Raw genomic sequence first — 57,025 nt, 5'->3', positions numbered from 1 at the left:
ACGGGTGAAGTGATCACCTTCTGATCACTTCACAAACCTCGTCGAAGGAAGTTCTGAGATGCGCGCGGACCGCCTGATACAGGCCCTGTTGCTCCTGCAGGGGAGGGAGCGGATCACGGCCGCGGAGCTGGCGGCCGAACTGGAGGTCTCCGTGCCGACGGCCCGGCGCGATCTCGAGGCGCTCGCGATGGCCGGCGTCCCGATCTACCCGAGCCGCGGACGCGGAGGCGGTTGGCGGCTGATCGGCGGGGCGCGCACGGATCTGACCGGTCTCACCGAGAGCGAGGTGACGTCGTTGTTGATCGGTCTCACGCAGGGCGGGGCTGCGGAGCCGGAGCGGATCGCAGCGGTGCGCAAGCTCGTGCAGGCTGCGCCCGCGCCGTTCCGAGAGGGGGCCCGGCGGGTGGCGGATGCCACCGTGCGGGATCTGCCGTGGGGCGAGGCGGTGGACGCGTCCGAGGCGAGAGCCGTGGCCGAGCTGCAGCGCGCGATCGCGCGTCGTCGGCAGGCTCGCGTGACGTACGCCGGCTCGTACGGAGAGCGCGAGATCGTCCTCGTCCCGCTCGTCGTCGGCAGTCGCGGCGCCCGGTGGTATCTCCTCGGCGCGCCGACGGCGGAGGGGACGGAGATCGCCGACATCCAGCGGCTGCGCACCTATCGGGTCGATCGGATCCGCGCCCAGGAGGTGCTGTCCGCGGCCGGTGCGGGGCCCGCGGATTTCGACGCGCAGGCGGAGTGGTCCCGCATGGTCGACCGCGTCGAGCAGCTGCGCGGCGCCGTGCGCGCGTGGGTCCGGGTGCAGCCGTGGGCCGTTCGCACGCTGACGGATCGGTTCGGTACTCAGGCGCGGGTGCCGCACGCGCAGCCCGATGCCGACGGGCGCAGCCTCGTGGAGGTGAGCGCGCACCGCGTGTCCGCGCTCGCCGAGCAGCTCGCCGGGTGGACCGGTGTCGCGGAGGTCGTGGCGCCCGCCGAGGTCCGCGCCGCGTTGCGGGATCTGGGGGAGCAGATCCTCGCGACCTATTCCGCTCGAGGCGGGCCGGCCGTCCTCGAGTGACGGTGCTTCGCTTCCGCGCCCGTGCCTCCGTCTCTCCGACGGACGTGATCGGACCAACGGTCCGGGATCAGGTAGACTTGTGTGGTTTGCGGCGCGTTCCGGCGCGCCCGCGGACGTCACCGCGATCCGGAGATGCCGGATCGGCGGGAGAGGGGTGCCGCACGGCATCCGCTCGAGAAAGGAATCACGATGGCACCGAAGAAGAAGGTGACCGGCCTGATCAAGCTCCAGATCAACGCCGGCGCCGCCAACCCGGCGCCGCCGATCGGCCCCGCGCTCGGTCAGCATGGCGTCAACATCATGGAGTTCTGCAAGGCGTACAACGCCGCGACCGAGTCGCAGCGCGGCAACGTCATCCCCGTGGAGATCACCGTCTACGAGGACCGCAGCTTCACCTTCGTCCTGAAGACCCCGCCGGCGGCGGAGCTCATCAAGAAGGCCGCCGGCCTCCAGAAGGGCTCGGCCACGCCGCACACGGTCAAGGTCGGCAAGATCTCGGCCGAGCAGGTCCGTCAGATCGCCGAGCAGAAGCAGGCCGACCTGAACGCGAACGACATCGACGCCGCGTCGAAGATCATCGCCGGCACCGCCCGTTCCATGGGCATCACGGTCGAGGGCTGAGGGAGATAACGATGGCTACCAAGTCCAAGGCTTACCGCAACGCCGCCGCGAAGATCGAGGCGGACCGCTTCTACACCCCGAGCGAGGCCGTCGCCCTCGCCAAGGAGACCGGCTCGGCGAAGTTCGACTCGACCGTCGAGGTCGCCCTGAAGCTCTCGGTCGACCCGCGCAAGGCGGACCAGATGGTGCGCGGCACCGTCATCCTCCCGCACGGCACCGGCAAGACCGCCCGCGTCATCGTCTTCGCCACCGGCCCCGCGGCCGAGGCGGCGATCGCTGCGGGCGCCGATGAGGTCGGCGGCGCCGAGCTCATCGAGAAGGTCGCCGGCGGCTGGACCGCGTTCGACGCGGCCGTCTCCACCCCCGAGCTCATGGGCCAGGTCGGCCGTCTCGGCAAGGTGCTCGGCCCCCGCGGCCTGATGCCGAACCCGAAGACCGGCACCGTGACCCCGAACCCGGCCAAGGCGGTCGAGGACATCAAGGGCGGAAAGATCGAGTTCCGCGTCGACAAGCACGCCAACGTGCACTTCGTCGTGGGCAAGGCGTCCTTCTCGGCCGAGCAGCTCGACGAGAACATGAAGGCGGCCCTCGAGGAGATCGTCCGCCTCAAGCCGTCCAGCTCGAAGGGTCGTTACATCCAGAAGGGTGCGGTGTCGACCACGTTCGGCCCCGGCATCCCGCTGGACGTCAACGCCATCTGAGCGAAGACCTGAGCCCGTCGGCTCGCACGAAGGCCCCCACTGGTGGGGGCCTTCGTCGTCTGCGGACGGCCTCGCGAGCCCGCGCACCACGTGCGCGAGAACAGGCGAACACGCGAGAACAGGCACTCGCGTGGCAGTGCCGCCTGAGTCTGCGCGTCTGCCTGATCTCGCGGGGTCCGCGCACCCCACGCGCGAGAACTGGCGCTTGCGCGAGAACAGGCGAACACGCGAGAACAGGCGAACGCGCGGCAGTGCAGCCTGATTCCGCGCGTCTGCCTGATCCGGCAACGCCCCGCGCCGCGCGAAAGTGATCACTCGGTGCGGAGGATCTCGAAGCCCCTGACGCCGATCGGCGTCTCCTCGGCGGTGACGAGGTCGTCGACAGCGGCGCCTGGCGGGCCGTGCCGCATCCACGCGAGCAGCGACGCCACGGCGGTCGGGGATCCTTCGAGGGCCGCCTCGACGGTGCCGTCTCGCCGGTTGCGGACCCAGCCGGACACTCCGCGATCCTCGGCGGCGTGGCGGGTGGCGTAGCGGTAGCCCACGCCCTGGACGTGCCCTCGGACGGACACGTGCACGCGTCGGGCATCCATCTCGGGTCCCCGGTCAGGCGCGGACACGCGCATACAGCGCGTCGACCGCGGCGGTGAACGTCCCGACGTAGTCGATGCGGTCCGGAAGGGTCGACCACTGGTCTCGGATGCCCTCGTTGAGGGCGAGGAGCTCGAGGATCACCTGCTGCGGATCCGTGCCCTCGGCGATCTCGCCGTCCTCGATCCGGCGTGCGACGAAAGGGACGAGCGCGTCGAGCGCCGCCTCGAGCGTGCGCTGTGCGCGGCCCTCCACCGGATGCCCCTCGATCCGCGATGCGCCGGTGAGCATCACTCGGAAACGCAGCAGGTCGGGCTCGTCGGCGGCGGCGCGGACTGCGGCGATGAAGCCGTCGAACAGCTCGCGGACGGATGCCGCCGGGAGCCGCACGGACTGGTACACCTCTTCCCGGCGCTCGACGACCGCCATGAAGAGGTCCTGCTTGGTCGAGAAGTGGTGGAGGACCCCGGCGTCGGTCACGCCGGCGGCACGGGCGATGTCGGCGATCCGCGTGGTCTCGTACCCCTTGCGGCCGAACTCGCGGGTGGCGGCTGCGAGGATCGCGGCGCGCCGGGCATCCCCGCGTGCAACGCGCTTGTCGGTCTCGGCGACGGTGTCGGAAGTGGTCACGCTACGACCATACGAGGCCGTCCCCGAATCGGAAGAGCGGATCGGCCGTGTCGAACGGGACGTCCTCGCGCGAGGCCTCGACGGCGGCCATCGACCGGGGGAGGTCGAACGGCAGACGCCCGGTCACCGGGGCCGCTCCGGACACCGCTTCCAGGAGGACGTCGTCGTCGACGCCGAAGGACCCGATCAGCGAGACGGGGAGCGCGGCGAGCGGAGTGAGCACGGCCGGGCGTTCCAGGAACACGTCGATCACCGTCGGAATCGTCGCGGCGAGCGCGGCGATGCGGGCGACCTCCTCGGACGGGAACTCCAGGCTGCCGCCGTGGAATCCCTGTTCCAGCATCCCCTCACGAGGCTCATACGGCGCCGTGAGACGCAGGATCGCGAGGTCCGCGGCCCCGGGGTCGTCGACAGGGCTCGCGAAGCGGGCGAGGATCCCCGGATCCACGCCCTCCGCATAGACACGCACGTCGTGACTCAGCGTGACGGGTGCGCCCTGGATGGCCACCAGCGAGGTGCGCTGCACCGTCCGTGCGAGCTCCCGGTGAGCCGGCGTCGCGATCCGCTCGCGGACCGGCTCAGGCTCGGTGTCCTCGACCCCGGGCGCGCGGCGAAGGAGCCCGAGGCGGTCCTTCTCGCGCAGCACCCGGCGCACGGACTCGTCCAGTCGCCCCACCGTCACGAGGCCGCGCTCGACGGCGGTCAGGAGGGGAGCGGGGTCGTCCTCGCCTCCGAACTGGTCGACGCCCGCGTCGAGGAGCCGCGCGACCCGCTCGACGGGATCGGCGTGCAGCATGCCCCACGCGCGGACCGGGAATGAGAGCCCGAGCCGGGGCAGGCGCATGCCGTGCACGATGTTGAAGTCCGTCACGACGACGCCGTCGAAGCCCAGGCGCTCGCGCAGCAGCCCCGTGACGATGCGGCGCTCGAAGGCGAAGCCGACCTCGTCGTAGTCGAGCCCGAGCGGTGCGGCGTACCCGGGCATGACGCGCACGACGCCGGAGCGCAGCGCGGCGGCGAACGGCGCGAGGTGGTCCTCGAACCGGCCGCCCGGATAGACAGTGTGTGCGCCGCGCTCGAAGTGCGCGTCCTCCCCTCGCGCCTGTGGGCCGCCGCCGGGGAAGTGCTTCGCGGTCGCGGCGATCCCCGCCTCCTGCAGGCCGGCGACGTAGGCCGCGACCATCTCGGCGGCGAGAGCGGGGTCCTCGCCGAAGGTGCCTGCGACCCGCGCCCACCGCGGTTCTGTGGCCAGGTCCGCCATGGGGTGGAGGGCGATGTGCAGGCCGGCGGCGCGCAGCTCGGTGCCGATCATCTTCGCGGTCCGCCGCGCCAGGTCCGGATCGCGCGTGGCGGCGAGGCCGATCGGCTCCGGCAGGGTGGTGAATCCTCCGCCGCTCTGGGCGACCTGCGCGTTGCGGGTGCGCCCGTGGACGGGATCTGCGGCGAGGGAGACCGGGACGCCGAGCCGCGTCGCGGCGGCCGTCCGACGGATACGGGCGGACCATACGGCCAGCTCCTCGACAGGGGCCGGGTTCATCAGGGTGAGGTGCGTGATGTGCCGCTCCCGGATGAGCTCCGTTGTCGGGGCGAACCCGAACGGCGACTCCTCGTCGGCGCCCTCCCAGAGCGATCCGTCCGCACCCGTGACGACGCGCGCCACGAGGAGGCTCCCGACCTTCTCCTCCAGGGTCATCGCGGCCAGGAGTGCATCGGCGGTGCGGGGGGCGAGCGTGGGGGAGGGCTCCATGGGGCTCCTTCGAGGTCGGTGCGACGCCTCCCAGTAGACCACAAACCTAGTCACGACTAAGTAAATTTTCCGCGAACGATTGCGGGGTGATGGGGGCGAGGGATATTGTCGGCTCAATTCACTTAGTCGTCACTAGGTTTTTACTCCCGCGATGGCAATGGCTGGTCCAATGAGGGACCGGACAGGATTGAGGAAGGATCCCCATGGCCACCCCCACCGCCCGCACCGCACCCGTCGTGCGCGTGCCGATGCTCCGCGTCTACCTGCTGGCGCTCATCGAGCTCGCCACCCTCGGCGCTCTCGTCACCCCCCTGGTCGTCTCGCTGTCGCTCAAGGTCCTGGAGCTGGTTCCGCAGACGCAGAAGGAAGGGGCGCTGGGGCTGGTCACGGCGTCGGGCGCGCTCGCGGCCCTGCTCGCCAACCCGATCTTCGGGCATCTGTCCGATCGCACCCGCAGCCGGTTCGGGCGCCGGCGGCCCTGGCTGATCGGCGGCGCGCTCGGCGGCCTCGGGGCGGCGGTGATCCTCGCAACGGCCCCGAACCTGCCCGTCCTCGTCCTCGGGTGGGTGCTCTCCCAGGCCGCCTACAACGCGACGCTGGCCGCGTTGTCCGGCCTCCTCGCCGACCAGGTGCCTGAGGAGCAGCGATCGCAGGCGTCGGGGATCTTCGGGGCCTTCGGCTTCCTCGGCATGGTGCCGGCGATGCTCGTGGCGACCCTGTTCGCCGCGCATCTGCCGCTCGTGATCCTCGCGATGCCGGTGTTCGCCGTCGCCTCCGTGACCATCCTGTGCCTGGTCCTCCCGGATCCGCCCGTCGAGCGAGCGGAGAGCCGGCACGGGTCGCTCCTCCAGGTGTTCGCCGCGTTCGCCTTCCACCCGGGGAAGGCGAAGACCTTCACCCTGGTCTGGATCCAGCGCGCGACGATGCAGCTGGGGTACACCGTGGTGTCGACGTTCGGGCTCTTCTACCTCATGGTGCGGCTCGGCATGGACCAGACCGCGGCCGCGTCGCTGACGTCGATGGCGACCCTGGCGGGGGCGGCGCTGAACTTCGTGGCCGCATTCGCGTGCGGCTACCTCGCCTCCCGCCGCGGGAACTACACCCCGTTCATCGTGGGAGCCGCGGTGCTGATGGCCGTGTCTCTCGTCCTCAAGGCGTTCACCGACAGCACTTCGGTGTTCTGGGTCAGCACACTGTTGGCCGGGTTCGCCCTCGGCGCCTACTACGCGGTCGACCTCGCGCTCGCGATGCGCACGCTGCCGCGCGGGGAAGAGGGCAAGTTCCTCGGCATCTTCAACGTCGCGAAGACCCTTCCGCAGTCGCTCGCTCCGGCACTGGCGCCATTCCTCGTCATGATCGGAGGAGCGGACCCCGTCTCCGGGGGCGACAAGAACTACGCGGCGCTCTACCTCGTGGCGGCCCTGCTCGTCCTCGCCTCGCTGCTCACCTTGCCCGGTCTGCGCGGCGTTCTGCGCCGGAAAGACCACGAGCGGGTGTCCGTGCCCGAGTCGGCGACCCGCGCCGGGTGAGCGCTCGCCCGCGGCAACGGCCTCAGAGCAGCTGCTCGATCCGGTAGGGCACCATCTCCCGCATCACCAGGCCGGTCGTCGTCCGCTTGACGCCGTCGATGTCGAGGATCCGGCCGGCGACCCGGTAGAGGTCGTCCGCGTCGCGCGCGACGACGCGGATCATGAGGTCCGTGATGCCGGACAGCCCGAGGACCTCGATCACCTCGGGGACGTCGGCGAGCGCCGCGCCGACCTGGTCGAGCTTGCGCTGAGTGACCCGCGTGAGCACGTAGGCGCTCAGGGGGTATCCGAGGACGGCCGGGTCGATCCGGCGCTGGAAGGAGCGCAGCGTGCCGTCCTCGTCATAGCGGGTCAGGCGTGCACGGACCGTGTTGCGGGCGAGACCCGTCGCCTCGGCGAGCGCCACGATGGTGGCGCCCGGCGTGCGGATGAGCTGCCGCAGTAGTCCGCGATCGGTCCGGTCGGCGACTCTCTTCTCTGCCACGGTGCTCATGTCCTCCTGTCGTAGTGAGGGCTGATCTGCGCGTTCTGATCAGTTTTCCTGGTGTCTATTGTCCATCACGACCCTTGATGCTCCAATGAGGTCAGATTCTGCTTATGTTCCTGCTCCTGCGGAGGACGCGCACCAGGCGTCGACGCCAGGGCCCCAGAAGGGCCGGGAGCACCCGGTGCGGGCGAAGACGCCCGTGCCTCCTTCCCGAGGACCCGCGCACATGTCCCTCTCCGTCGTCCCTCTCGCTCCCTCCGTCCCGCCCGTGGATCTCGACGTGCTCGCCCGAGTCGAGCAGCGCGTGCTGTGGCTCGCGACGTCGATGATCCATCACGCGAACCGCGTCCGACCGAATCCGTCGGGCCTGAAGGTGGGCGGGCACCAGGCGTCCAGCGCCTCCATCGCCACGATCATGACCGCTCTCTGGTTCGACCAGCTGCGTCCTGAGGACCGGGTGTCGGTCAAGCCTCACGCGTCGCCCGTGCTGCACGCGATCCACTACCTGCTCGGCGAGCTCACCGACGAGCAGATGACGACCCTCCGCGCCTTCGATGGCATCCAGAGCTACCCGAGCAGAGCCAAGGACCCCGGCACCGTGGACTACTCGACAGGATCCGTCGGGATCGGGGCGACGGCCCCGATCTGGGGAGCGGTGGCTCGCCGCTACGCCGCAACGATCTCGGGCGCCTCTGCGCGAGGGCGCCAGTACTCCCTGGTCGGCGACGCCGAGCTGGACGAGGGGGCGGTCTGGGAGGCGCTGCTGGATCCCCACGTCCCGGATCTCGGGGAGCTCGTGTGGATCGTCGACCTGAACCGGCAGTCCCTCGACCGCGTCGTGCCCAACATCGCGGCGGGAAAGCTCGAGCGGATGTTCTCCGCGGCGGGATGGCAGGTGCTGACCGTGCCGTTCGGGCAGCGGCTCGACGCGCTCTTCTCCCGGCAGGGCGGTGCGGAGCTGCGCGCCCGGATCCTGGACATGCCGAACGCCGAGTACCAGCGCCTGCTGCGCTGCCCCGCCGCCGAGCTGCGACACCGGCTGCCCGGCGCAGGGCAGACGGCCCCCGCCATTCGCGCCCTGCTGGACGGCGTCGGCGACGACGAACTGGTCGAGACGATCCGCAACCTCGGCGGTCACGACCTGGCGGCGCTGCGCACGGCGTTCGCGCAGATCGACGACGAGCGCCCGACCGTCATCATCGCGTACACGATCAAGGGCAACGGCCTGCCGACGGCGGGTCATCCCCAGAACCACTCGTCGCTGCTCACCGACGAGCAGTACACCCGCTTCGCGGCGGAGTGCGGCATGGACTCCGCGGCTCCCTGGGCACGGTTCGGCCCGGACACCGCGGCCGGACGACTGTGCACGGAGACGGCGGCACGGCTCACGCGGACCCCGGTGCCGGAGGCGGCCCCGCCGCGCGTCCCCGCCGACTTCGGCCGCACGCCGTCCGGGACCGGCACCACGCAGGCCGCACTCGGGCGGGTGCTGCTGGATCTCACGCGTTCGGCGCCGGACGTGGCGCGCCGGGTGGTGACGGCCAGCCCCGACGTCAGCTCCAGCACGAACCTGGCCGGGTGGCTCAATAAGGTCGGGGTGTGGTCGACGGACGACAGGCAGGACTGGTTCGACGACGACCCGGAGACGATCATGCACTGGCGCGAGCGACCGAGCGGCCAGCACATCGAGCTGGGCATCGCCGAGGTCAACCTCGTGAGCCTGCTCGGCGAGCTGGGCGCCACGTGGAGCCGCTGGGGCGAGCCGCTGTTCCCGATCGGCGTGCTCTACGATCCGTTCGTCGAACGTGCGCTGGAGCCGTGGTCCTACGGGATCTACGCCGGCGGGCAGTCGATCCTCATCGGTACGCCGTCCGGGGTGTCTCTGGCGCCGGAGGGCGGAGCGCATCAGTCCGTCAAGACGCCGTCGATCGGTCTCGAGCAGCCGGGATGCCTCGCGTTCGAGCCGGCGTTCGTCCAAGAGGTCGAGTGGACGCTGCTGGCCGCGATGGCGCAGATGGGACGGAAGGGAGGGCGCTCGGCGTACCTGCGGCTGTCGACGAAGCCGGTCGATCAGGCGCTGGCGGCGATTCCCTCCGACCCGGCGGCGCGCGAACGGCGCCGCCGGCAGGTCGTCGCCGGCGGGTACCGGTGGCGGACCGCCGCGCGTCCGGCGGCGACGCTCGTGGCCATGGGGGCGATGGTCCCCGAGGCGATCGAGGCGTCGGAGCGTCTGTCCCGCCTCGGCCGCGACGTCGACGTCGTCTGCGTGACGAGCCCGGGTCTGCTCTTCGAGGCCGTCCAGTCACGCGGCGGACAGGACGCCGCAGCGGAGAACTGGATCCTCGATCAGGTGCTGCCGGCCGACCGCGCCGCGCCCATGGTCACCGTCCTCGACGGACACCCGCACGCGCTGGCCTTCCTCGCGGGCGTGCACGGGGTGCCGGCCCGGCACCTCGGGGTCAGCCGTTTCGGGCAGTCGGGCGACCTCGCCGACGTGTACCGGCATCACGGCATCGACGCCGACAGCATGGTCCGTGCCGTCCTCGACCTCACGGACTGAGGCGGTGGCCCAGGCGTGGGCCCGGACCACCGCCGGACCGGTCAGAGCGTCGGCACTCCGGCCGCTCCGCGGACGAACGCGGACACGGCGTCGAGGTCCTTCTCGAACCGTCCGCCCCCGAGGGAACGGTTGGTGCGGGTGAGGGAGTCGACGCCCCACGGGCGTACGACGGCGATCGCCTCCGCGACGTTGTCGGCCGACAGGCCGCCGGCGAGGATCACGGGGACGCTCACGCTCGCGACGATCTCGGCGCTTCGGGACCAGTCGTGGGTGACTCCGGCCGCTCCGACCCCCTGCACGTCCGTCGTGTACGAGTCGAGGATGAGATAGTCGGCCACCTCGGCGTATGCGCGCGCCATGGCGAGATCGCCGTCGGCGCCGACGGCGATCGCCTGCATGATCTCCATGCCTGCGGGCAGAAGCGTGCGCAGCCGTCGCACATCATCCGGGCCCACGGCTCCGATCTCGCCGCACAGGTGCAGGATGTCAGGTTGCACGGCATGGGCCATCCGGGCGATCTCGTCCACGTCGACCTCCACGCTCAGGGCGACCGAACGCGCCCGCCCGCGGAGCGCGGCGACGGTCTCGGCGGCGACGGCCTCGGTGATCTGCCCGGGCAGTCCGACGGAGGTCGGGGTGAGGCCGACGTGGTCGACGCCGAGCCCGGCCAGCGCGACGGCCTCGTCGGCGGACTGCGCGGTGTAGATCTGGACGATCATGGTGACTCCTCGATGCTGGGGTGGGGAGGTTAGAAGGAGCTCTCGACGATCGCCTGGGCGGCGCGCTGATCCCGGGCGAGCACGTCGGCCAGATGCCGGTGACTGTACGCGACGCAGAGGGCGTCGAGCAGCGTGAGCTGGCAGAGCCGCGCGGCGATCGGCTCATTGCGCGTCTCATGCGAGACGCTCTGGAGGACGACGTCGGCAGCCTTCGCCAGATGCGAGTCGCGGTTCCCGGTGACCGCGAGCACCTTGGCGCCGGCGCGGCGGGCGCCCTCGGCCATGCTCACCACGGACCGTGTCTCGCCGGAGTAGGAGATCGCGACGGCGAGGTCCCCCGGTCCGAGCAGGGCCGCGTGGATGTTCTGCACCTGGGCGTCCTGCGGGGCATCGCAGCTGATCCCGAGCCGGCGGCAGCGCTGGTAGAACGACTGCCCGACGACGCCCGACGTGCCGACGCCGCCGACCAGCACGCCGCGCGCCCCGTCGAGCAGATCGAGGGCGGAGGCGAATCCGTCCGCGTCGATCACGTTCGCGGTGTCCTGCAGGGAGAGGGACGCGTGGGCGAAGACCTTCCGCGCGATCGTCATCGGGTCGTCGCCGTCCGCGATGTCGTCGTGGATGAGCTGCATCGGGGTCGCGAGATCACGAGCGAGAGCGAGCTTCAGGTCCGTGAAGCCCGCGAAGCCCGCATTGCGGCACATGCGCAGCACGGTCGTGTCGCTGACGTCGCACGCCTGCGCGACGTCCAGCATCGAGGCTTCCAGCAAGTGCTCCGGGCGGGTGAGGATCCAGTCCGCGACGCGTCGCTCCGTGGCGGACAGGCTCGGCAGGGCTGCACGCAGGAGCGTCATCGCTCCGGCCTTCTCATGGGGTGCCATGCGTCCTATCCTCGCCTCCGCCGTTCCGCGGCAGAAAAGTGGTGCTACCACATCAATTCAGATGAGCATATAGTGATACCACTTTCACCGACAGTGCCGTCCGAAGGAGTTCCCGTGAACAGTCATCTCCGCACCACCGCTGTGGCGGCGCTCGCCGTCGGCGCGCTCGTGGCGTTGTCCGGCTGCGTGGGCGCCGGATCCGCATCCTCCGCGGGCGGCGGCGGGGACGCCCTGACGATCTGGCACGCCTACGCCGGCCAGGAGGACAAGGTCGAGTTCATGACCTGGGCGATGGACGGCTTCAAGAAGGAGCACCCCGACGCGACGATCAAGGAGGTCTCCGCCGAACAGTCCTCCTACAAGACCAAGCTGCAGACCGCGATGTCGACGGGCGACGTCCCCGACGTCTTCTACACGCTGCCCGGGGGCTTCCTCGACGCCTTCGTGAAGAGCGGACAGGTCGCGAAGCTCGACGACGAGCTCGCGAAGGACGGCTGGGGCGAGGGATTCCTGCCGTCGGCGATGGAGTCCGTCACCTTCGACGGCTCGACCTATGCGGTCCCGATCGACATCGACGCCGCGGTGGTCTGGTACAACAAGGCCCTGTTCGAGGAGAAGGGATGGAAGACTCCGACGACCTGGGACGAGTTCCTGAGCCTGAGCGAGCGGATCGCGGCCGACGGCGTGGTTCCGGTCGCCCTCGGCAACAAGGACAGCTGGCCGGCCACGTTCTGGTTCCAGTACGGGCAGATGCGCACGAAGGGCAGCGGGCAGGTCACCGACTTCCTGAACGGCGGCGACATCGCCTTCGACCCGAAGGGCGCGGAACCGCTGCAGACCCTCGCCGAGCGGAAGTACCTCCCCACCGGCGCGAACGGGATGTCGGACCAGGAGGCCAACCTGCTGTTCCTCAACGGCCAGGCGGCGATGGTGCTCAACGGCACGTGGCAGATCGGCATGTCGGCCGATGCGCCGGACGGGTTCGAGCTCGGGTACTTCCCGTTCCCGAGCATCACCGGGGGCGCCGGTGACCAGACCGACACCCTGGCCGGCGTCGCCGCCGCGTTCGCGATGTCCGACGAGGCGGCGGACAACCCGCTGGCCGCCGACTTCCTCCGCTACATCACCAGCCCCGAGGTCATGAAGAAGTACGTCGAGCTGCGCAAGACGATGGTGACGCTGCAGGGCGCGACGACCCCGGATGTGGCGGGCCCGATCCTGTCCGGCGTCGTCTCCGACATCATCGAGCCGGCTGGTCACCTCGACGCGTTCTACGACACCGCCCTGCCGCCCAAGGCCACCACCCTCTACTACTCGACGCTGCAGGGCCTCATCGAGGGATCCGTCGACGCGCAGCAGGCCGTCGCCGCGATCGACGAGGCCGTGGCCGCGGGGGAGTGAGCGGATGGGCAGGGACGATCGAGCGGCCGGAGCGCTCGCGCTGAGCGCGCCGGCGGGCTCCCGTCGCGGCGGGCTGCACCGGGCCAAACGACGGGAGTCGCTGATCGCGGTCGCGTTCCTCGTCCCCGCACTGGGATTCCTCGCGGTGTTCGTCGCCTACCCGCTGGCGAACGCCGGGATGCTCTCGTTCTTCGTGTGGGACGGCTTCTCTCCCCGCGAGTGGGCCGGGCTGGACAACTTCGCCCGCCTCCTCGGGGACGGGATCTTCTGGACCTCCCTGCGCAACAACGTCCTCATCGCGCTCGCGGCGATCGTCTTCCAGGTGGGCCTGGGAATGGTGATCGCGTACTGGCTCGTGCGGGTGATCCCGCGGTTCAAGCGGGCCGCGATGTTCCTCTACGTCATCCCGGTCGTCATCAGCGAGATCTGCATCGGCCTGCTCTGGCAGTTCGTCTACAACCCGTACTTCGGCCTGCTCAACGGGTTCCTTCGCGTCATCGGCCTCGGCGACCTCGCGCAGGGATGGCTGGGAGACAAGAACCTGGCGATGCCCGCCGTGCTGGTGGTCATGAACCTGACGTATCTGGGCCTCTACATCCTGCTGTTCGTCGCGGCCTTCCAGGACGTGGACGAGTCGGTGTACGAGGCGGCGTCGCTGGACGGGGCCGGGCACTTCCGCACGTTCTTCGGCATCAGCGTCCCGATGATCCGGTCCAACGTGCAGGCGACCGTGCTCCTGGCGGTCGTCACCTCGTTCAAGACGTTCTCCCTCGTCTTCGTCATGACCCGGGGTGGGCCCAGCAACGCCACGGACGTGGTCTCGACCTACCTCTTCAAGACCGGGTTCGGGAACTTCGAGGCCGGATACGCCTCGGCGATCGGCATCGCCCAGCTGCTCATCACGGTCGTCGTCGGCGTTTTCGTGCTCGCTGTGTCGCGGCCCCGGACGCCGGGCAGCCGGGTGCGGACGACGAAGGAGGTCATGCGATGAGCCAGGCGACCATGGCCGTCGTGGTCCCCGACGAGCCGCGAGACACACGCAGGCAGGAGCGGCGGCGCGAGCGTGAACGCCTGCCGCGTACGCGGCTCGGGTGGGGCACGGTCACCGTCCTGGTGCTCCTGGGCGTCCACCTCCTCGTCGTGCTGTTCCCGTTCGTCTGGATGCTGTACAGCTCCTTCAAGACGAACCAGGAGTTCCAGGGGTCGGTCTGGTCGCTGCCCTCCGCCCTGCAATGGGACAACTACGCCACCGCGCTGGCGGACGGGTCCCTCGCCCTGTACGCCGGGAACTCGCTCCTCGTGACGCTGGCCTCCGTGCTCGTCACGGTCGCGATCGCCACCGCCGCGGGCTACGCCTTCGTCGTGTACCGCACCCGGTGGATGCCGGCGGTGGAGCTGATCATGCTCGTCGCGATGGCGATCCCCGCCTACATCGCGCTGGTCCCGCTGGTCGCGATCATCCGTGAGATGGGGATGCTGGACACCCTGCCGGGCGTGATCCTGCCCACGGTCGCCTTCAACCTGCCGATCTCCGTGCTCATCATGCGGGGGTTCTTCGCGACGGTGCCGCGCGATCTGATCGAGGCGGCCCGCATCGACGGCGCGTCCGAGCTGACGGTGTTCGCCCGCGTGATGGTGCCGATCGCGAAGCCTGCGATGTTCACGACAGGCATCGTCAACGTCATCTGGGTGTGGAACGACTTCCTCTTCCCGCTCGTGATCCTCAACAGCCCGGAGCGCAAGACGCTGCCGCTCGGTCTCACCGACTTCGTCGGGGAGCGCACCACGAACTACCCCGTGCTGCTCGCCGCCATCCTCCTCGCCGCGCTCGGCTCCTTCCTCGTATACCTGGTGTTCCAGCGCCATGTCATCGGAGGGCTGACGAGCGGCGCGCTCAAGCAATGACCTCCCGGCGCACGCCGGAGCCCCGCACGTCGAACAGAAAGGACGCTCCGTGGACAATCCGCACGAGCTGAGCCTCGCCAGCCGAGCCGTGTTCTACTCGCCCGAGGAGAGCACGCAGTCGATCAGCTACCCGATCTTCATGTCGGCCAACTACCAGTACGACGGTGACGCCTACGACCGGGTGGTCGACGGCGCGCGCCGCAGCGTCAACATCTACAGCCGGTGCGGCAACCCCAACGAGTACAAGCTCGACGACCAGATGGCGCTCATCTCGGGCGCGACGGACGCGCTCGCCGTGGCCTCGGGCATGGCGGCGGTCTCGCACGCCGTCCTGGGGCTGCTGAAGGTGGGCGATCACGTCGTCGTCGACCTCACCACCTACAGCTCCACGCACGAGTTCTTCGACCACCGGATCCAGGACTTCGGGATCGAGGTCACCTTCGTCGACTCCTCTGACGTGGACGCCGTCCGGGCGGCGATCCGCCCGGAGACGAAGGCCGTGTACGTGGAGACCATCGCGAACCCGACCATGAAGGTCGCTCCCCTCGGGGAGATCGCCGCCCTCGCGCACGAGCGCGGGATCGTCGTGATCTGCGACAACACCTTCGCCAGCCCCGTCGTCTGCCGCCCGCACGAGCACGGTGTCGACATCGTGCTGGAGAGCGCGACGAAGTTCATCGGCGGGCACAACGACGCGGTGGGCGGGATCATCAGCATCCGTTCCGAGATCCTCCCCGAGGACTGGCTGGAGCAGATCCGCTGGAACACGCTCACGAAGCTGGGCGGAGCGCTGTCGCCGTTCAACGCCTGGCTGCTGCTTCGGGGCATCCAGACGCTGCCCCTGCGGGTGGAGCGGATGACGGAGAACGCGGGCCGGCTGGTGGAGTGGCTCGACGCGCACCCGAAGGTGCGGCGGGTGTACTACCCGGGCCACCCGTCGCACCCCCAGTACGCGGCGGCGCGCGAGCAGCTGGACTCGCCCGGGGCGATGCTCGCGTTCAGCGTGGGCACCGAGGAGGAGGCGGCGCAGGTGTGCAAGAGCCTGCGGCTCGCGTCGTTCGCGGCCAGTCTCGGCGGCGTGCGCACGGTCACGCAGCTCCCTGCGACAATGGCCTTCCTCGACATCCCCGAGGAGGAGAGGCAGCAGATGGGCGTGACCCAGGGCATGATCCGCGTGTCCGTCGGCATCGAGAGGATCGACGACCTCATCGCCGACTTCGCCCAGGCGCTCGGGGACTGATGCCCGACACGGACGCGCGGGTCGTGCGCACCGAGGTCGTGCTGCTCGGCGACCTCAACGTCGATCTCCACCTGGACATCCCGGCGTACCCCGCGCCGGGCGGCGACGGGGTGGCGACGCGTCAGCGGACCGGGTTCGGCGGATCCGCCGCCAACACGGCGGTCATGCTCACGAGGCTCGGCGTGCGCGCGGCTCTCGTGGCGTGCGTGGGAGACGACGATCGGGGCGCCGAGGCGATCTCGGGTCTTGCCGCGGAAGGCGTGGACACCGGCTTCGTCCGGCGCAGCGGCACGGAGGCCACCTCGCTCAACGTCATCACGGTGACGCCCGACGGGGAGCGCACCATGTTCGCCTACCGCGGGGCGAGCGCCGAGCTGCGCTCAGCCGACGTGCCGACGGACCTCGCCGGCGCGGCGCACCTGCACGTGTCCGGGTACGCCCTCCTGGCGGAGCCGCAGCGGTCCGCCGCGCAGGAGGCGGCGCGGCGTGCGCGCGCGGCGGGGATGACGGTCTCGCTGGACGTGCCCGTGGACCCGGTGTCCGCGGTGCCGGCCGTGCTGCGCGACTTCCTCCGCCTGGTGGATGTCGTCGTCGTCGGAGCTGCGGACGCGCGGCGGCTGACGACGGAGAGCGACGACGAGGCCGCGGCGCGGGCGATCCTTGTGTGCGGGCCCTCGGTCGTGGCTCTGACCGGGGGCTCGGCGGGTTCGCTCCTGTGCACCGCCTCGGGCGCGGTGCGGGCACCGGTCCCGACGGTCCGCCCCGTGGACACGACCGGCGCCGGAGACTCGTTCTGCGCGGGGCTGATCGCCGGACTGCTCAGAGGCGCGACGGACCCGATGGTCGTCGGTGCCCTGGCGAACACCTGCGGCGCCGCGGCCGTGGCCGTGCCCGGAGCGGGCGCCGGGCTGCCGGGGATCGACGGCATCCGTGCGGCGCTCGAGGACCTCCCCGCACCGGTCCGTGATGCCGTGGGCGCGGTGCTCAGCCCTCGAACAGGGGGAGCACGAGGCTGATGCCCAGGGCGATCATCACGACGGCGATCCCGGCATCCAGGAGGCGCCAGGCCCGCGGTGTGCGCAGCCACCGGCCGAGGTAGCGCGCGCCGAACCCCAGAGCCGTGAACCACAGGGCGCTGGCGGTGATCGCTCCGAGGGCGAACAGCCAGCGCTGGCTTCCGTGCGTCGCGGCGACGGAGCCCAGCATCAGGACCGTGTCGAGGTACACGTGGGGATTGAGCCAGGTGAGCGCGAGAACGGTGAGGACGGTGGTCCGCAGCCCGGTGCCGCGCGTCAGGGTCGCGGTTCCCCCCGCGGCTCCGCTCGGGCTCACGCCCTGCGGCGTGGGCCTCTCCGTCGCGGGCGTGGTGAGGGACTCGCCTCCCCGCCACGCCCGCCGCGCGGCGAGCAGCCCGTAGACGACGAGGAACGCCGCGCCGGCGACGCGGGCGATCGCGACCAGCCACGGCGCGGCCTGGACGAGGAAGCCGAGCCCGGCCACCCCGGCCGCGATGAGCACCGCGTCGGAGAGGGCGCAGATCAGGACGACGGGGAGGACGTGCTCGCGCCGCAGCCCCTGGCGCAGGACGAAGACGTTCTGGGCGCCGATGGCGACGATGAGGGAGAGACCGAGTCCGAGGCCGGCGAGCACGGTGAGCATGTCCCGAGGGTAGGTGGCGGTGCGTCCGTAGATCCAGCGAAGATTCCTTAACGATCATTAGCATGACTTCATGCAACTGGATCCGATCCTGGCCGAGACCGTGGCCGCCGTTCTCGACGAGGGGACGTTCGATGCCGCCGCTCGGCGACTGCACGTGACGCCGTCCGCCGTGAGCCAGCGGGTCAAGACCCTGGAGGAGGATCTCGGCCGGGTGCTGCTGGTCCGGTCCAAGCCCGTGCGCGCCACGGAGGCCGGTGAGGCGGTCGCCCGCTTCGGGCGGCAGATCTCGCTGCTCGAGCGGGACACGATCGCGGGCTTCGGCCTCGCTGCGGACGGCGGCGAGACGGACGTCCGGATCCGCGTCCCGCTCGCCGTCAACGCCGACTCCATGGCGACCTGGTTCCTGCCGCCGCTGGCGCGCATCGCGCAGCTCCACCGCGTCGAGTTCGACCTGCACCGCGACGACCAGAGCTTCACCGCCCGGCTGCTGGAAAGCGGCACCGTGATGGCCGCGGTGACCTCGGAGTCCGTGCCCGTCGGCGGGTGCACGGTGGCCGGGCTGGGAAGCCTGCGCTACGTGCCCGTGGCGACCCGGGAATACCGGGACCGGTGGTTCTCCCGAGGCCTCACCTCGGACGCACTCGCGACCGCGCCGTTCGTCGACTTCGACCGGAGGGACTCCCTCCAGCACGACTGGCTGCGAGCACGCGACGTGGACCCCTGGAGCGTGCCGCGACACTACGTGCCCGCGTCGCACGACTTCGCCGTCGCGGTCCGCCTCGGCCTCGGCTGGGGCCTGTTGCCGGTCGTCCAGGCCGAGCCGGCGCTCGTCTCCGGCGAGCTCGTCCGGCTCGACGACAGCGAGACGGCCGTGCCCCTGTTCTGGCAGCAATGGAACCTGCGCTCGCCGCTGCTCGACGCGATCGCCGGTGAGGTCCGCGACCACGCCTCCCTCCTGCTGAGGTGACGCGCGTCCGCCCGCGCGTCCCGTGGTCCCGGGGCCTGGTCAGCCCGCTCTCGGGGCCATAGGGTCGTGGCATGGCCTCCGAGCGCATCACGCTGACCGTCCCCGGCCCGAAGGGCGACCGCACCCTGGACCTCTCGAGCCCGAACCGCGCCGTCTGGCCCGACGCGGACGGCGGCCCGATCACGAAGGCCGAGCTCGCGGACTACGTCCAGGCGGTCGCCGAGCCGTTCCTCGCCGCGAACGGGAACCGCCCGGTCTCCCTGGAGCGGTTCCGCGACGGGATCGGCGGCGAGAGCTTCTTCTCGAAGAACCCGCCCAAGGGGACGCCGGACTTCGTCGAGAGCGTCATGTGCACGTACAACAGCGGACGCAAGCATCCGCAGATCGTGCTCACGGAGGCCGCCGCGATCGTCTGGGCGGTCCAGATGAACACCGTCGTGTTCCACCCCTGGGCGTCGCTCGCCGCGGACACCGACAACCCGGTGGAGCTGCGGATCGACCTGGACCCGCAGCCGGGAACAGGCATCGCCGAGGCCGTCGCGGCCGCGCACGAGCTGCGTTCGGTCCTCCGGGAGGCGGGCCTGGAGCCGTACATCAAGACGAGCGGGAACCGGGGCCTGCACGTCTTCTGCCCGATCGTGCCCGAGCACGAGTTCCTCATCGTCCGGCACGCCGTGATCGCGGCCGGTCGCGAGCTCGAGCGGCGGATGCCCGACCTGGTTACGACCGCCTGGTGGAAGGAGGAGCGCGGGGAGCGGATCTTCGTCGACTTCAACCAGGCCAACCGCGACCGTACGATGGCCGGCGCGTACAGTCCGCGAGCGCTGCCCTGGGCGCCCGTGTCGACCCCGATCCACTGGGACGAGCTGGACGAGCTGGATCCGACCCGCTTCACCGTCCGGACGATCCCGGGGCGCCTCGCCGAGACGGGGGACCCGTGGGCGACCCTGCAGGACGCACCCGGACGCATCGACACCCTCCTGCAGTGGTGGGAGCGCGACGTGGACAACGGCCTCGGTGAGATGCCGTTCCCGCCGGAGTTCCCGAAGATGCCCGGCGAGCCGCCCCGCGTCCAGCCGAGCAAGCGGGTGGAGGCGAACTGGGACGCCGAGGGGAACCGGATCGCCGACTGAGACGGGTCCGCCTCCGCGGCACGGTCGCCGTCGCCGTCTGCGTCTGCGTCGTCAGGTCAGGACGTCGGCGAGATCGTAGCCGGCGACCGTCTCGAGCTGCTCGTACGTGCACGATCGCGGCTCCCGATCCGGACGCCAACGGTCGAATTGCACGGTGTGGCGGAAGCGCCACCCCTCGAGCTGGTCGTAGCGGACCTCGAGCACGCGCTCCGGACGCAGCCGCACGAAGGACACGTCCTTGGCACCGGAGAAGCGGGACCGCTCTCCTTCGCCGGTCACGGCCTCGCCGGTCTCGTCCCGCTCCACGAGCGGATCCAGCTCCTCGACGAGCTGCTGCCGCATCGCGTCGCTCCACGCCGCCACCCCGCCGACCTGGCGGAGCTCGCCGTCCTCGCCGTAGAGCCCCACGAGCAGGGATCCCACCCCGGACCCGCTCTTGTGGACGCGGTAGCCGAGGGCCACCACGTCGGCGGTGCGCGCGTGCTTGACCTTGATCAGCGTGCGCTTGCCCGGCGCATACGGCTGGGCGAGCGGCTTGGCGACGATGCCGTCGAGTCCCGCGCCCTCGAACTCGGCGAGCCAGCGACGGGCGAGGTCCGGATCCTGGGTCGTCCGGGTGAGATGGAGGGGAGGCGCGGATCCGCCGATGAGATCCTCCAGCCGGGCGCGGCGCTGCGCGAAGGGCAGGTACTGGAGGTCCTCGTCGCCGACGGCGAGGAGGTCGAAGGCCACGAACAGTGCCGGCGTCTCCGCGGCGAGGCGCTGCACCCGGGAGGCCGCGGGGTGGATGCGCTGGCTCAGCGCCTCCCAGTCCAGCCGTTGCGAGCCGGGCGGGCCCGTGGGAACGACGATCTCCCCGTCGAGCAGGCAGGGACCGGGGAGAGCGGACGAGAGCGCGTCGACGAGCTCGGGGAAGTAGCGGGTCAGCGGCTTGGCGCCCCGGGAGCCGATCTCCAGCTCCTCCCCGTCCCACGCCACGAGCCCGCGGAAGCCGTCCCACTTCGGCTCGTACAGCAGTCCGCCGTCGACCTTCGCCGGGTCGGGGACCGCCGTCGCGGCTTTCGCGAGCATCGGGGCCGGGATCTCGTAGCGCATGGCACCATCCTGCCCCGTCGCCTCGCCCCGCGTCACGCCCGTCGAGTGGTCACTTTCTGCGGGTTCGAGGCGATTCAACCCACAGAAACTGACCACTCGATGCGAGCTCAGCCGAAGAGGTCGGCGAGCTCGGCGTGTTCTCCCGCGTCGGCCAGGGCGGTGCGCGCGGCGAACCACCCCGCCATGCCGTTGACGCCCGGGCCGGGAGGCGTCGCGGCCGAGGCGAGGTAGACGCCGCGCATCGGCGTGCGCCACGGCGCGGGGGAGACGACCGGACGCTTCACGGCCTGCCGGAGGGTGAACGCCCCTCCGAGGATGTCCCCGCCGATCTCGGCCGGGTTGATGTGCACGCGCTCGCGCGCCGTGACCGCGTGCGAGGCGAGGATCCGGTCCCGGAAGCCCGGCGCGAAACGCTCGATCCGGCGCGTGATGATCTCCGTCGCGTCCAGATCCGAGTCGGCCGGGACGTGGATGTACGACCACAGGGTGTGCTTGCCCTCGGGGGCGCGGGTCGGGTCGAGCACGGAGGCCTGCACGGTCAGGGCGTACGGCGTACGGCTCACCCCGCCGTGGGCCACGGCGTTCTCGCTCGCCCAGACCTCGGTGCGGGGTCCGCCGACGTGCACGGTCGGGGCGAGGGCGACCTCGGGGTTCGCCCACGGGACCGGACCGTCGAGCGCGAAGTCCACCTTCGCCGCCGCGGCGCCGTATCGGTATGCGCGGATCGCGCGGGCATACCGTTCGGGGACGTCCGGCAGGGTGAGCAGCAGTCGCGGGGAGGTGTTCAGCATCAGCAGGTCGCCGGCGTCGGGGTTGCCCCAGTCGAGCGCCGCGAGATCGGTCACGTGCGCACCGGTCTCGATCGTGCCGCCATGGGCACGCAGGTCGGCGGCGAGCACGTCCGCGAGGTGCTGGGCCCCGCCGCGCGGGTACACCCAGCCGCCCGCGTGCGCATGGGCCGCGAGCATCACCCCGGCCCCCGCACCGCTGAGCGAGGGGAGTGCCGTGTTCGCGTGGGCCATCACGCCCGCGATCAGTCCCTGCGCCTCGGGGGTGCGGAACGTCCGCGCGGCCAGTGGGGTCCCCTGCTCCAGCACCCGCAGCCCGAAGCGTGCGGCGGTCACGGGGTGCCGCGGGAAGCGCAGCAGCGGCGAGCCGGTGAAGTCCGTGACCCCGTCGATGTGCCGGCTGAGGGGACGCAGCAGTGCCAGCCAGGCGCGTCCGTCCGGACCCAGCTCCTCCGCGGTCCGCTCGATGTCGTGCCATGCGACGGCCGCGCGTCCGTCGTCCAGCGGATGCGCATATGCCGCTTCGGGAATGATCCAGTCGAACCGGTCGAGGCCGAACGCGCGGAAGAACGGCGAGGCGTAGGCGACCGGGTGCACCGAGGAGCACACGTCGTGCACGAAGCCGGGGAGGGTGAGCTCCTCGCTGCGGACGCCGCCCCCGATGCCGCCGGCCGCCTCCCGCACGTGCACGGAGTATCCGGCGCGGGCGAGGCTGACGGCGGCGGCGAGCCCGTTCGGGCCGCTTCCGATCACGGTGGCGCGGGGCATGAGGCCAGTCTGTCACGCGCGTTCCGATCGGGGCGGACGGACCGCCCCGGGACGTGCGATCCTGGAAGGGATGAACGAAGTGCAGGGGCCCACCCCCACCGGAACCTCCCGCCCCTACAAGTCCCTCGCCGACGCTCTGCGCGCGCACCGGATCCCTCCGGAGAACCACGCGTTCATCGAGGCGGTCGTGGACGCCGTCGGCATCACGTCCTTCATCGACCGGGGCCGCTACATCGAGGCTCTGCGTCGCGGCGACGGCGCGCCGCTGCACATCGGACGGACCTACACGAACGGCTTCACCGAGGATGAGCAGGTCGTCGTCGGGTCCCGGGCGCTGCCGCTGCTGCCCAGCGAGGGCCGGGCGCCGTACTTCTACGTGGTGCATCCGAGCGAGCTGCCCGCGTCGTCCTCGTCCGCCGCCGCCCGACGGACGCCCCGGCCGTCAGCGGGGCCCCGGGCCGTGCGGGCCGAGCCCCGCGCCCCGAAGCCGAAGCCGGTGGAGGAGCGCGACTACGGCGTGTGCGACGTCTGCTTCATGGTGCGCACCCCCGCCGGCGGCTGCGCCTGCGACTGAGACCCGCGCCGGTGTGAGCGGACGCGCTCACACCCGATCGCGCTCAGACGAACGCGCTCATCCCGGTGATGTCGCGGCCGATGAGCAGCGCCTGCACGCTCTCCGTCCCCTCATAGGTGTGGATCGCCTCGATGTCCGCCATGTGCTGCATGACGCCGTTCTCGAGCAGGATCCCGTTGCCGCCGAGGAGATCGCGTGCGGTGGCGGCGATCCGGCGCGCGGCCCGCGTGTTGTGGAACTTCGCCAGCGACGCCTGGGTCGGGCGCAGCGTGCCGGCCGCATCCATGTCGGCCATCCGGCGGCAGTACAGCTGCATGGCGGTGAGGTCCTCGATCATGTGCGTCAGCCGCTCCTGGACCATCTGGAACTTCGCCAGGGGCTTGCCGAACTGGATGCGCTCGGTGGCGTACGTCAGGGCCGCCTCGTAGCAGGCCGTGGCGTGGCCGAGCGCGGACCAGGCCACGCCGGATCGGGTCGCATACAGCACCGTGGACGCGTCCTTGAAGCTCTTCGCCCCCGGGAGCACGGCGTCCAGGGGCACGCGGACGTCGTCGAGGCGGATGTGCGCCTGGAAGATGCCGCGCAGCGAGGCCTTGCCGGTGATCACGGTCCCCTCGTACCCCTCGCGGTCCTGCTCGACGAGGAAGCAGCGCACCGCGCCGTGGTCGTCGGCGCCCTCGTCCTCCACGCGCGCCCAGACGAAGGTGATCCCGCCGGACGCGCCGTTGCCGATCCACTTCTTCGCCCCGCGGATGACCCACTCCCCGTTCCCGTCCGCCGAGGCGACCCGGCGCGCGGTGGTCTCCAACGAGACCGAGTCGGAGCCGTGATCCGGCTCCGTCAGGGCGAACGAGCCGAGGACGCTCGCGTCGGCGAGCGGGCCGAGCCAGCGCTCCTGCTGCGCCGGGCTGCCGAAGAGCGCGAGCGTGCGCAGGGCAAGGCCCCCCTGGACCGCGAGGATCGTGCCGAGGGATCCGTCCCCCCGGGAGATCTCCATGTTCACCAGGCCGGCGGCGAGCGGGCTCATGGGAGTGAGCGCCGGGTGGACCACGCCGTCGACGACGAGGTCGTGGGCGCCCATCGCCCGCGCAGCCTCGAGCGGATACTCCGCCTTGTCCCAGGCCTCCGTCATCCGGGGCGCCACCTCATCGACGTAGGCGCGCGCACGGTCCCACGCGGCGCGGTCCTCCTCCGGGATGTCGGCGAAGACGGCGTAGTAGTCGGTGTCGCGCCGACCGGTCAGCGCGTAGGACGAGACGCGCTCGCCGGGGAAGGGGGCTTCGTTGCTCATGGGTCCTCCGAAGCGACGAGGGAATGAGACTGAGTCTCACGTCGCATGGGACAGCGTACCGCTTCCGCCGCTCGACGCTGCTCGCTCTGCACAGAGCGGAAGGCGCGCCGGTTCTCCCCACTCTTCGGAACCGTGCGCGTTCTGGTGCTTCGCCCCTGGAAAAGTCGTGCCCACCCACGGGAGGATAGGAGCGTGCTCACCATGAACGAAACACAGGTCTGGGCGGTGATCGGTGTCCTCGCCGCAGCGCTCGTCGGGATGATCACGGTGACCACGCAGCTGCTGACGCGGACCTTCTCCGCGCAGTTCGCCACGGTGGACGCCCGGTTCGACGCGCTCGACGTGAAGCTGGACGGCTTCCGCACCGAGATGCTCCTCCGATTCGAGAACGTGGACCGGCAGTTCGAGCAGGTGGAGCGACGCTTCGAGCAGGTGGATCAGCGCTTCGAACGGGTCGAGAAAAGGATCGAGCAGGTCGAGCACCGGATCGATCGGGTCGAGAACCGGCTGGACGGCATCGATCGCGACATCCAGGGGATCACCAAGCGCGTGATGCCCGACTGACCCCGCGCGTGCGCCGGTGCCCCGCGTGATTCGGGGCGGGGTATGGGGCGGATTCGCCCCGTAGCAGACCCCGAGTCGCGGGAACGCACCCCGAACCCGCGCGGTCGGGAAGGGAATCAGTCGGCGAGGTCCTGGCGGAGGCGTCGCGTGATCTCGGCCAACGGCATGGTGCGCGGGAAGAGCGCCACCACCATGGCGTCCTCCCCGGGTGTCGCGGCGTCGTCCGGGTGGACCCCGAAACGACGCATCGCGTCATCGAGAGCGCGGCGGAGGACCGAGACCGGCGTGCGGGCTCCGCGCAGCAGCCGCCGCAGCACGTGGTTGTGCACGGCGGTCACGATGGCGGCGAAGCTCACCGCATCGAGGGGGTCGAGGCCGGGCAGCGAACGGCGCAGGTACTCGTCGAACAGACGCTCGTAGCGGAAGACCGTGACGATCTCCCGATCGCGCAGGGTCGGCACCTGGCGCACCACCTGGTAGCGCCGCCGGGCGAGCTCCGGATCCGCGGCGAAGCGCCGGAAGACCATGACCGAGGCCTCGCACACCGCGACCCACGGGTTCGCATGCGGCTTGTCGAGGTACGTGCGCAGGGACGTCAGCATCTCCTCGTGGTCGGCGAAGATCACGTCGTCCTTGCCGCCGAACTGCCGGAAGAACGTCGAGCGCGAGATCCCCGCGGCCTTGGCGATCTGCTCGACCGAGGTCGCGTCGAAGCCGCGTGTGGCGAACAGCTCCAGCGCCGCGGCGACGACGGCGGTGCGCGTGGGGGACACGTCGGCGTGCTCGGTCATAGCAGGAGAGCCTAGCCCCCTCGCGGTGCGCGCCACGGCGGTCGGTGGCGCGGATCCGCGGTAGTAGGCTGGGGGATCGGGTCGAATGATATCGACACCCGACAGCACCTGTCGCGTCCCACCCGCCGCAACCAGCGAAGGACTGCACTGTGGATCTCTACGAGTACCAGGCACGAGACCTTTTCGAATCCTACGGAGTGCCGGTTCTCGCCGGCATCGTCGCCGACACCCCCGAGGAGGTGAAGGCAGCGGCCGAGAAGCTCGGCGGCGTGGTCGTCGTCAAGGCGCAGGTCAAGACCGGAGGCCGCGGCAAGGCGGGCGGTGTCAAGGTCGCCAAGACCCCGGATGAGGCATACGAGGCCGCCAAGGCGATCCTCGGCCTCGACATCAAGGGTCACGTGGTCCGCCGCGTCATGGTCGCCGCCGGCGCCCGCATCGCCAAGGAGTTCTACTTCTCGGTGCTGCTGGACCGCGCCAACCGCTCGTACCTGAGCCTCTGCTCGGTCGAGGGCGGCATGGAGATCGAGCAGCTCGCCGTCGAGAAGCCCGAGGCGCTGGCGCGTATCGAGGTCAACCCGCTCACGGGGATCGACAAGGACAAGGCGCTGGAGATCGCGAAGGCTGCGAACTTCCCCGAGGAGCTCCTGGACGCCGTCTCGGACGTGTTCGTGAAGCTCTACGAGGTCTACAAGGGCGAGGACGCGACGCTCGTCGAGGTCAACCCGCTCGTGCTGACGGAGGAGGGCGACGTCATCGCCCTCGACGGCAAGGTCTCCCTCGACGACAACGCGAGCGAGGTGCGCCACCCGCAGCACGAGGAGCTCGCCGACAAGGCGACCGAGGACCCGCTCGAGGCCAAGGCCAAGGAGTCCGGTCTCAACTACGTCAAGCTCGACGGCCAGGTCGGGATCATCGGCAACGGCGCGGGCCTGGTCATGTCGACCCTGGACGTCGTCGCCTATGCCGGCGAGAACCACGGCGGCGTGAAGCCCGCGAACTTCCTGGACATCGGCGGCGGCGCCTCCGCGACCGTCATGGCCGCGGGGCTGGACGTCATCCTGGGCGACCCCCAGGTCAAGAGCGTCTTCGTGAACGTCTTCGGCGGCATCACCTCGTGCGTCGCCGTGGCGGAGGGCATCGTCAAGGCGCTGGAGATCCTCGGGGACGCCGCCACGAAGCCGCTGGTCGTCCGTCTCGACGGCAACCAGGTCGAGGAGGGGCGTGCGATCCTCGCGAGCGCGAACCACCCGCTCGTCACCCTGGCCGCCACCATGGACGAGGGCGCCGACAAGGCCGCCGAACTGGCGAACGCCTGACCTTCGACGAGCTCAGCGACCGGATAAGGATTAGAGAAATGTCGATCTACCTCAACAAGGACTCCAAGGTCATCGTCCAGGGCATCACGGGCGGCGAGGGCACCAAGCACACCGCGCTCATGCTCAAGGCCGGCACGAACATCGTCGGCGGCGTGAACGCGCGCAAGGCCGGCACCACGGTCTCGCACACCGACAAGGACGGCAACGCCGTCGAGCTGCCGGTCTTCGCCTCGGTCGAGGAGGCCATCGAGAAGACCGGCGCGAACGTCTCCGTCGCGTTCGTGCCCCCGGCGTTCACCAAGAGCGCGATGATCGAGGCCATCGACGCCGAGATCCCGCTGCTCGTCGTCATCACCGAGGGCGTTCCCGTCGGCGACTCGGCGGAGGCGTGGGCGTACGCGGTGGAGAAGGGCGGCAAGACCCGGATCATCGGCCCGAACTGCCCCGGCATCATCACGCCGGACGAGGCGCTGGCGGGCATCACCCCGGCCAACATCACCGGAAAGGGCCCGATCGGACTCGTGTCGAAGTCGGGGACCCTGACCTACCAGATGATGTTCGAGCTGCGTGACCTGGGCTTCTCCACCGCCATCGGCATCGGCGGCGACCCGGTCATCGGCACGACCCACATCGACGCGCTCGCGGCCTTCGAGGCCGACCCGGAGACCAAGGCCATCGTGATGATCGGCGAGATCGGCGGCGACGCCGAGGAGCGTGCGGCCGAGTTCATCAAGGCCAACGTCACCAAGCCGGTCGTCGGCTACGTGGCCGGCTTCACCGCCCCGGAGGGCAAGACCATGGGCCACGCCGGCGCCATCGTCTCGGGCTCGGCGGGCACCGCGCAGGCCAAGAAGGAGGCCCTCGAGGCCGCCGGCGTCAAGGTCGGGAAGACCCCGTCCGAGACCGCGGCGCTGATGCGCGAGATCATCGCGGCGCTGTAAGCGCTAGACTCGACGAGAAGGCCCCGAGCTCCACCTCGGGGCCTTCTTTCGTCCCCGGCGCCTCTCTGCTCCCCGTCGCTCCTCTCCGGTCCTCGTCGCTCCTCTGGTCCCTCTCCGGTCCTCGCGTCCGTTCCCGGGCTCGCCCTGCGCCCGTACCGCCGAGACCCCCTCTGCGCGCCGAGACCCCCTCGCCCGCGCGTATCCCTGAGGGGGTCTCGGCGGGCAGAGGGGGTCTCGCGGAGTGGCGCGGTGCCGCGGCGGAGTCAGCCGGCGAGGAGGGCCTCGATCGGACCGCGCGCGAAGAAGACCACGAACCCGGCGGTGACGATCCACAGCAGCGGGCTGATCTCCCGTGCCTTTCCGGCGAAGGAGCGGATGAGCACCCAGCTGATGAAGCCGGCACCGATGCCGTTGGCGATGGAGTAGGTCATCGGCATCACGGTCACGGTGACGAACACCGGGAACAGCGCCGTGAAGTCGGTCAGGTCGATGTGGCGGATCTGGCTCATCATGAGCGCTCCGACGATGACCAGCGCCGCGGCGGCGACTTCCGTGGGCACGATCGACACGAGCGGCGTGAAGAACATCGCCACGGCGAACAGCAGGCCGGTCACGATGTTGGCCAGCCCCGTGCGCGCCCCCTCGCCGATCCCGGCGCCGGACTCGATGAACACCGTGTTCGACGATCCGGAGGTCAGACCGCCCGCGACGGCGCCGACGCCCTCCACGATCAGCGCGGACTTCAGGCGCGGGAAGTTGCCGTCCGCGTCGGCGAGGCCCGCCTCCTTGGAGAGGCCCGTCAGGGTGCCCATGGCGTCGAAGAAGTTGGTGAAGACCAGGGTGAAGACGAGCATGAGCGCGGCGAGGACACCGATCCTGCCGAACGCCCCGAAGAGGTCGACCTGGCCGACCAGCGAGAGGTCGGGGACGGCGAGGAGCTGCTCGGGCAGCTTCGGCTCCGTCAGTCCCCATCCGCCGGGGTTCACGGTGTCGCCCGAGACCTTCGGCCCCAGGTGCCAGATCGCCTCGACGACGACCGCGATCACGGTGCCGGTGACGAGCCCGATCAGGATGCCGCCCTTGACCTTCAGCCCCACGAGGATCGCCGTCAGCAGCAGGGTCACGACGAAGATCAGGGTCGGGATCGTCGCGACCGATCCGCCCACGCCGAGACCGACCGGCGGGGAGTCGCTGCCGGTCGCGGTCGTGAATCCGGCGTTCACGAGGCCGATGAACGCGATGAACAGACCGATGCCGACGGTGATCGCGAGCTTGAGCTGCATCGGCACCGCGTCGAAGATCATCCGCCGCAGCCCCGTGGCGCTGAGCAGGACGATGATGAGCCCGTTGATCACGACGAGTCCCATCGCCTCCGCCCACGTGACCTCCCCGACCACGGAGAAGGCGAGGAAGGCGTTGATGCCCAGGCCCGCCGCGAAGCCGAAGGGAAGACGCGCGACGAGCCCGAAGAGGATCGTCATCACGGCGGCGGTGAGGCCGGTCACCGCGCTCAACTGGGCGAAGTCCAGTCTCGTCCCGTCGATGTCGGCGGTCGTGGACAGGATGATCGGGTTGAGGATGACGATGTACGCCATCGTGACGAACGTCACGACGCCGCCTCGGATCTCCGCGGCGACGGTGGAGCCACGGCGCGTGATCTCGAAGAAGCGGTCGACGGCGCCGCGCGGCTCGGCGGGCGCCTCCGGGGACGGGACGCGGGACGGGGGGACAGCTGACATGGGGGACCTCCGATGCACGACGTTATCGGCTCGGGGCACCCGCGCGCGCCCCGAGCGTCCTCCGAGCCGGAGCCCGTAGGCTCAGGGGGTCATGCCTCGCGTCCTCATCGTGCTCCTCGCCGCCGTCGATGCGGCCGTCGCCGCCGCGGTGGGACTCGCGCTCCTGCTGGCGCCCCTGACCGTCGCGTGGATCATCGCGTTCGGCGTCGACGCGGACTGGGGCGCGCTCTGGCCGACCACGTCGACCCTGTGGCAGCTCGGGCACGGCGTGCCGGTCTCGCTCGCCCTCCCCGATGCGGTCGTGCGCGAGGTCGGGATCGCCCCCGAGGCGGCGTCGTTCGTCGTGTCGCTGGCACCTCTGCTGTTCCTCGCCTTCACCGCGATCTTCGCCGCCCGTTCGGGCCGTCGGGCGGCCTCCGCCGGCTCGTGGCCGTCGGGAGTGGTCGCCGGCGTGCTCACCTTCACCGCGATCTCGGTGCTGGTCGTGCTCACCGGCGTCGGCGCGGTCGCGACCACGCCGTGGGCCCTCGGTGTGATCTTCCCTGCCCTGACCTACCTGTGCGGGGCGCTCGCCGGCGCGGTGGCGACGGCGTGGATCGACGGGGACGGCGGGATCGTCGACGCCGTGCACGACCGGGTGGACGCCGCGGGCGACTGGGCGGGCGTTCCCGGGGACGCGGTCCGAGGGGCGAGCGCGGCGCTGGTCGCCCTCGTCGGCTCGGCGGCGCTCGCCGTGGCCGTGGCGGCGCTGCTGCGCGGCGGCGAGGTCGTCGCCCTCTTCGAAGCCCTTCGCGTGGACGGTCTCGGGGTCACCGCGATCAGCCTGGGCCAGCTCGCCTACCTGCCGACCCTCGTCTGCTGGGCTGTGGCGTGGCTGGCCGGTCCCGGCTTCGCGCTCGGCACCGGCACCGCCGTCTCGCCGGCCGGCACCGAGCTCGGCGTCGTCCCCGGCATACCGATGCTGGGACTGCTCCCCGAGACGACCTCTCCCTGGATGCTCGTCGTCGTGCTGATCCCCATCGGCGCCGGCGCGCTGGCGGGATGGATCATCCGCTCGCGCCAGGCCTCGGCCGGGAACGAGCCCGACGTGCTGCCGCAGGCGACGACGGCGCTGGCGATCGCGGTGCTGGCCGCGGGCGGCGCGGCGCTCCTCGCCGTGCTGTCGTCGGGCTCGATCGGGCCGGGCCGCCTCGCCGACGTCGGTCCCGACGCGGGGCCCGTCGCCCTCGCGGTCGGCATCGAGGTCCTCGTCGGCGCGGGCATCCTGCTGCTCGGTCCGCGTCATCGGGACGAGCTCCGCGCCGAGGAGCTGCTCGGCACGGACGAGGTCGGGCGCGAGGATCCGCGCGGCTAGACTGAACGCGTGCTTTCGGTCGCCGTTCTCATCTCGGGCACCGGCTCGAACCTCCGTGCCCTGCTCGATGCGGCCGCCGACCCCGATTACCCGGCGCGCATCGTCGTGGTCGGGGCGGACCGCGAGGCCGACGGCCTCGTCCACGCCGAGGAGTTCGGGATCCCCTCCTTCACGGTGCCGTGGCGCGCGCACGACTCCCGCGAGGCGTGGGGCGCCGAGCTCGACGAGCAGCTGCGCGTGTGGAAGCCCGACCTCGTGGTGCTGAGCGGACTGATGCGTCTGCTGCCGCCGTCGGTCGTGGCGGCCTGGGCGCCGCGCATCATCAACACCCACCCTGCCTTCCTGCCGGAGTTCCCCGGTGCGCACGGGGTGCGGGACGCACTCGCGGCCGGCGTCTCGCAGACCGGCGCCAGCGTCATCGTCGTCGACGACGGGGTGGACACCGGGCCGATCCTCGCGCAGGAGCGCATCCCGGTGCTGCCGGGGGACACCGAGCACGTGCTGCACGACCGCATCAAGCCCGTCGAACGTCGCCTCCTCATCGACGTCGTGCGCCGGATCGCCACCGGTGAGATCGACCTCGCCCGCGCGCGCGCCGCCGCGCCCTCCTGACTCCGTCACCCGTTCCGCCGTACACCGCCCCCGATCCGGAAGGACCCCCTGATGGCCGGCCCCCGCCACGACCCGTCGCTGTACCGCTCCCGTGACGCCGTCCCGATCCGTCGCGCGCTCGTCTCGGTGAGCGACAAGACCGGTCTGCTGCCGCTGGCCCAGGCCCTCGCGGACGCGGGCGTGGAGATCGTCTCGACCGGGTCCACCGCGGCCACGATCCGCGAGGCGGGGCTGGCGGTGACGGACGTCGCCGAGGTGACCGGCGTCGCGGAGATGCTCGACGGGCGGGTCAAGACGCTGCACCCGAGCGTCCACGGCGGGCTGCTGGCGGACCTGCGCCTCGAGGACCATGAGCGCCAGCTCGCCGAGCTCGGCATCGCGCCGTTCGAGCTCGTCGTGGTCAACCTCTACCCGTTCGTCGAGACGGTGGCTTCCGGAGCCGAGGGCGACGACGTGGTGGAGCAGATCGACATCGGGGGCCCGGCAATGGTCCGCGCCGCCGCCAAGAACTACGCCAACGTCGCGATCGTCGTCTCGCCGGAGTCCTACCCCGCGATCATCGACGCCGTGGGCGCGGGGGGCACCTCCCTCGTCCAGCGCCGCGAGCTGGCCGCGCGCGCGTTCTCCCACACGGCCACGTACGACTCGGCCGTGGCCCAGTGGTTCACGGAGGGGACGCTCGGCGACGGCGAGGACCTTCCGGCCCACCTGACGATCAAGGCCGAGCGCTTGGCGACGCTGCGCTACGGCGAGAACTCCCACCAGCGCGGGGCGATCTACACGCGCGTCGGCGGGCACGGCATCGCGCAGGCGACCCAGCTGCAGGGCAAGGAGATGTCGTACAACAACTACGTCGACGCGGACGCCGCTCTGCGCGCCGCGTACGACATGGTGCTGCCGGCGGTCGCGATCATCAAGCACGCGAACCCGTGCGGCATCGCCACGACCGCCCCGAACGCCCTGGACCCCATCGCCAGCGCGCACCTGCGCGCGCACGAGTGCGACCCGGTGTCGGCCTACGGCGGCGTGATCGCGGCCAACGGGACGGTCACGCTGAAGATGGCGGAGAACCTCAAGGACATCTTCACCGAGGTCATCGTCGCGCCCGCGTTCGAGCCGGCCGCGCTGGAGGTCTTCAAGGCCAAGAAGAACCTCCGTCTGCTGCAGCTTCCCGAGGACTGGCAGCAGGAGCGCATGGACGTGCGCCTCGTCTCGGGGGGCCTGCTCCTCCAGGATGCCGACCGGTTCCCCGACGACATCTTCTCGGTCGCGAAGAACTGGGAGCTGGTGTCCGGTGAGCGCCCGGACGAGGCCGAGATGGAGAACCTCATCTTCGCGTGGAAGGCCTGCCGCGCGGTGAAGTCCAACGCCATCGTGCTCGCGAAGGGGAACGCCACGGTCGGCGTCGGCATGGGCCAGGTCAACCGCGTGGACTCGTGCCGTCTGGCGGTGGAGCGGGCCGGTGACCGCGCCGCGGGCTCGGTCGCGGCATCGGACGCGTTCTTCCCCTTCGCCGACGGTCCCCAGGTCCTCATCGACGCGGGGATCACCGCGATCGTGCAGCCCGGCGGATCCGTGCGCGACGGCGAGGTCGTCGACGCCGCGCGCAAGGCCGGCGTCACGATGTTCTTCACGGGCGAGCGCCACTTCTTCCACTGACGCCTCGTCGGCTCCGCCCCACCCGGGCGTCGCGCTCAGGGTGTGGCGGAGCTCAGGAGGATGCTCGTCTCGCTGTCGCGGATCCCCTCGATCCCGCGGATGGTGCCGAGGGTCGCGTCGAAGGACGCGAGGCTCTCGCAGCTGATCTCCGCGACGAGGTCCCAGCGGCCGTTCGTCGTGTGCAGCGCCGCGATCTGCGGGACGCCGCGCAGGCTCCGGATCACGTCCCCGGTGTTGCGGCCCTCGACCGCGATGAGCATGATCGCGCGGACCACCGACGCGGCGGCCGGGTCGCGCACGCGCACGCTGAAGCCGACGATCACCCCGTTCTCGGTCAGCCGGCGCATGCGGCTGTCGACGGTCGCCCGGGTGACCCCGAGGGTCCGGGAGAGGTCGGCCACGGACTCCCGCCCGTTGGCGCGGAGCAGCGACAGCAGCCGCCGGTCGAGGTCGTCGAGATCCTGCATGAGCACAATGTATGACATCACTGCGCATAGTGGTTAGCCAGTCGTAGAAATGATCCACACTGCTGATTGAAAGCGATGACGACCGCCTCTTACCGTGGAGGGACCGAGGAGAAAGGGGGCGGGATGGTCCGCTTCGTCGACGTGCCGAACATGCAGCGCTGGGTGATCGACACCGGGATCGAGACCGCGATCGCCGGGATCGCCGGGACGATCGAGGAGGATTTCCGCCGCTGGCCCGCGTTCGACAAGACCGCGCGGGTCGCGAGCCACTCGGACGTCGGCGTCATCGAGCTCATGCCGATCAGCGACGACCGCACGTACGGCTTCAAGTACGTCAACGGGCATCCGACGAACCCGGCGCGAGGGCTGCAGACGGTCACCGCCTTCGGCGTCCTCGCGGACGTCGACAGCGGGTACCCGACGCTGTGGGCCGAGATGACGATCCTCACGGCGCTGCGCACCGCCGCGACCTCCGCGGTCGCCGCCCGGGTGCTCGCACCGGCCGGCGCCACGACCATGGCCATGATCGGCACCGGCAGCCAGTCCGAGTTCCAGGCGCTGGCCTTCCGGCGCCTGCTCGGGATCGAGCGGCTGCGGATCTGGGACACGGACCCCCACGCCATGGACGTGTTCGAGCGCAACATCCGCCCGCTCGGGTTCGACGTCGTCCGTGCCGACAGCGCGGCCGGCGCCGTGCGCGGCGCGGAGATCATCACGACCTGCACGGCCGACAAGGCGTACGCGACCATCCTCACCGACGACATGGTCGTCCCCGGCGTGCACGTGAACGCCATCGGCGGGGACTGCCCAGGCAAGACCGAGCTCGACGCGGCGATTCTGCGGCGCGCCGACGTGTTCGTGGAGTTCCCCCCGCAGACGCGGATCGAGGGGGAGATCCAGCAGCTCGCGGCGGACCACCCGGTGACGGAGCTCTGGCGGGTGCTGCGCGGAGAGGCCGCGGGCCGTACCTCGCCCGACCAGATCACGGTCTTCGACTCCGTGGGCTTCGCCCTGGAGGACTTCTCCGCCCTGCGCCACCTCGCCGCGGCCCTCGACGGCACCGACTACTACGCGGACGTCGACCTCATCGCCGATCCGGCGGATCCCAAGGACCTGTTCGCGCTCGTGGCCGCCGGCGCGGCGGTCGGGGCCCCGGTGTGAGCGCGATCTCGGCGCAGGCGCCCCGTGCCGTGGTCATGGTGCGCCCGCATCGGTTCCGCCCCAACCCGCAGACCGCCGCGGACAACTCCTTCCAGCAGACCGCCGACCACGACGTGGCCCGTGCCGCGTACGACGCGACGACGCGGGTCGCGGACGCTCTGACGGAGGCGGGGGTCGCGGTGCACCTCTTCGAGGACACCGGCGACGCGCACCCGGACAGCGTCTTCCCGAACAACTGGTTCTCCACCCACGCAGGCGGCCGCGTCGCCCTGTACCCCATGTACGCGCGGAACCGGAGGGGGGAGCGCCGGGCGGACGTCATCGACTTCCTCAAGCAGACCTACCGGGTCCAGGAGGTCATCGACTACTCCGGGCTCGAACAGGACGACCTGTTCCTCGAAGGCACGGGGGCGATGGTCCTCGATCACGTCTCACGGATCGCCTATGCGGTGCGCTCGCATCGCTGCGACCCGCTGCTGGTCGAGCGGTTCTGCACGGTGTTCGGTTACGAGCCCGTCGTGTTCGACGCGGTCGACGCCGAGGGGACGGCGATCTACCACACCAACGTGATGATGTGCATCGGGACCGATGTCGCGCTGGTCGGCGCGGAGACGATCGTCCCCGCGGCGCGGCGGGAGGAGATCGTGCGCCGGATCGAGGAGAGCGGCCGCACGGTGGTCCGCCTCACCCACGAGCAGGTCGCCTCCTTCGCGGCGAACGCGATCGAGCTGCGCGGCAGGGACGACGAGCGGGTGCTGGCCATCTCGGCCACCGGTCACGCCGCCCTCACCGCGTCTCAGCGCCGCGCGATCACGGAGTCCTGCCGCCTGCTCCCGGTCGACGTGGGGCCGATCGAGCTGGCAGGAGGGTCGGTCCGCTGCATGGTCGCGGGGATCCACCTGGATCCCCGGGGTACCCTCTGAAGGCTCCCCGTTCCGCATCACGAAGGAGTGAGCGCATGACCGTGAAGACCGAGCCGACGACCGGCGAGGGGCTCGCCCGCGGGCTCAGCAACCGCCATCTGCAGCTCATCGCCATCGGCGGCGCGATCGGCACCGGCCTGTTCATGGGGTCCGGGAAGATGATCAGCGTGACCGGACCGGCGGTGCTGCTGGTCTACCTCGTCATCGGCTTCATGATCTTCTTCGTCATGCGTGCGCTCGGGGAGCTGCTGCTGTCGAACCTCCACTACAAGAACTTCGGCGACATCGCCAAGGACATGCTGGGGCCGTGGGCGGGCTTCTTCGTCTCGTGGACCTACTGGTTCTCCTGGGTCGTGGCCTGCGTCGCCGACATCATCGCCATCACCGGGTACGTGAAGTTCTTCAACCCCGCGATCCCGGCCTGGATCCCCGCGCTGATCGCCTGTGTCGCGCTGACGCTGCTGAACCTGCAGCCGGTGAAGTACTTCGGCGAGGTCGAGTTCTGGTTCGCGCTCATCAAGATCATCGCGATCCTGGCGCTCATCGTCACCGGGATCGTCCTCATCGCCACGGGCTTCCAGAACCCGGACACCGGGACGTCGGCATCGGTCGCGAACCTCTGGGAGCACGGCGGGCTGTTCCCGTTCGGCCTGAGCGGGTTCATCCTCGGCTTCCAGATGGGGATCTTCTCGTTCATCGGCGTGGAGCTCGTCGGCACGGCCGCCGCCGAGACCAAGGACCCGCGGCGCTCGCTGCCCAAGGCGATCAACTCGATCGTCGTGCGGATCCTGATCTTCTACATCGGGGCGCTCGCCATCATCATGAGCATCACCCCGTGGGACCGCATCAGGCCGGACGAGAGCCCGTTCGTCACGACACTGCTCTACGCCGGTCTCGGGATCGCCGCGGTCGTCATCAACCTCGTGGTCCTCACCTCGGCCGCCTCCAGCGCGAACTCGGGGATCTACTCCGGAACGCGCATGCTGTTCGGGCTGTCCCAGGACGGCCACGCCCCGCTCGCGTTCGCGACGACGAACCGACGCGGAGTGCCGCTGCGCTCGGTGTTCTTCACGTGCGTGTTCCTGTTCACGGCGGTCCCGCTGCTGTTCGCGGGGGACGGGGTCGTCGCGGCCTTCACGTTCGTCTCCTCGGTGTGCGCGACGCTCGTGCTGTTCACCTGGGGGTCGATCGTCGTCAGCTACATCGTCTACCGCCGCAGACACCCCGAGCGGCACGCGGCGTCGCGGTTCCGGATGCCGCTGTCCCGGGTCACCCCGTGGATGGTGCTCGGGTTCTTCGTCTTCATCGCGGCCACGCTCGTGTTCGGCGAGGACACGCGCCTGCCCTTCCTCGCCACGCCCGTCTGGTTCGTCCTGCTCGCGATCCTGTGGCAGCTGCGCAAGCGGCGCCTGCTGCGGGAGGGCAGACCCCTCACCGCCCCGATCCCGACGACGCGGCACGCCCTGGACGACGAGGCCGGCCCCGCCTAGCCGCCCGAGTCACCGCGCACCGCGATGTCCGATTTCCGCGAGCAGGCGGTTTTCGGACATGCCAGGCTGGACGCATGCGATGCACTGGACGACCGACGAGGACACGATGAGCCTCCCGGTGATGACCTTCGACGAGCGATACCGTGCGATCAGCGCCCGGGACACCCGCTTCGACGGCCAGTTCGTGACGGCGGTGCGCTCCACGGGGATATACTGCCGGCCTAGCTGCCCGGCGCGCACGCCCAAGCCGGCGAACGTGACGTTCTTCCCGACGAGCGCGGCCGCCCACGAGGCGGGCTACCGCGCCTGCAAGCGGTGCCTCCCCGAGGCCGCGCCCGGCTCTCCCGCATGGAACGTGCGCGGCGATCTCGCCGCCCGGGCGATGCGGCTGATCGCCGACGGGGTCGTCGAGCGGGAGGGGGTCCCCGGCCTCGCCCGTCGCCTCGGATACTCGAGCAGACACCTCACGCGGCTGCTTGCGGCGGAGCTCGGCGCCGGGCCTCTGGCGCTCGCTCGCGCCCACCGTGCCCACACGGCGAGGATGCTCCTCGTCGGGACCGACCTGCCGATCTCGGATGTGGCCTTCTCCGCCGGGTTCGCCAGCGTTCGTCAGTTCAACGACACGGTGCGCGAGGTCTTCGGGCTCGCGCCGGGAGAGCTGCGCGCCCGGCGCCCGGCGCCGGGCCGCGGCGCGGATGCCGCCGCCCGCGCCGCGTCGGCTCCGGGTGAGATCGAGCTCGTCCTCCCGCACCGCGAGCCGTTCGACGCGGACGGCCTGTTCGCGTGGATGCGGGCCAGGGCGCTTCCGGGCATGGAGGTGGCGGGGGAGGAGTCCTTCGCCCGCCACGTCCGGCTCGACGCGGGGCCGGCCTGGTTCGAGCTGCGCCGGGCGGCGGACGGCCGGATGCGCCTGCGCGCCCGGCTGACTCACCTCTCCGATCTCGCGCCCCTCGTCGCGCGCGCCCGGCGCCTGTTCGACCTGGATGCGGACCCGCAGGCCGTGGACGCCGCGCTCGCCGGCCACGCCGAGCTCGCCCCGCTGGTCGCGGCGACTCCGGGCATCCGGGTCCCCGGTGCGATCGACGCGCACGAGATGCTGATCCGCGCCATGATCGGCCAGCAGATCACGGTCGCGGCAGCGCGAACGGCGCTGACGGCGCTCGCCGACGCGCTCGGCGAGCGGGTCGGCGAGGGCGATTACGCCGGGGTGCTCTTCCCGACGATGGCGGCGATCGCAGAACGCGGCGCCGAGGTGCTGCGCGGACCTGCGGCCCGCATCCGCGCGGTGACCGGGACCGCGGCGGCGCTCGCCGACGGGTCGCTGACGCTGACGCTCGGCGACGACGGCGCCGAGCAGCGCGCCGCCCTCCTGGCCATGCCCGGGATCGGCCCGTGGACGGCGGACTACGTGCGGATGCGCATCCTCGGCGATCCGGACGTCGTCCTTCCCGGGGACGTGGCCGTCCGCTCCGGTGCGGCCGTCGCCGGGATCCCCGCGGACCCGGCCGGCCTCGACCGCTGGGCCGCCCGCACGGCGCCCTGGCGCAGCTATCTGACCGCTCACCTCTGGCGCGCGGCGCCGGTCCGGCCGACGCGCCGTGCGTCCGCCTCGTCCGACCCCGTCCGCGCATGACGAAAGGAACGTCCATGTCCGCTTCCATCGAGACCGTCGACACCCCCGACGGCGCCTTCACCATCCTCTCCGACGACGCGGACCGCGTGCTCGTCGCCGGCTGGAGCGCCGATCGCGACCGCATCCTGGCCCGCCTCTCGCCCGCGCACCGCCCCACCGACGTGCGGGTCCGCGAGGGCGGCTCGGCCGCCGGCGAAGCCGTTGCCGCCTACTATGCGGGCGAGCTCGCCGCGATCGACGACGTGCCCGTGAGCCAGTACGGCACGGGTCTGCAGCGCGCGGGGTGGGACCTGCTGCGGCGCATCGTCCCGGGCGAGCCGCTGACCTACACGGCTTTCGCCGCCGAGCTCGGGAACCCGCGCGCGGTCCGTGCCGCCGCGTCGATCTGCGCCCGGAACGCGCCCGCGCTGTTCGTGCCGTGCCATCGCGTGCTGCGCACGGACGGATCGCTCGGCGGGTTCGCCTGGGGGCTCGACGTGAAGGAGCGGCTGCTCGCCCGGGAGGCCGCCCGCTGACGGATCCCGTCGGTCGTCGAGCGAGCGCGGCGAGTCGAAACATGGTCGTTGACCCGGGCTGGGCGCGTTTCGTCTCGTCGCTGCGCTCCTCGCTCAACGACCGGTGGTGGGAGTTTCGGTCGTTGAGTGAGCGGAGCGAGTCGAAACGTGGTGACCCGGGTTGGGCGCGTTTCGTCTCGTCGCTGCGCTCCTCGCTCAACGACCGGCGGATCCGGGCCGATCGGGAATTCCTGTTGCTTTCAGCCGGTTCCCAGCAATAGGCTGGTGGGCTGTCGCGCCGACCGGCTCGATCATGCCGAGCTCCAGGAGGATGTCATGCCCACGATCACCCTTGCGTCGATCACCCGCGATGTCCTCGCCCCGGCCTACGCTCCCGTTCAGGGCTCCGTCATCCTCGTTCTGGGATAGAGCCTCCGCCGCACGGCCTGCGTCATTTCTCGCGGATGCATCGCATCCGTCGTTCCCCCTTCCCCTCCTCCGTTCGTCATCGTCGCTGCTGAGAATCATGTCTTCCACGTCTTCGTCGTCCCTGTCCACCACTGCCGCGCTCTGGCGGCTGAAGCCCTTCATCGCCCCGATCATCGGCCGGCTCGTCGGCGGCGCCCTGAGCGCGCTCGGCGCGGCCGTCATCGCCCTGATGATCCCGATCGTGCTCGAACAGATCGTGCGCGGCCCCGTCCAGTCGGGTGAGCCGTGGCCGATCGCGCTGGGCGCCCTCGTCATCCTCGCCCTGGGCGTCGGCGAGGCCGTCATGGTGTGGCTGCGCCGCTGGTTCGTGCTGACCCCGGCCACCGAGGTCGAGTACCAGATGCGCTCGGAGCTCTACGCGCGCCTGCAGACGCTGCCCGTGGCCTTCCACGACCGCTGGGGCTCGGGCCAGCTGCTGAGCCGGATGATGCAGGACATCAACCTCATCCGACGCTGGATCGCCTTCGGCATGATCCTGCTGGTCGTGAACATCCTCACGATCGTCATCGGCGCCGTTCTGCTGTTCCAGTGGCACTGGCTGCTGGGCACGATCTTCCTCGTGACGGGCGTCCCGATGTGGATCCAGGGCTACCTCTTCGAGAAGCGCTACGGCGTGCTGACCCGCCGGAGTCAGGACCAGGCCGGAGACCTCGCCACGAGCGTCGAGGAGAGCGTGCACGGCATCCGCGTCCTGAAGGCGTTCGGTCGGGGCCGCCACGCCCTGCGGCGCTTCAGCTCCCAGGCGGAGACGCTCCGCGAGACGGAGATGAGCAAGGCCCGTGCGGTCGGGACCATCTGGTTCTGGCTGGACCTGATGCCGCAGGTCGCGTTCGGCCTGAGCCTGCTGTCGGGCATCTGGCTGATCTTCCAGGGCGCGATCGAACTGCCGCAGCTGTTCGCGTTCTTCGCGATGGCGACGGTGCTGCGCTGGCCGATCGAGTCGATCGGGTTCCTGTTCTCGTTCCTGCTGGACGCGCGCACGGCGACCGACCGGGTGTTCGAGATCTTCTCCGAGACGAACACGATCACCGACCCGGAGACGCCGCAGACGATCCGCGATCCGCGCGGCCGGCTGGCGTTCGAGGGGGCGCACTTCCGCTACCAGGACGCCCGCGACGGGGAGCGCGATCTGCTCGACGGCATCGACCTGGTGCTGGAGCCCGGCGAGACCATGGCGCTGGTGGGGCTCACCGGCAGCGGGAAGACCACGCTGACCACGCTGCCGGCTCGTCTCTACGACGTGACGGGCGGGCGGGTGACGCTCGACGGCGTCGACGTCCGAGACCTCACCCTGACCGAACTGCGCACGCACGTCGCGATGGCCTTCGAGGACGCGACGCTGTTCTCCGCGACGGTCCGGGAGAACGTCCTGCTGGGGCGTGCGGACCTGGAGCTGCACAGCGAGGAGGCCGAGCGCGTGCTGCGCGAGGCGCTGGAGGTCGCGCAGGCCGGGTTCGTCGACACCCTCCCGGAGGGCACGGAGACGGTCATCGGAGAGGAGGGGCTGAGCCTCTCCGGCGGCCAGCGCCAGCGTCTGGCGCTGGCGCGCGCCGTCGCTGCAGCCCCGAAGGTGCTGGTGCTGGACGACCCGCTGTCGGCGCTGGACGTCGACACCGAGGCCCTGGTGGAGGAGGCCCTGCGCCACGTCCTCGCCGAGACGACCGCCCTCATCGTGGCGCACCGCCCGTCCACCGTCGCGCTGGCGGACCGGGTCGCGCTGCTCGAGCGCGGTCGGATCACCGCCGTGGGCACGCACACCGAGCTGCTGCGCACGAGCGCGCACTACCGTCACGTGATCTCCAGCCTGGAGGCCGAGGAGGCCGTGCGCACCGGGGCGATCCCGATCGTCGGGGGCGAGCCCCCGGTCGCCACGGACGCGGTCGAGGACGCCGCCGACGAGAACGAACAGACCCTCACCGAGAAGGAGGTGCAGGCATGACCACCGCGATCACCGGAACACGGGACGAGGACCGCTCCCAGCTCACGCGGGAGGAGAGCCGCGCGATCCGCCGTCGCTCCTTGCGGCTGCTCGGCTCGCTGATCCACCCGCTGCGGGTGCGGATCGCCATGGCCGCGATCGTCCTCGTGGTGTCCACCGCCTTGCAGGTGTCCGGGCCGATCCTCATCGGCATCGGGCTGGACCGCGCACTGCCCGCGCTCCTGGAGAGCGCGAGCTGGGGCCCGACGATCCTCGTGAGCGTCGTCTACCTGTTCGCGGGGCTCACCGGCTCCGCGCTCATCGGCTGGTACGTCGTGATGGCGGCCCGGATCACCCAGGCGGTGCTGCTGGACCTGCGCAAGCGCATCTTCCTGCACACCCAGCGGCTGAGCCTGGAGTTCCACGAGTCCTACACATCGGGCCGCATCATCTCGCGGCAGACGAGCGACCTGGACTCGATCCGCGAGCTCCTCGACGGCGGACTCAACAACCTGGTCTCGGGCGTGCTCTTCGGCGTGTTCACCTTCATCGCCCTCGTGATCGCGGACTGGCAGTCCGGCGTGATCCTGGCCGTGGCGGGGATCCCGCTCGTCCTGCTGATGCGCTGGTTCTACACCCGCTCGCAGGTGGTGTACCGCGAGTCGCGCGTCGTCAGCGCGAAGGTGATCGTGCAGTTCGTCGAGACGATGACCGGCATCCGCGCCGTGAAGTCGTTCCGCAAGGAGCCCCGCAACGACAAGACGTTCCGCCGCCTCGCGGGGGACTACCGCGACGTCAACCGCCGGTCGATGGTGCTGTTCGGGACGTTCGAGCCCGGGCTGATGGGCGTGGCGGCATTGACGCTGGGCCTGGTCGTCCTCTGGGGCGGGATCCGGGTGTCGACCGGCGCCCTCGGCGTCGGCGTCCTGCTGTCGGCGGTGCTGTACGTGCGCAACTTCTTCGCGCCGATGCAGGAGATCGCCATGTTCCTGAACTCCTACCAGTCGGCCACCGCCGCGCTGGAGAAGGTCTCGGGCGTGCTCGAGGAGGAGCCGAGCGTCCCCGATCCGGACAAGCCCGTCGACCTCTGGGAGGCGCGCGGTGCGATCCGCTTCGACGCGGTGACCTTCGGGTACAACGGCGACAAGACGATCCTGCCGAACTTCTCGCTGGACATCCCCGCGGGCCAGACCGTGGCGCTGGTGGGCACCACGGGCGCGGGCAAGTCGACCCTCGCCAAGCTCGTGTCGCGGTTCTACGACCCGACCGAGGGCGCGGTGACCCTGGACGGCGTGGACCTGCGCTCGCTGCACCCCAAGGACCTGCGCCGCGCGATCGTCATGGTCACCCAGGAGGCCTACCTGTTCAGCGGCACGGTGGCGGACAACATCGCCCTCGGCAAGCCCGACGCGACGCTGGACGAGATCCGTGCCGCCGCCAGGGCAGTGGGCGCCGATGCGTTCATCGAGGCGCTCCCGGACGGCTACGACACCGACGTGAACAAGCGCGGCGGGCGCGTCTCGGCCGGGCAGCGCCAGCTCATCTCCTTCGCGCGCGCGTTCCTCGCCGACCCGGCAGTGCTGATCCTCGACGAGGCGACGGCATCGCTGGACATCCCGTCCGAACGGCTCATCCAGGAGGCGCTGCAGACGCTGCTGGCGGACCGGACCGCGATCATCATCGCCCACCGCCTGTCGACGGTCGCGATCGCGGACCGCGTCCTGGTGATGGAGCACGGACGCATCATCGAGGACGACGCCCCCGCCGCGCTCATCGCGGGCACGGGCAAGTTCGCGCAGCTCCACGCGGCGTGGCAGCAGACGCTGGTGTGATCGTCGTCGGCCGGGTCGCGTCCGCGCGGCTCGGCCGACGGGGCGGATCGGTAGGCTCGACGGTGTGGATCCCTTCTGGGCGGTCGCCGCGGAGTTCTGGTGGACCGCGCCGGTCGTCGCCGGCGCGGGTGCCGTGAGCGCCTTCGGGATCCGCCGCCTCCGGACACCCGGCGGTCGGCGGCTCGCGTACGACGCCGCCCGGCTGGATCTGCAGGCGGCGCAGAAGGAGGCCACCGCCGCCCGGCACGACGTACGGGTGGCGCGCGCAGAGCTCGCCCGGGCACTCGCCGAACGCACGGCGGGCCGGCTCGGTGCCGCCGAGGTCGCCGAGACGCGGCGGCTCGTGCGTGAGGCGGAGCGCGCGGCGAAGGCGTCCGCGGCGGCCGTGCGGGCACGCCGCGCGCAGCTCGACGCCGCCCGGGCGGGCCTGGCCGGCTCGGTCCCGCCCGATCAGCTCCCGCTGCCTCGGACCATGGCCCAGCACGACGCGGTCGTGGCGCGCTGGATGCAGTACGAGACGGATCCGGCGCGCGCCATCGCCTTCCCCTCCATGACCGATGCCCGGGAACCTGCGACCGCGGCCTTCCTGGCGGCGCTCGACGATGCACGTCGCACGCGTCCGGATGCCGCGGGCCGGGTGACGCCGGCGGAGTACGCCGCCTATCGCGATGCGGTGGGGGCCGCGGAACGCGCGTTCGCGATCGCGGAGCGCACGGCGCAGGCCCGCGCGGGCGGGCGCGACCCCGAGGACGTGCTCCGCGAGGAGCGCGCGGCGGGGTGGCAGGACGCCGCGCAGCAGATGATCGCGATGTCCGCCGACGCCCTGGATCGCGCGGCCGGTGCGGCGGCGTCGGCGTTCGCGGCCTGGAACGAGCGGAGCCGCCGCGGCCGCGAGGACGAGGACGAGGACCGGGGACGCGGGCGGCGCCCGCGCTGAGACGGAGGAAGGCGACGGGGCCTCGGTGGGGGAGGGGGATCCGAAGCCCCGCCGCCGGTCTAGTGGATCACACTGCCGGGTGATCGGGGATCACGCCGCGCGGTGCGGTTGTTCGCGCTCGGCGATCAGTCCTGCGGGACACGCGCCTCGGCGATGACCTCGCCGTACTCGGTCTCGCCCACCGGGGTGAAGCCGACCCGGTGGAAGAACGCCTCGGGGCCGTTCTCCCCGGCCTCGTAGATGACGTCGACGTGGTCGAAGCCGCGAGCCCGCGCCTCCGCGATCAGGTTCTCGACGGCGAACCGGCCGACGCCGCGACCCTGGTCGTCCGCGTCGACGTTGATCCGCCACAGCACCGAACGGAAGTGCTCCTCCGGTGCCTCGGGGTCGAAGTTGGCGCTGACGAACCCGACGACCTCGTCGTCGTCCAGGACGACGCGCTGCCAGGAGGTCTGCGGGTTCATCACGGTGGCGGCGATCCCGTAGGACACGGGGGCGAGGAACTGCTCCTGGCCCGGCTTCAGGGACAGGTTGTTCACGGCGACGATCGTCGAGGCGGACAGTTCGACCAGGCGCAGTTCCGTCATGGACCCAGGCTAACCCCTCCCGGTCCGCCGGAGACAGGGTTGTCCGAACTCGGAGGAAGTTCATGCCGGGGGCCGCTCAGGTATCTTGGTATCGAGACAAATGACCTCGTGAGACGGAGAAGAACCCGGTGACCGACGACGCCATCATCTACACGTATACGGACGAGGCACCGGCTCTGGCCACGGCCTCGCTCCTGCCGATCGTCCGTGCCTTCGCGCACCAGGCCGGCGCCGACCTGGAGACCCGCGACATCTCGCTCGCCGGGCGCATCCTTGCCGCCTTCCCGCAGCAGCTCTCGCCCGAGCAGCAGGTCGGCGACGCGCTGGCCGAGCTCGGCGGGCTCGCGACCCTGCCCGAGGCGAACATCATCAAGCTGCCGAACATCTCCGCGTCGATCCCGCAGCTGAAGGCCGCGATCGCGGAGCTGCAGGAGAAGGGCTACGACGTGCCGGACTACCCGGACGAGCCCGCCACCGTCGAGGAGAAGGACGTGCGCGCGCGCTACGACCGGATCAAGGGCTCCGCGGTGAACCCGGTGCTGCGCGAGGGCAACAGCGATCGCCGTGCGCCGCTGGCCGTCAAGAACTACGCCAAGAAGCACCCGCACCGCAACAAGCCGTTCGCCGAGGGCTCGAAGACCCGCGTCGCGACGATGGGCCACGACGACTTCAAGCACAACGAGCGTTCCTGGGTCGCCGCGCACGACGACGTCCTCTCCTTCCGCCACACCGCGAAGGACGGCACCGTCACGATCCTCAAGGAGGGGCTCAAGGTCCTCCCGCGCGAGATCATCGACGCCACGTTCCTCTCCGCGAAGGAGTTGGACGCGTTCCTCGCCGAGACGCTCGAGGCGGCCAAGGCCGACGACGTGCTCTACTCGGTGCACCTCAAGGCCACCATGATGAAGGTCAGCGACCCGATCATCTTCGGCCACGTGGTGAAGGCGTTCTTCGCGGACGTCTTCGACCGGTACGGCACGCAGCTCGCCGAGGCCGGACTCAGCGCGAACGACGGTCTCGGCTCGATCCTCGCGGGTCTCGCGAACGTCGCGGGCGGCGAGGAGATCGCCGCGGCGTTCGACAGCGCGATCGCTCAGGGCCCGCGCCTGTCCTACGTGAACTCCGACAAGGGGATCACCAACCTCCACGTGCCGAGCGACGTGATCGTCGACGCATCCATGCCGGCCCTGGTCCGCAACGGCGGGAAGCTCTGGGGCAAGGACGGCGAGGAGGCCGACACGATCGCGGTCATCCCCGACTCGTCGTACGCGAGCGTCTACCAGGCAGTGATCGACGACGTGATCGCGAACGGCCCGCTCGACCCCGCCACCATCGGCACGGTCCCGAACGTGGGTCTCATGGCGCAGGCGGCCGAGGAGTACGGCAGCCACGACAAGACGTTCGAGATCGCCGCGGACGGCATCGTCCAGGTGCTCGACAGCGAGGGCACGGTCCTCATCGAGCACGAGGTCGGCAAGGGCGACATCTGGCGCGCGACGCAGACCAAGCACATCCCGGTCATGGACTGGGTCAAGCTCGCGGTCACCCGCGCCCGCGCCACGGGCGCTCCGGCGGTGTTCTGGCTCGACGCCAACCGCTCGCACGACGCGCAGATCATCGCGAAGGTGCACCAGGGTCTCGCGACGCTCGACACCAAGGGCCTGACGATCACGATCCTCGCCCCGGAGGAGGCGACGCGGTACACGCTCGCCCGCATGCGTCACGGCCTGGACACCATCTCGGTGACCGGAAACGTGCTGCGCGACTACCTCACCGACCTGTTCCCGATCCTCGAGGTGGGCACGAGCGCCAAGATGCTCTCGATCGTGCCGCTGCTCGCCGGCGGCGGGCTGTTCGAGACCGGCGCGGGCGGCTCGGCCCCCAAGCACGTGCAGCAGCTCGTGGAGGAGAACTACCTGCGCTGGGACTCGCTGGGCGAGTTCTTCGCGCTGGCCGCCTCGCTGGAGCACTACGCGGATCGCACGGGCAACGAGAAGGCGCGGATCCTCGCGACCACCCTCGACGCCGCCACCGGCACGTTCCTCGAGGAGGACCGCTCGCCCGGGCGCAAGCTCGGCACGATCGACAACCGCGGCAGCCACTTCTACCTGGCCCTCTATTGGGCGAAGGAGCTGGCGGCGCAGACCCAGGACGCCGAGCTCGCCGCGGCCTTCGCCCCGGTCGCGGAGTCCCTGAGCCGGCACGAGGACGAGATCGTCTCCGAGCTGGTCGCCGTGCAGGGCAAGCCCGCTGACATCGGCGGCTACTACCGCCCTGACGCGGACAAGGTCGATGCGGTGATGCGCCCCTCGGCGACGCTGAACGGGATCATCGACGCGCTGGCCTGAGTCGCCGGACACGAGGAAGGGCGGGGGCTTCGGCCCCCGCCCTTCCTCGTCCTCTGCACCGCGCGCGGCGGTGCGGAGGGCGATCAGTAGTGGACGTTCACCTCGACGCCCTCGGGCGACCAGTTATACAGCCACTGGGCCGCGTCCTCGGGCATGCCCACGCAGCCGTGGCTCATGGGCGTGCCCCAGTTGCTGTGCCAGTAGACGCCGTGCAGAGCCTCGTCGCCGTTGAAGTACATGACCCACTTCACGTCGGGCTGGAAGTAGTAGGGCGCCTTGGTGGTGTCCTTGTTGCCCATGTCCTGGCTGGAGAGCTTCCAGTTCACGGCGTAGTTGCCGGTCTGGGTGGCGAACTCGTCGCGCCCGGAGGACACCGACCAGGAGTTCACCGCGTTGCCGTTCTCGACCGCGGTGACCGTCTGGGTCGCGAGGTTGACGTCGATCACACGGTGCCGGTTGTCGGCGGTGAACGGCACCTCCTTGACCGGGAGGGTGAAGACGCCGTTCGCATCCTTGGCGAGCTGGTTCGCGAAGTCCGCCGCGACGTGGGACGTGTCTCCCAGCTCGCGGCCGTTGACCCCCTCGGTGACGGTGTCGAGGACCTCGCCGGCCGAGTTCACGATCGCCTCGGCGTTGACCGGTGCGCGGTTGACGACTCCGGGCAGGGAGTCCACGGTCTGCTGGATGGCGGCGCGGTCCACGTCCACCTGGAGCTCGCCGTCGACCGCCGACACGGACAGCCAGCGGGCGGCGACCTCCGGAGCCACGGGCACGGTGCGCTCGGTGCCGACGTAGAAGCCGACGGTGCCGAGCATGGCGTTGAGCGAGTCGGCGAACGCCTGGGCGTCCTTCTGGGTGACCGGGGGCTCCACGGTGGTGGGGCCGGCGTCGAAGGTCACGCCCTTGTCGCCCGCGGCGACGGCCTCGGCGAACGCGGCCGACAGCGCGGGCACGTCGATGCCGGTGCCGTTCTCGCCGGGGGTGGTCGTGTAGGTCTTGGATGCGGGGTCGAAGACGACGGAGGCGTCGACGGCGGCCGTGTACGAGGATGGCACCTCCGCGCGCAGCACCCGGTCGGTCGTGGTCGGATCCAGCTCGACGTCACCGGCGACGGGATCGGGCAGCCACGACGTGACGTTCCACATCGGGTGCGCGGCGAAGGCCGCCTCCGCGAGACCCTGGGCGTCGATGCGCGCACCGAGGTCGGAGCCGCTGACGGTGATGTCCTTGTCCGCCCCGGTCAGGGTCACGTCGATGTCGGAGACCCGGGCGCTGAGGGCCTCGGCCGCGGCGCCGACGGTCATGCCGCCGATCGGGACTCCCGCCACGGTGACGCCCGGGGCGATGAGGATCGTGGAGGCGGCACCCGCGCCGAGCGCGAGCACGCCCACGCCGAGCCCGATCCACAGGCCCAGGCGCCGCTTCTTCCGCGGCGGCTCAGCGGGCGCCCACTCGACGGGGCGGTCGCCGCCCGATCCGGCAGTGCTGTCGGTCGACGCGCCGTCGGCGGCGGAGGATGCCGACACGGAATCACCGACCCGCGTCGTGTCGGTCGCCGGCTGCTCGGTCGCGAGATCCGTCATGTTCACACCCCCCGTGGTCCCCTGACCACTTCTTGCTCATGGTACGCGACCGTGGTAACGGAAAGGCAACGGAAGGCTGAGTCGTCTCGATGCCGCGACGGGCTCCGAAAGCGGCGTCGCCCCCGGGATCACGGGGATCCCGGGGGCGACGCGGTCAGGTCCGCTCAGCCGGTGCAGACGTCGGTGAACGCCTTCAGGTGCTCGGTCATCGAGGTGGAGACCGTGCCCAGCTCGCCGGCGGCGGTGGGGTCCTGGTCGACGAACGCCTTCGTCAGGAGCTCGCCGAGCTTGGCGTAGTCGGCGGCGAGGGGCTCGACGGCCGCCTTGACGTCGGCGTTGCCGACCTCGGCGACGGCGGCGCTGAGCTTGTCCGCGATCTTGGTGACGGAGTCGACCGAGGCCTGGGGGTCGGTCGCCGCGGTGCCGAGCAGCGAGGCGATGTCGCCCGTGTCCTCCGCGAGCGCCGAGGTGACGGTCTTGCACGCGTCCGCGACGCTCTGGCCCGCGGGTGCTGTGCCTGCGCCGGTGCCCGAGCCGCCGGCGCAGGCGGTCAGCCCGAACACGGTCGCGCCGGCAAGGGCGAGGACGGTGAGACGACGGTTCATGAGAGTTCCCCCTGGGTCAGCGGTGCGGCGGGTGACGCCGACGCACAGTCAAGCACAGCCGGGGCTCAGGCGGGGTCGACGACGGCGAGCGCGTCGATCTCCACGAGCATCTCCTCGCGGGGGAGGCCGGTGAAGACGGTGGTCCGCGAGGGGAGGACGCCACTGGTGGTGTGGGCCGTCACGAACGCCCCGTACGCGTCGTTCATGATCGCGAAGTCCTCGCGCTTGGTGAGGTAGACGCGCAGCATCACGACGTCGTCGAAGCTCGCTCCGGAGGCCTCGACGATGGCCTTGACGTTCTCCAGGGTGCGGGTGGTCTGGGCGGCGACGTCCCCGGGGTACAGGTACTCGTTCGTCGCGGGGTCGACCGGGCCCTGGCCGGACACCTGGACGATCGGCCCCTTGCGGACGCCCTGGGAGAAGGTGTGGGCGGGAGCGGGGGCGGCGTCGGTGGAGACACGGGTCTTGGCAGTCATGGCCTCCAGCCTAGGTCGTCGACGCACGGGACACGGACCGCGGCCACGGCCGGATAGCGTGGTGCTGTGAGCCTCGACACCCCCCGTCCCCGGGCCGCGAGCGCATCCGCGCGCCCGCAGAGCCTTCCGCTGGATCCGCACGACACGGAGCCGCTGAATCTGAGCGCGGTGCTCGCCGCGGAAGGGCGCACGCGGGTGTACCGCGGCGCGACCGTCGTCGACGGCACCGGGGCGCCGCGCGTGGTGGCGGACGTGTTCGTGGAGGGGGAGCGGGTGGTGGCGGTGCGTCCGCCGGCGGCCGATCCGGGCGCGTCGACCTCACCCGAGGGGCTGCCGGTCGGCACCGTCGAGGTCGAGGCCGCCGGGCTCGTGCTCGCACCGGGCTTCATCGACATGCACGCGCACAGCGACCTCGCCGTCACCGCGGGCGCCGCGCACACCGCCAAGCTGCTCCAGGGCGTGACCTGCGAGGTCATCGGGCAGGACGGGCTCGGCTACGCTCCGCTCGACGAGGCGTCCGCCCCGATCGTGGCGGCGCAGATCGCGGGCTGGAACGGTCGGCCGGAGACGGTCGCGGCGCGCTCCATGGACGCGTTCCTCACCGAGATCGACGCGCGGACGGCGGGCGACGTCGCGGTGCTCGTGCCGCAGGGCAATCTGCGGATGATGGTCGTCGGACACGAGAACCGCCCGGCGACGGCGCAGGAACTCCGCCGGATGGGGGAGATCCTCGAGGAGTCGCTCGACGCCGGGGCGTTCGGCATGTCGAGCGGCCTCACCTACACGCCGGGCATGTACGCCGACACCGCCGAGCTCGAGCACCTGTGCCGGATCGTCGCGGAGCGCGGCGGATACTGGGCTCCGCACACGCGCAGCTACGGCGCGGCCGCCCTGGACGCCTTCGCCGAGGCGCTGGACATCGGCCGTCGGACGGGATGCCCGATCCATCTCACCCACGCGACGATGAACTTCGCCCCGAACCGCGGCCGCGCCGACGAGCTGCTGGCGCTCGTGGACGCCGCGCTCGAGGACGGCGTCGACGTCACGCTCGACACGTATCCCTACCTCCCGGGCGCGACGACCCTCTCCGCTCTGCTGCCGAGCAGGCTGGCGGCCGGCGGGGACGTCGTGGCGGCGGTCGCGGCCCTCGACGACGCCGGGCGCGAGGCGGTGCGCGTGGAGCTGGAGGAACAGGGCTCCGACGGGTTCCACGGCGAGCGGGCGGACTGGACGGCGATCGAGGTCTCCGGAACCGCGTCCGCGGACCTCGCCGGGCTCGTAGGGCGGACCATCGCCGAGATCGCCCAGAGCGAGGGGCGCCGGGCGGTCGACGTCGTCCTGGACACCGTCGTCGCCGACGGCGGCGCGACCGGCGTGCTCATGCACATCGGCGACGAGGGCAACGTGCGCGCGATCATGCGCCACCCGCGTCACACCGGCGGCAGCGACGGGATCCTCGTGGGCGCCAAGCCGCACCCCCGTGGGCACGGCACGTTCCCGCGCTATCTCGGGCACTACGTCCGGGAGCTCGGCGTGCTCACGCTCGAGGAGGCGGTCCGGCACCTGTCGGGCACCCCGGCCGAGCGGCTCGGGCTGCACCGCGGCGACGCGCCGCGTGGGGTGATCCGCGCCGGCGCCACCGCGGACCTGGTGCTCTTCGACCCCGACACCGTCGCCGCCGGCGCGACCTTCGACGATCCGCGCGCAGCGCCGGTCGGCATCGTCGAGGTACTGGTCGGCGGGGTGCCCGTGGTGCGCGACGGAGTGCCCACGGGGGCGACCCCGGGGCGTGCGCTGCGGATGGCGCCACCCGCCCACCGCGCGACCGTCCCGCTGATCGACGCGGTCGGCATCGATCCGCAGTCCGAGCCCTTCCGGTGGACTCCGGCGACGCCGGTGCGCTCGGACGACGCCCTCGGCGGGATCGCCCGCATGCTCGAGGGGACGCAGCCGCGCCCGGAGGCGGCGCCCATCGTGCTCGTCGTCGACCCGCAGGTCGGCGCCGATGCCGAGCGGAACGGGCGCGTCGGGGCGGAGGCGTTCCGGATCACCGTGGCGGCGTCCGGCGTCGAGGTCCGCGGAGCGACGCCCGCGGGGGTGTTCCGCGGCGCGACGACCCTGCGCCAGCTGCGGGATCCCGACACCGTCCAGGGACGGATCCCCGCCGGGACGTGGGAGGGGGCGCCGGCATACGCGTGGCGCGGACTGATGCTCGACGTCGCGCGTCACTTCCGCCCCGCCGCCGACATCCGCCGCCTGCTCGACCAGCTCGCCGCCCTGCACCTGAACGTGCTGCACCTGCACCTGAGCGACGACCAGGGATGGCGGTTCGAGGTCCCCGGGTACCCGCGGCTCACCGAGGTGGGCGCCCGGCGCGAGGCGACGCAGCGGGGGCACGGACCGGAGGCGACGGTCGAGCCGGGTGTGCACGAGGGATTCTTCACCACCGCGGAGCTGCGCGAGCTCGTCGCCTACGCCGCGGAGCGGTTCATCACGATCGTCCCCGAGGTGGAGCTGCCCGGTCACGTGCAGGCTGCGCTCGCGGCCTACCCGGAGCTGGGCAACCTCGATGTGGCCCCGGCGCCGGACGGCCCGTGGGAGCGGTTCGGGGTGAACCCCCGCGTCCTCGCCCCGACCGAGGAGGCGCTCGCCTTCGGGCGTGCGGCGATCGACGCGCTGTGCGACGTCTTCGACTCGCCGTGGATCGGGATCGGCGGTGACGAGGTGCCGACCACGGAGTGGGCGCAGAGCCCGGCGGCGCAGGCGCGGATGGCGGAGCTCGGACTGACCGGGCCGGCCGCGGTGCAGCCCTGGTTCACCCGCGCCTTCGCGGATCACGTCCGGGCCCGAGGGCGGAGCGCGCTCGCCTGGGACGAAGTCCTGGAGGGAGAGGTGCCGGACGGCACTCGGGTGCTCGCGTGGCGCGGTCCGGTGGCGCTCGCCGACGCCCTGCGGCGGGGCATCGAGGTGGTGGCGTGCCCGGACCTCGAGGTGTACCTCGACTACCGCCAGTCGGAGTCCCCGGACGAGCCGGTGCCGGTCGGTCCGCCGCTCACCCTGGAGCACGCCTACACGCTGACCCTCCCGGAGGGGGTGCAGGGCGGCCAGGCGAACGTCTGGACCGAGCACCTGCCCACGCGCGACCGAGTGGACTTCGCCGTGTTCCCCCGCTTGCCGGCCATCGCCGAGCGGCTGTGGCGCGGCGGACGACCGGGGGAGTACGCCGGGTTCGCCCGCCGTGTTCCGGTGGCGCTGCGGCGCCTCGCCGCCGCCGGCGTCCGGTATCGACCGCTGGACGGCCCGGCTCCGGATCAGCGGAGGCCGGGCATCCCCGGCAAGCCCATCAGCGTCGAGCGGCGGGCGGAGATCGTCGCCGGTCTCGTCGCCGGGATCCTGGACCGGGCGGCCGCGGAGGAGGAGCCCGCGCGCTGGCCCGCGGACGGACCCATCCAGTAACGTTTCGATAACCCTGCGCGAATCGCGGGAGGTCAAGGTTGCGCCACTTTTGTTCGTAAGGTCTACTAACAAACATGCCCGTGTCGGATGATCAGCACCCTTCCGGGAACTCGGTTCCCGGACAAGGCTCGGTCGCGCGCCCATCCGTCGCAGGAGGCGTTCCGGATCCGGTCTTCGCCCCGGATCCGCACGCGTTCGGATCCGCGCGTCAGCTGCGCCCGCGGGGCAAGGTGCTGCCGGAGCACGCGCGCGGGCACAACCGGTCGCTCGTGCTGCAGACCCTGTACCACGCGGGCGCGATGAGCCGGGCGGACCTGTCGCGCGTGACCGGACTCACGCGCGTCACGATCTCGGACCTCGTCTCGGAGTTCATCGCCGACGGCATCGTGGTCGAGAAGGGCATCCGTGAGACCACCGGCCCCGGAAAGCCCCCGATCCTCGTCGACATCGATCGAGGAGGACACCGCATCGTCGGGCTGGACCTGTCCGGCCCCGGCGTCTTCGAGGGCGCCCTGCTGAGCCTGGACGGCGAGGTCGTCGTGCGGCGGGAGGTCCCGCGGCCGGAGGGAGGGGAGGCCGCGTACGAGGCCATCCGCGCCCTCGCGGCGGAGCTCGTGGGCCTTTCGGAGGTGCCGATCCTCGGCGTCGGCGTCGGGGCGCCCGGGATCGTCCGTCCCGACGGCGTCGTGCTGAGCTCGCCGAACCTGGGCTGGACGGACTTCCCGCTGGAGCGACTGCTCGGCGCCGCGCTGGACCTGCCCGTCCTCGTCCGCAACGACGCGAACGCCGCCGTGCTCGCGGAGTACACGTTCGGGGCGGCGCGGTCGGACATGCTGCTGGTGAAGATCGGGCGCGGTGTGGGTGCCGGCCTCATCTCCGGCAGTCAGCCCCTCGTGGGGAGCCGCTACGCCGCCGGTGAGATCGGTCACGTCGTGGTGGGCACCGACGGCGGACCGCGATGCGTCTGCGGCAAGGACGGATGCCTGGAGGCCTGGCTGAGCGCGACGAATCTCCGCGCCCGGCTCGCCGAGGCTCCTGACGACGACGCGCGGGACGGAGTCCTCCGGGATGCCGGCACGCGCCTGGCGGTCGGGATCGCCCCGATCGTGGCGGCGCTGGACCTCTCCGAGATCGTGCTGTCCGGTCCCGCGGAACTGCTTGACGGCATCCTCCTGGACGCCACGCGCGCGACGCTGCACGCGAGGACGCTCGCCGGGGTGTTCGACGACATCGTCATCCGTCTCACGGCCCAGGAGGACATCGTGCTGCGCGGCGCCGCGGTCATGGTGCTCTCGGGGCAGCTGGGAGTGTCCTGACGTGTCGGATGCCCGTTCGCACCGCGACCGCGTGGTCGCGCACTGATGGCCGCGTCTGCGCAGACCGGCTCCAAGGAGGATGCCCGGTCGATGAGACTCGGTCTTGACGTCGGCGGTACCAAGACGGACGCGGTCGCGCTCACCCCCGACGACGCCGTCGCGGCGCGCGTGCGGATCCCCACCGGGTGGGGCAAGAACGCGGTGGTCTCCACCGTGCTCGCGGCGGTCGACCGCCTCGTCGAGGAGGGCGGCTTCGCCGCGTCCGACGTCTCCTCCGTGGGAATCGGGATCCCGGGGCTGGTCGACGCGGAGGGCGGGCGGGTGTTGCACGCCGTGAACCTCGGTGTCGAGGAGCTGGACCTGGCCGCTGCGGTCGGTGCCGCCCTGGGCGTCGCCGTCGCGGTGGAGAACGACGTCAAGGCGGCGGCGCTCGGAGCCGGCGCGCTCCGCGGGGACGCGCGGTCGATGGCCTATCTGAACCTCGGCACGGGCGTCGCGGCGGGGATCGTCGTGGACGGTCGCCTGTGGCGAGGCGCGCGCGGGACCGCCGGCGAGATCGGCCATCTCTCCGTCGACCCGCAGGGTCGCGTGTGCGGCTGCGGGCAGCGCGGCTGCATCGAGACGCTCTGCGGGGGCGGCGCGGTCGCCAAGGCCTGGGGGCGACCGGGTGCGCTCCCCATCCGGGACGTGTTCGACGCCGCCGAGCAGGGCGACCCCCTCGCGCAGGAGCTGAGGGAGGGCATCGCCTACGGGACGGCTTCCGCGATCCGCGCTCTCGTGCTCGGCGTCGACGTCGACACGGTCGTCATCGGCGGCGGCATCACAGCCCTCGGAGACCGGCTCCGCGACGACGTCGTCGCGCGCCTGCGTCAGGAGGCCGCCGTGTCACCGTTCCTCCGGTCGCTGCGGCTGGATGAAAGGATGGAGCTGTTGCCCTCCGGATCCTCGGCGGCGGCCTGGGGAGCCGCGCTGATCGGTGCGGCGCACGTCACGAGCGGAACCGTCGGTGCCGCGCAGAGTCATCACGAAGAGGGAGCGCAGGTCCATGGCTGAGGTCGTCATCGTCGAGAGCAAGGAGCGCGCCGGCGCGCTGGTGGCCGACGAGATCGCGGAGCTGATCGTCTCCCGCCCCGATGCCGTGCTGGGCCTGGCGACCGGGTCGACGCCGCTTCCCGTGTACGAGGCGCTGCGCGCCCGGCTCGCGAGCGTCGACGTGTCCCGCGTCCGCGGCTTCGCGCTCGACGAGTACGTCGGCCTGGACCCGGCCCACCCCGAGAGCTACCGCTCCGTCATCACCCGCGAGGTCGTCGAGCCGCTCGGGCTCGACCCGGCGCTCGTGCATGTGCCGAACGGCGCCGAGGACGGCATCGCGCACGCGGGTCCCGACTACGAGGCGCGGATCGCCGAGGCGGGCGGCATCGATCTGCAGCTGCTCGGCATCGGGACCGACGGGCACATCGGCTTCAACGAGCCGGGCTCCTCGTTCGCGTCCCGTACGCGGGTCAAGACGCTCACGGAGCAGACGCGGGAGGACAACGCGCGCTTCTTCGACTCGCTGGACGACGTGCCGATGCACTGCATCACGCAGGGGCTCGGAACGATCCTGGAGGCGCGCCACCTCGTCCTCCTCGCCTTCGGCGAGGGCAAGGCGCAGGCCGTGGCCGACGCGGTCGAGGGACCGCTCTCGGCGTTCCTGCCCGGGTCCGCGATCCAGCTGCACCCGCACGCCACCGTCGTCGTGGACGAGGCGGCGGCATCGAAGCTCAAGCTCGCCGACTACTACCGGTGGACCTTCGCCCACAAGCCCGCCTGGCAGGGGATCTGACCCGCGGGGTGCGGCCGGTATTCGGTCGTTGAGCGAGGAGCGCAGCGACGAGTCGAAACGTGGTGACCCGGTCTGCGGCTTGGTGCGGCCGCTGCGCGATGGCCTCGTCCGTCGCGCGGTCCCCCGCCGTCCTTCGGTCGGCTCCCGCCAGGCCCGATGCCGGCG

The 57,025-nt window shown here is 71.3% G+C and carries 49 protein-coding genes; 32 read left to right on the top strand and 17 right to left on the bottom strand.

Translation table 11 applies throughout. The annotated features are described in order from the left end of the window. Positions 1-58 precede the first annotated feature (58 nt). From V6R91_RS33585 to rplA, 3 genes are all read left to right on the top strand, one after another. Entirely contained in the window at positions 59-1,057 is a 999-nt protein-coding gene (locus V6R91_RS33585) for a helix-turn-helix transcriptional regulator (RefSeq protein ID WP_336398931.1), read from the top strand. A 189-nt stretch (positions 1,058-1,246) separates the two neighbouring features. After that, positions 1,247-1,678 carry a 50S ribosomal protein L11 gene (rplK, locus tag V6R91_RS33580; RefSeq protein ID WP_067243847.1) on the top strand — a complete coding sequence of 144 codons (432 nt, stop codon included), beginning with the start codon at positions 1,247-1,249 and terminating at the stop codon, positions 1,676-1,678. Positions 1,679-1,689: 11 nt separating this feature from the next. Beyond that, positions 1,690-2,379 (top strand): 50S ribosomal protein L1, encoded by a 690-nt coding sequence (gene rplA, locus V6R91_RS33575; RefSeq protein ID WP_067243844.1) that lies wholly within the window; start codon positions 1,690-1,692, stop codon positions 2,377-2,379. Positions 2,380-2,690: 311 nt separating this feature from the next. Here rplA and V6R91_RS33570 read toward each other — a convergent pair whose 3' ends face one another. The 3 genes from V6R91_RS33570 to V6R91_RS33560 are packed head-to-tail and all read right to left on the bottom strand — an operon-like array spanning position 2,691 to position 5,347. Further along, positions 2,691-2,972, bottom strand: coding sequence for an acylphosphatase (locus V6R91_RS33570; RefSeq protein ID WP_336398930.1), 282 nt, complete (start codon positions 2,970-2,972; stop codon positions 2,691-2,693). A gap of 13 nt (positions 2,973-2,985) precedes the next feature. Then, positions 2,986-3,600 (bottom strand): TetR/AcrR family transcriptional regulator, encoded by a 615-nt coding sequence (locus tag V6R91_RS33565; protein WP_271060245.1) that lies wholly within the window; start codon positions 3,598-3,600, stop codon positions 2,986-2,988. Position 3,601: 1 nt separating this feature from the next. Further along, positions 3,602-5,347 (bottom strand): glycoside hydrolase family 3 protein, encoded by a 1,746-nt coding sequence (locus tag V6R91_RS33560; protein ID WP_336398929.1) that lies wholly within the window; start codon positions 5,345-5,347, stop codon positions 3,602-3,604. A 203-nt stretch (positions 5,348-5,550) separates the two neighbouring features. Between V6R91_RS33560 and V6R91_RS33555 the strand changes: the two genes are divergently transcribed. Beyond that, positions 5,551-6,876: an MFS transporter gene (locus V6R91_RS33555; RefSeq protein WP_336398928.1), complete on the top strand. Its 1,326-nt coding sequence runs from the start codon at positions 5,551-5,553 to the stop codon at positions 6,874-6,876. A gap of 22 nt (positions 6,877-6,898) precedes the next feature. On the opposite strand, the gene V6R91_RS33550 is transcribed toward V6R91_RS33555, so the two are convergent. Further along, on the bottom strand, positions 6,899-7,369 hold the full coding sequence (locus tag V6R91_RS33550) for an Lrp/AsnC family transcriptional regulator (RefSeq protein WP_336398927.1): 471 nt from the start codon (positions 7,367-7,369) through the stop codon (positions 6,899-6,901). A 220-nt stretch (positions 7,370-7,589) separates the two neighbouring features. On the opposite strand from V6R91_RS33550, the gene V6R91_RS33545 reads away from it, so the two are divergent. Further along, positions 7,590-9,923, top strand: a complete 2,334-nt coding sequence (locus V6R91_RS33545) for a transketolase-like TK C-terminal-containing protein (protein WP_336398926.1) — start codon at positions 7,590-7,592, stop codon at positions 9,921-9,923. A 41-nt stretch (positions 9,924-9,964) separates the two neighbouring features. Here the strand turns inward: V6R91_RS33545 and V6R91_RS33540 are convergent, their stop codons facing one another. Further along, complete coding sequence (locus V6R91_RS33540) at positions 9,965-10,642, bottom strand: phosphoribosylanthranilate isomerase (RefSeq protein WP_336398925.1); 678 nt, start codon at positions 10,640-10,642, stop codon at positions 9,965-9,967. A gap of 29 nt (positions 10,643-10,671) precedes the next feature. Further along, complete coding sequence (locus tag V6R91_RS33535) at positions 10,672-11,523, bottom strand: MurR/RpiR family transcriptional regulator (RefSeq protein ID WP_084344396.1); 852 nt, start codon at positions 11,521-11,523, stop codon at positions 10,672-10,674. 114 nt (positions 11,524-11,637) lie between these two features. On the opposite strand from V6R91_RS33535, the gene V6R91_RS33530 reads away from it, so the two are divergent. Genes V6R91_RS33530 through V6R91_RS33510 form a run of 5 tightly spaced genes read left to right on the top strand, consistent with a single transcriptional unit; the run spans position 11,638 to position 17,085 of the window. Next, a complete protein-coding gene (locus tag V6R91_RS33530; protein WP_336398924.1) occupies positions 11,638-12,924 on the top strand; it encodes an ABC transporter substrate-binding protein in 1,287 nt (428 codons plus the stop codon). 4 nt (positions 12,925-12,928) lie between these two features. Beyond that, positions 12,929-13,915 carry a carbohydrate ABC transporter permease gene (locus V6R91_RS33525; protein WP_336398923.1) on the top strand — a complete coding sequence of 329 codons (987 nt, stop codon included), beginning with the start codon at positions 12,929-12,931 and terminating at the stop codon, positions 13,913-13,915. Continuing rightward, entirely contained in the window at positions 13,912-14,829 is a 918-nt protein-coding gene (locus V6R91_RS33520) for a carbohydrate ABC transporter permease (protein WP_336398922.1), read from the top strand. The genes V6R91_RS33525 and V6R91_RS33520 overlap by 4 nt, the downstream gene beginning before the upstream one ends. A gap of 49 nt (positions 14,830-14,878) precedes the next feature. Next, a complete protein-coding gene (locus tag V6R91_RS33515) occupies positions 14,879-16,069 on the top strand; it encodes a trans-sulfuration enzyme family protein (RefSeq protein ID WP_336398921.1) in 1,191 nt (396 codons plus the stop codon). Then, positions 16,069-17,085 carry a carbohydrate kinase family protein gene (locus V6R91_RS33510; protein WP_336398920.1) on the top strand — a complete coding sequence of 339 codons (1,017 nt, stop codon included), beginning with the start codon at positions 16,069-16,071 and terminating at the stop codon, positions 17,083-17,085. Before V6R91_RS33515 ends, V6R91_RS33510 begins: the two co-directional genes overlap by 1 nt. Here V6R91_RS33510 and V6R91_RS33505 read toward each other — a convergent pair. After that, positions 17,054-17,728 (bottom strand): LysE/ArgO family amino acid transporter, encoded by a 675-nt coding sequence (locus tag V6R91_RS33505; protein ID WP_336398919.1) that lies wholly within the window; start codon positions 17,726-17,728, stop codon positions 17,054-17,056. The genes V6R91_RS33510 and V6R91_RS33505 overlap by 32 nt on opposite strands. A gap of 70 nt (positions 17,729-17,798) precedes the next feature. Here V6R91_RS33505 and V6R91_RS33500 point away from each other — a divergent pair, with 70 nt between their 5' ends. Both V6R91_RS33500 and ligD read left to right on the top strand, forming a co-directional pair. Beyond that, on the top strand, positions 17,799-18,695 hold the full coding sequence (locus tag V6R91_RS33500; RefSeq protein ID WP_336398918.1) for a LysR family transcriptional regulator ArgP: 897 nt from the start codon (positions 17,799-17,801) through the stop codon (positions 18,693-18,695). A gap of 71 nt (positions 18,696-18,766) precedes the next feature. Then, complete coding sequence (gene ligD / locus V6R91_RS33495; protein ID WP_336398917.1) at positions 18,767-19,828, top strand: non-homologous end-joining DNA ligase; 1,062 nt, start codon at positions 18,767-18,769, stop codon at positions 19,826-19,828. A gap of 51 nt (positions 19,829-19,879) precedes the next feature. Here ligD and V6R91_RS33490 read toward each other — a convergent pair whose 3' ends face one another. Both V6R91_RS33490 and V6R91_RS33485 read right to left on the bottom strand, forming a co-directional pair. Beyond that, positions 19,880-20,923, bottom strand: a complete 1,044-nt coding sequence (locus V6R91_RS33490; protein WP_336398916.1) for an ATP-dependent DNA ligase — start codon at positions 20,921-20,923, stop codon at positions 19,880-19,882. Positions 20,924-21,030: 107 nt separating this feature from the next. After that, on the bottom strand, positions 21,031-22,479 hold the full coding sequence (locus tag V6R91_RS33485) for a phytoene desaturase family protein (RefSeq protein WP_336398915.1): 1,449 nt from the start codon (positions 22,477-22,479) through the stop codon (positions 21,031-21,033). Positions 22,480-22,549: 70 nt separating this feature from the next. Here V6R91_RS33485 and V6R91_RS33480 point away from each other — a divergent pair, with 70 nt between their 5' ends. Beyond that, positions 22,550-23,053: a hypothetical protein gene (locus V6R91_RS33480; protein ID WP_336398914.1), complete on the top strand. Its 504-nt coding sequence runs from the start codon at positions 22,550-22,552 to the stop codon at positions 23,051-23,053. 43 nt (positions 23,054-23,096) lie between these two features. On the opposite strand, the gene V6R91_RS33475 is transcribed toward V6R91_RS33480, so the two are convergent. Beyond that, on the bottom strand, positions 23,097-24,344 hold the full coding sequence (locus V6R91_RS33475; protein WP_271060260.1) for an acyl-CoA dehydrogenase family protein: 1,248 nt from the start codon (positions 24,342-24,344) through the stop codon (positions 23,097-23,099). A gap of 192 nt (positions 24,345-24,536) precedes the next feature. On the opposite strand from V6R91_RS33475, the gene V6R91_RS33470 reads away from it, so the two are divergent. Beyond that, entirely contained in the window at positions 24,537-24,908 is a 372-nt protein-coding gene (locus tag V6R91_RS33470; RefSeq protein ID WP_336398913.1) for a hypothetical protein, read from the top strand. A gap of 116 nt (positions 24,909-25,024) precedes the next feature. Here V6R91_RS33470 and V6R91_RS33465 read toward each other — a convergent pair whose 3' ends face one another. Further along, entirely contained in the window at positions 25,025-25,699 is a 675-nt protein-coding gene (locus V6R91_RS33465; protein ID WP_067243822.1) for a TetR family transcriptional regulator, read from the bottom strand. Between the two features lie 149 nt (positions 25,700-25,848). On the opposite strand from V6R91_RS33465, the gene sucC reads away from it, so the two are divergent. Both sucC and sucD read left to right on the top strand, forming a co-directional pair. Then, positions 25,849-27,015 (top strand): ADP-forming succinate--CoA ligase subunit beta, encoded by a 1,167-nt coding sequence (gene sucC / locus V6R91_RS33460; RefSeq protein WP_231821394.1) that lies wholly within the window; start codon positions 25,849-25,851, stop codon positions 27,013-27,015. 38 nt (positions 27,016-27,053) lie between these two features. Further along, positions 27,054-27,956 carry a succinate--CoA ligase subunit alpha gene (gene sucD, locus V6R91_RS33455; protein ID WP_067243819.1) on the top strand — a complete coding sequence of 301 codons (903 nt, stop codon included), beginning with the start codon at positions 27,054-27,056 and terminating at the stop codon, positions 27,954-27,956. Between the two features lie 263 nt (positions 27,957-28,219). Here the strand turns inward: sucD and V6R91_RS33450 are convergent, their stop codons facing one another. Next, positions 28,220-29,695, bottom strand: a complete 1,476-nt coding sequence (locus V6R91_RS33450; protein ID WP_336398912.1) for an NCS2 family permease — start codon at positions 29,693-29,695, stop codon at positions 28,220-28,222. Between the two features lie 91 nt (positions 29,696-29,786). On the opposite strand from V6R91_RS33450, the gene V6R91_RS33445 reads away from it, so the two are divergent. The 3 genes from V6R91_RS33445 to purH are packed head-to-tail and all read left to right on the top strand — an operon-like array spanning position 29,787 to position 33,320. Beyond that, positions 29,787-31,049, top strand: coding sequence for a cell division protein PerM (locus tag V6R91_RS33445; RefSeq protein ID WP_271061619.1), 1,263 nt, complete (start codon positions 29,787-29,789; stop codon positions 31,047-31,049). A 9-nt stretch (positions 31,050-31,058) separates the two neighbouring features. Further along, the gene (gene purN, locus V6R91_RS33440; RefSeq protein ID WP_336398911.1) at positions 31,059-31,661 is read left to right on the top strand and encodes a phosphoribosylglycinamide formyltransferase; all 603 of its coding nucleotides are present in this window, start codon (positions 31,059-31,061) and stop codon (positions 31,659-31,661) included. 51 nt (positions 31,662-31,712) lie between these two features. Continuing rightward, a complete protein-coding gene (gene purH, locus V6R91_RS33435; RefSeq protein WP_067243811.1) occupies positions 31,713-33,320 on the top strand; it encodes a bifunctional phosphoribosylaminoimidazolecarboxamide formyltransferase/IMP cyclohydrolase in 1,608 nt (535 codons plus the stop codon). A gap of 35 nt (positions 33,321-33,355) precedes the next feature. On the opposite strand, the gene V6R91_RS33430 is transcribed toward purH, so the two are convergent. Next, positions 33,356-33,787, bottom strand: coding sequence for an Lrp/AsnC family transcriptional regulator (locus tag V6R91_RS33430; protein WP_067243816.1), 432 nt, complete (start codon positions 33,785-33,787; stop codon positions 33,356-33,358). A gap of 123 nt (positions 33,788-33,910) precedes the next feature. Here V6R91_RS33430 and V6R91_RS33425 point away from each other — a divergent pair, with 123 nt between their 5' ends. From V6R91_RS33425 to V6R91_RS33390, 8 genes are all read left to right on the top strand, one after another. Then, positions 33,911-34,948 (top strand): ornithine cyclodeaminase, encoded by a 1,038-nt coding sequence (locus V6R91_RS33425; RefSeq protein ID WP_336398910.1) that lies wholly within the window; start codon positions 33,911-33,913, stop codon positions 34,946-34,948. Further along, positions 34,945-35,871, top strand: coding sequence for a citrulline utilization hydrolase CtlX (gene ctlX / locus V6R91_RS33420; protein ID WP_336398909.1), 927 nt, complete (start codon positions 34,945-34,947; stop codon positions 35,869-35,871). Before V6R91_RS33425 ends, ctlX begins: the two co-directional genes overlap by 4 nt. A gap of 35 nt (positions 35,872-35,906) precedes the next feature. Then, positions 35,907-37,361, top strand: coding sequence for an amino acid permease (locus V6R91_RS33415; RefSeq protein WP_219086469.1), 1,455 nt, complete (start codon positions 35,907-35,909; stop codon positions 37,359-37,361). Between the two features lie 106 nt (positions 37,362-37,467). Next, a complete protein-coding gene (locus tag V6R91_RS33410; RefSeq protein ID WP_336398987.1) occupies positions 37,468-38,994 on the top strand; it encodes an AlkA N-terminal domain-containing protein in 1,527 nt (508 codons plus the stop codon). A gap of 14 nt (positions 38,995-39,008) precedes the next feature. Further along, on the top strand, positions 39,009-39,509 hold the full coding sequence (locus V6R91_RS33405; protein ID WP_219086470.1) for a methylated-DNA--[protein]-cysteine S-methyltransferase: 501 nt from the start codon (positions 39,009-39,011) through the stop codon (positions 39,507-39,509). A gap of 505 nt (positions 39,510-40,014) precedes the next feature. Beyond that, complete coding sequence (locus V6R91_RS33400) at positions 40,015-41,916, top strand: ABC transporter ATP-binding protein (protein ID WP_336398908.1); 1,902 nt, start codon at positions 40,015-40,017, stop codon at positions 41,914-41,916. Further along, positions 41,913-43,727: an ABC transporter ATP-binding protein gene (locus V6R91_RS33395; RefSeq protein WP_067243796.1), complete on the top strand. Its 1,815-nt coding sequence runs from the start codon at positions 41,913-41,915 to the stop codon at positions 43,725-43,727. Before V6R91_RS33400 ends, V6R91_RS33395 begins: the two co-directional genes overlap by 4 nt. 64 nt (positions 43,728-43,791) lie before the next feature. After that, the gene (locus V6R91_RS33390) at positions 43,792-44,664 is read left to right on the top strand and encodes a hypothetical protein (RefSeq protein WP_336398907.1); all 873 of its coding nucleotides are present in this window, start codon (positions 43,792-43,794) and stop codon (positions 44,662-44,664) included. Between the two features lie 125 nt (positions 44,665-44,789). On the opposite strand, the gene V6R91_RS33385 is transcribed toward V6R91_RS33390, so the two are convergent. Continuing rightward, positions 44,790-45,251 carry a GNAT family N-acetyltransferase gene (locus V6R91_RS33385; protein ID WP_336398906.1) on the bottom strand — a complete coding sequence of 154 codons (462 nt, stop codon included), beginning with the start codon at positions 45,249-45,251 and terminating at the stop codon, positions 44,790-44,792. A 128-nt stretch (positions 45,252-45,379) separates the two neighbouring features. On the opposite strand from V6R91_RS33385, the gene V6R91_RS33380 reads away from it, so the two are divergent. Further along, on the top strand, positions 45,380-47,599 hold the full coding sequence (locus tag V6R91_RS33380; RefSeq protein ID WP_336398905.1) for an NADP-dependent isocitrate dehydrogenase: 2,220 nt from the start codon (positions 45,380-45,382) through the stop codon (positions 47,597-47,599). Between the two features lie 83 nt (positions 47,600-47,682). On the opposite strand, the gene V6R91_RS33375 is transcribed toward V6R91_RS33380, so the two are convergent. From V6R91_RS33375 to V6R91_RS33365, 3 genes are all read right to left on the bottom strand, one after another. Further along, positions 47,683-49,182 (bottom strand): L,D-transpeptidase family protein, encoded by a 1,500-nt coding sequence (locus tag V6R91_RS33375; RefSeq protein ID WP_336398904.1) that lies wholly within the window; start codon positions 49,180-49,182, stop codon positions 47,683-47,685. Positions 49,183-49,346: 164 nt separating this feature from the next. Next, positions 49,347-49,787, bottom strand: coding sequence for a hypothetical protein (locus V6R91_RS33370; protein WP_231821384.1), 441 nt, complete (start codon positions 49,785-49,787; stop codon positions 49,347-49,349). 65 nt (positions 49,788-49,852) lie between these two features. Further along, positions 49,853-50,263 (bottom strand): RidA family protein, encoded by a 411-nt coding sequence (locus V6R91_RS33365; protein ID WP_067248955.1) that lies wholly within the window; start codon positions 50,261-50,263, stop codon positions 49,853-49,855. 153 nt (positions 50,264-50,416) lie between these two features. Between V6R91_RS33365 and V6R91_RS33360 the strand changes: the two genes are divergently transcribed. The 4 genes from V6R91_RS33360 to nagB all read left to right on the top strand — a co-directional run bounded on the left by V6R91_RS33360 (position 50,417) and on the right by nagB (position 56,860). Then, the gene (locus V6R91_RS33360) at positions 50,417-53,719 is read left to right on the top strand and encodes a family 20 glycosylhydrolase (RefSeq protein ID WP_336398986.1); all 3,303 of its coding nucleotides are present in this window, start codon (positions 50,417-50,419) and stop codon (positions 53,717-53,719) included. A 74-nt stretch (positions 53,720-53,793) separates the two neighbouring features. After that, entirely contained in the window at positions 53,794-55,035 is a 1,242-nt protein-coding gene (locus V6R91_RS33355) for an ROK family transcriptional regulator (RefSeq protein ID WP_336398903.1), read from the top strand. Between the two features lie 90 nt (positions 55,036-55,125). After that, positions 55,126-56,088, top strand: coding sequence for an ROK family protein (locus V6R91_RS33350; RefSeq protein ID WP_336398902.1), 963 nt, complete (start codon positions 55,126-55,128; stop codon positions 56,086-56,088). Then, positions 56,081-56,860 carry a glucosamine-6-phosphate deaminase gene (gene nagB / locus V6R91_RS33345; RefSeq protein WP_271061306.1) on the top strand — a complete coding sequence of 260 codons (780 nt, stop codon included), beginning with the start codon at positions 56,081-56,083 and terminating at the stop codon, positions 56,858-56,860. The genes V6R91_RS33350 and nagB overlap by 8 nt, the downstream gene beginning before the upstream one ends. The last annotated feature ends 165 nt before the right edge of the window (positions 56,861-57,025 follow it).

Source organism: Microbacterium sp. CCNWLW41 (assembly GCF_037083505.1).
Note: the sequence above shows the minus strand (reverse complement) of the source record. Positions and strands in the feature narration are given on the sequence as shown.

Bases quoted from the DNA above. Each gene is read 5' to 3' on its own strand.
- V6R91_RS33585 (WP_336398931.1), top strand. From the start codon at position 59: ATGCGCGCGGACCGCCTGATACAGGCCCTGTTGCTCCTGCAGGGGAGG.
- rplK (WP_067243847.1), top strand. From the start codon at position 1,247: ATGGCACCGAAGAAGAAGGTGACCGGCCTGATCAAGCTCCAGATCAAC.
- rplA (WP_067243844.1), top strand. From the start codon at position 1,690: ATGGCTACCAAGTCCAAGGCTTACCGCAACGCCGCCGCGAAGATCGAG.
- V6R91_RS33570 (WP_336398930.1), bottom strand. From the start codon at position 2,972: ATGGATGCCCGACGCGTGCACGTGTCCGTCCGAGGGCACGTCCAGGGC.
- V6R91_RS33560 (WP_336398929.1), bottom strand. From the start codon at position 5,347: ATGGAGCCCTCCCCCACGCTCGCCCCCCGCACCGCCGATGCACTCCTG.
- V6R91_RS33555 (WP_336398928.1), top strand. From the start codon at position 5,551: ATGGCCACCCCCACCGCCCGCACCGCACCCGTCGTGCGCGTGCCGATG.
- V6R91_RS33550 (WP_336398927.1), bottom strand. From the start codon at position 7,369: ATGAGCACCGTGGCAGAGAAGAGAGTCGCCGACCGGACCGATCGCGGA.
- V6R91_RS33545 (WP_336398926.1), top strand. From the start codon at position 7,590: ATGTCCCTCTCCGTCGTCCCTCTCGCTCCCTCCGTCCCGCCCGTGGAT.
- V6R91_RS33540 (WP_336398925.1), bottom strand. From the start codon at position 10,642: ATGATCGTCCAGATCTACACCGCGCAGTCCGCCGACGAGGCCGTCGCG.
- V6R91_RS33535 (WP_084344396.1), bottom strand. From the start codon at position 11,523: ATGGCACCCCATGAGAAGGCCGGAGCGATGACGCTCCTGCGTGCAGCC.
- V6R91_RS33525 (WP_336398923.1), top strand. From the start codon at position 12,929: ATGGGCAGGGACGATCGAGCGGCCGGAGCGCTCGCGCTGAGCGCGCCG.
- V6R91_RS33520 (WP_336398922.1), top strand. From the start codon at position 13,912: ATGAGCCAGGCGACCATGGCCGTCGTGGTCCCCGACGAGCCGCGAGAC.
- V6R91_RS33510 (WP_336398920.1), top strand. From the start codon at position 16,069: ATGCCCGACACGGACGCGCGGGTCGTGCGCACCGAGGTCGTGCTGCTC.
- V6R91_RS33505 (WP_336398919.1), bottom strand. From the start codon at position 17,728: ATGCTCACCGTGCTCGCCGGCCTCGGACTCGGTCTCTCCCTCATCGTC.
- V6R91_RS33500 (WP_336398918.1), top strand. From the start codon at position 17,799: ATGCAACTGGATCCGATCCTGGCCGAGACCGTGGCCGCCGTTCTCGAC.
- ligD (WP_336398917.1), top strand. From the start codon at position 18,767: ATGGCCTCCGAGCGCATCACGCTGACCGTCCCCGGCCCGAAGGGCGAC.
- V6R91_RS33490 (WP_336398916.1), bottom strand. From the start codon at position 20,923: ATGCGCTACGAGATCCCGGCCCCGATGCTCGCGAAAGCCGCGACGGCG.
- V6R91_RS33485 (WP_336398915.1), bottom strand. From the start codon at position 22,479: ATGCCCCGCGCCACCGTGATCGGAAGCGGCCCGAACGGGCTCGCCGCC.
- V6R91_RS33480 (WP_336398914.1), top strand. From the start codon at position 22,550: ATGAACGAAGTGCAGGGGCCCACCCCCACCGGAACCTCCCGCCCCTAC.
- V6R91_RS33475 (WP_271060260.1), bottom strand. From the start codon at position 24,344: ATGAGCAACGAAGCCCCCTTCCCCGGCGAGCGCGTCTCGTCCTACGCG.
- V6R91_RS33465 (WP_067243822.1), bottom strand. From the start codon at position 25,699: ATGACCGAGCACGCCGACGTGTCCCCCACGCGCACCGCCGTCGTCGCC.
- sucD (WP_067243819.1), top strand. From the start codon at position 27,054: ATGTCGATCTACCTCAACAAGGACTCCAAGGTCATCGTCCAGGGCATC.
- V6R91_RS33450 (WP_336398912.1), bottom strand. From the start codon at position 29,695: ATGTCAGCTGTCCCCCCGTCCCGCGTCCCGTCCCCGGAGGCGCCCGCC.
- V6R91_RS33445 (WP_271061619.1), top strand. From the start codon at position 29,787: ATGCCTCGCGTCCTCATCGTGCTCCTCGCCGCCGTCGATGCGGCCGTC.
- purH (WP_067243811.1), top strand. From the start codon at position 31,713: ATGGCCGGCCCCCGCCACGACCCGTCGCTGTACCGCTCCCGTGACGCC.
- V6R91_RS33430 (WP_067243816.1), bottom strand. From the start codon at position 33,787: ATGCAGGATCTCGACGACCTCGACCGGCGGCTGCTGTCGCTGCTCCGC.
- V6R91_RS33425 (WP_336398910.1), top strand. From the start codon at position 33,911: ATGGTCCGCTTCGTCGACGTGCCGAACATGCAGCGCTGGGTGATCGAC.
- V6R91_RS33415 (WP_219086469.1), top strand. From the start codon at position 35,907: ATGACCGTGAAGACCGAGCCGACGACCGGCGAGGGGCTCGCCCGCGGG.
- V6R91_RS33410 (WP_336398987.1), top strand. From the start codon at position 37,468: ATGAGCCTCCCGGTGATGACCTTCGACGAGCGATACCGTGCGATCAGC.
- V6R91_RS33405 (WP_219086470.1), top strand. From the start codon at position 39,009: ATGTCCGCTTCCATCGAGACCGTCGACACCCCCGACGGCGCCTTCACC.
- V6R91_RS33400 (WP_336398908.1), top strand. From the start codon at position 40,015: ATGTCTTCCACGTCTTCGTCGTCCCTGTCCACCACTGCCGCGCTCTGG.
- V6R91_RS33395 (WP_067243796.1), top strand. From the start codon at position 41,913: ATGACCACCGCGATCACCGGAACACGGGACGAGGACCGCTCCCAGCTC.
- V6R91_RS33385 (WP_336398906.1), bottom strand. From the start codon at position 45,251: ATGACGGAACTGCGCCTGGTCGAACTGTCCGCCTCGACGATCGTCGCC.
- V6R91_RS33375 (WP_336398904.1), bottom strand. From the start codon at position 49,182: ATGACGGATCTCGCGACCGAGCAGCCGGCGACCGACACGACGCGGGTC.
- V6R91_RS33370 (WP_231821384.1), bottom strand. From the start codon at position 49,787: ATGAACCGTCGTCTCACCGTCCTCGCCCTTGCCGGCGCGACCGTGTTC.
- V6R91_RS33365 (WP_067248955.1), bottom strand. From the start codon at position 50,263: ATGACTGCCAAGACCCGTGTCTCCACCGACGCCGCCCCCGCTCCCGCC.
- V6R91_RS33355 (WP_336398903.1), top strand. From the start codon at position 53,794: ATGCCCGTGTCGGATGATCAGCACCCTTCCGGGAACTCGGTTCCCGGA.
- V6R91_RS33350 (WP_336398902.1), top strand. From the start codon at position 55,126: ATGAGACTCGGTCTTGACGTCGGCGGTACCAAGACGGACGCGGTCGCG.
- nagB (WP_271061306.1), top strand. From the start codon at position 56,081: ATGGCTGAGGTCGTCATCGTCGAGAGCAAGGAGCGCGCCGGCGCGCTG.